Annotated in this window: 56 protein-coding genes; 30 read left to right on the top strand and 26 right to left on the bottom strand. The window is 67.9% G+C overall.

What is annotated here, in order from left to right:
• Together JZ791_RS20560 and JZ791_RS20565 are read left to right on the top strand one after the other, a co-directional pair.
• Window positions 1-308: hypothetical protein (locus tag JZ791_RS20560; protein ID WP_216896790.1), on the top strand; the 308-nt coding region annotated here is incomplete at its 5' end.
• Window positions 309-531: 223 nt separating this feature from the next.
• Window positions 532-1,116, top strand: a complete 585-nt coding sequence (locus tag JZ791_RS20565) for a 2OG-Fe(II) oxygenase (protein WP_216896791.1) — start codon at window positions 532-534, stop codon at window positions 1,114-1,116.
• A gap of 95 nt (window positions 1,117-1,211) precedes the next feature.
• Here JZ791_RS20565 and JZ791_RS20570 read toward each other — a convergent pair whose 3' ends face one another.
• The 5 genes from JZ791_RS20570 to JZ791_RS20590 form a co-directional block, all read right to left on the bottom strand.
• Entirely contained in the window at window positions 1,212-2,033 is an 822-nt protein-coding gene (locus JZ791_RS20570) for an alpha/beta fold hydrolase (protein ID WP_216896792.1), read from the bottom strand.
• Window positions 2,034-2,050: 17 nt separating this feature from the next.
• Window positions 2,051-2,677 carry a DUF1707 SHOCT-like domain-containing protein gene (locus JZ791_RS20575; RefSeq protein ID WP_216896836.1) on the bottom strand — a complete coding sequence of 209 codons (627 nt, stop codon included), beginning with the start codon at window positions 2,675-2,677 and terminating at the stop codon, window positions 2,051-2,053.
• 92 nt (window positions 2,678-2,769) lie between these two features.
• The gene (locus JZ791_RS20580; RefSeq protein WP_216896793.1) at window positions 2,770-3,438 is read right to left on the bottom strand and encodes a response regulator; all 669 of its coding nucleotides are present in this window, start codon (window positions 3,436-3,438) and stop codon (window positions 2,770-2,772) included.
• Window positions 3,428-4,684, bottom strand: a complete 1,257-nt coding sequence (gene macS / locus JZ791_RS20585; protein WP_254206024.1) for a MacS family sensor histidine kinase — start codon at window positions 4,682-4,684, stop codon at window positions 3,428-3,430. The genes JZ791_RS20580 and macS overlap by 11 nt, the downstream gene beginning before the upstream one ends.
• A 129-nt stretch (window positions 4,685-4,813) precedes the next feature.
• Window positions 4,814-6,097 (bottom strand): AI-2E family transporter, encoded by a 1,284-nt coding sequence (locus JZ791_RS20590; protein WP_216896838.1) that lies wholly within the window; start codon window positions 6,095-6,097, stop codon window positions 4,814-4,816.
• 175 nt (window positions 6,098-6,272) lie between these two features.
• Between JZ791_RS20590 and JZ791_RS20595 the strand changes: the two genes are divergently transcribed.
• From JZ791_RS20595 to JZ791_RS20605, 3 genes are read left to right on the top strand one after another with little or no spacing between them, the layout of a single operon-like run.
• Window positions 6,273-7,877 carry an adenylate/guanylate cyclase domain-containing protein gene (locus tag JZ791_RS20595; RefSeq protein WP_216896839.1) on the top strand — a complete coding sequence of 535 codons (1,605 nt, stop codon included), beginning with the start codon at window positions 6,273-6,275 and terminating at the stop codon, window positions 7,875-7,877.
• A 5-nt stretch (window positions 7,878-7,882) separates the two neighbouring features.
• Window positions 7,883-9,112: a lysylphosphatidylglycerol synthase transmembrane domain-containing protein gene (locus JZ791_RS20600; RefSeq protein WP_216896794.1), complete on the top strand. Its 1,230-nt coding sequence runs from the start codon at window positions 7,883-7,885 to the stop codon at window positions 9,110-9,112.
• A gap of 49 nt (window positions 9,113-9,161) precedes the next feature.
• Window positions 9,162-9,569, top strand: coding sequence for a DUF3054 domain-containing protein (locus JZ791_RS20605; protein WP_216896846.1), 408 nt, complete (start codon window positions 9,162-9,164; stop codon window positions 9,567-9,569).
• An 18-nt stretch (window positions 9,570-9,587) separates the two neighbouring features.
• On the opposite strand, the gene JZ791_RS20610 is transcribed toward JZ791_RS20605, so the two are convergent.
• Window positions 9,588-11,267, bottom strand: coding sequence for an NTF2-like N-terminal transpeptidase domain-containing protein (locus JZ791_RS20610; RefSeq protein WP_216896795.1), 1,680 nt, complete (start codon window positions 11,265-11,267; stop codon window positions 9,588-9,590).
• 280 nt (window positions 11,268-11,547) lie between these two features.
• Here JZ791_RS20610 and abmR point away from each other — a divergent pair, with 280 nt between their 5' ends.
• The 3 genes from abmR to JZ791_RS20625 all read left to right on the top strand — a co-directional run bounded on the left by abmR (window position 11,548) and on the right by JZ791_RS20625 (window position 13,723).
• Entirely contained in the window at window positions 11,548-12,150 is a 603-nt protein-coding gene (gene abmR / locus JZ791_RS20615; protein WP_216896796.1) for an ATP-binding transcription factor AbmR, read from the top strand.
• 28 nt (window positions 12,151-12,178) lie between these two features.
• Window positions 12,179-12,607, top strand: coding sequence for a type II 3-dehydroquinate dehydratase (gene aroQ / locus JZ791_RS20620; protein ID WP_216896797.1), 429 nt, complete (start codon window positions 12,179-12,181; stop codon window positions 12,605-12,607).
• A 117-nt stretch (window positions 12,608-12,724) separates the two neighbouring features.
• A complete protein-coding gene (locus JZ791_RS20625; RefSeq protein ID WP_254206025.1) occupies window positions 12,725-13,723 on the top strand; it encodes an alpha/beta hydrolase in 999 nt (332 codons plus the stop codon).
• Window position 13,724: 1 nt separating this feature from the next.
• Here JZ791_RS20625 and JZ791_RS20630 read toward each other — a convergent pair whose 3' ends face one another.
• Together JZ791_RS20630 and JZ791_RS20635 are read right to left on the bottom strand one after the other, a co-directional pair.
• Window positions 13,725-15,284 carry an alpha/beta fold hydrolase gene (locus JZ791_RS20630; RefSeq protein ID WP_216896798.1) on the bottom strand — a complete coding sequence of 520 codons (1,560 nt, stop codon included), beginning with the start codon at window positions 15,282-15,284 and terminating at the stop codon, window positions 13,725-13,727.
• Between the two features lie 81 nt (window positions 15,285-15,365).
• Window positions 15,366-16,127 carry a lysophospholipid acyltransferase family protein gene (locus tag JZ791_RS20635; RefSeq protein ID WP_216896799.1) on the bottom strand — a complete coding sequence of 254 codons (762 nt, stop codon included), beginning with the start codon at window positions 16,125-16,127 and terminating at the stop codon, window positions 15,366-15,368.
• A gap of 112 nt (window positions 16,128-16,239) precedes the next feature.
• Here JZ791_RS20635 and JZ791_RS20640 point away from each other — a divergent pair, with 112 nt between their 5' ends.
• From JZ791_RS20640 to JZ791_RS20650, 3 genes are all read left to right on the top strand, one after another.
• Window positions 16,240-16,854: a YqgE/AlgH family protein gene (locus JZ791_RS20640; RefSeq protein WP_216896800.1), complete on the top strand. Its 615-nt coding sequence runs from the start codon at window positions 16,240-16,242 to the stop codon at window positions 16,852-16,854.
• A 138-nt stretch (window positions 16,855-16,992) separates the two neighbouring features.
• The gene (locus tag JZ791_RS20645) at window positions 16,993-17,508 is read left to right on the top strand and encodes a sigma-70 family RNA polymerase sigma factor (RefSeq protein WP_216896841.1); all 516 of its coding nucleotides are present in this window, start codon (window positions 16,993-16,995) and stop codon (window positions 17,506-17,508) included.
• A complete protein-coding gene (locus tag JZ791_RS20650; RefSeq protein ID WP_308163008.1) occupies window positions 17,505-18,251 on the top strand; it encodes an anti-sigma factor family protein in 747 nt (248 codons plus the stop codon). The genes JZ791_RS20645 and JZ791_RS20650 overlap by 4 nt, the downstream gene beginning before the upstream one ends.
• A gap of 142 nt (window positions 18,252-18,393) precedes the next feature.
• On the opposite strand, the gene JZ791_RS20655 is transcribed toward JZ791_RS20650, so the two are convergent.
• Genes JZ791_RS20655 through JZ791_RS20670 form a run of 4 tightly spaced genes read right to left on the bottom strand, consistent with a single transcriptional unit; the run spans window position 18,394 to window position 22,891 of the window.
• On the bottom strand, window positions 18,394-19,533 hold the full coding sequence (locus JZ791_RS20655; RefSeq protein WP_216896801.1) for an aminotransferase class I/II-fold pyridoxal phosphate-dependent enzyme: 1,140 nt from the start codon (window positions 19,531-19,533) through the stop codon (window positions 18,394-18,396).
• Entirely contained in the window at window positions 19,530-20,576 is a 1,047-nt protein-coding gene (locus JZ791_RS20660; RefSeq protein WP_216896802.1) for a 3-oxoacyl-ACP synthase III family protein, read from the bottom strand. Before JZ791_RS20660 ends, JZ791_RS20655 begins: the two co-directional genes overlap by 4 nt.
• A gap of 11 nt (window positions 20,577-20,587) precedes the next feature.
• Window positions 20,588-21,247 (bottom strand): SRPBCC family protein, encoded by a 660-nt coding sequence (locus tag JZ791_RS20665; protein ID WP_216896803.1) that lies wholly within the window; start codon window positions 21,245-21,247, stop codon window positions 20,588-20,590.
• A 12-nt stretch (window positions 21,248-21,259) separates the two neighbouring features.
• Window positions 21,260-22,891 carry a thiamine pyrophosphate-binding protein gene (locus JZ791_RS20670; RefSeq protein WP_216896804.1) on the bottom strand — a complete coding sequence of 544 codons (1,632 nt, stop codon included), beginning with the start codon at window positions 22,889-22,891 and terminating at the stop codon, window positions 21,260-21,262.
• A gap of 149 nt (window positions 22,892-23,040) precedes the next feature.
• On the opposite strand from JZ791_RS20670, the gene JZ791_RS20675 reads away from it, so the two are divergent.
• The 3 genes from JZ791_RS20675 (at window position 23,041) to JZ791_RS20685 (ending at window position 25,463) form a co-directional block, all read left to right on the top strand.
• The gene (locus tag JZ791_RS20675) at window positions 23,041-23,556 is read left to right on the top strand and encodes an EXLDI protein (RefSeq protein WP_216896805.1); all 516 of its coding nucleotides are present in this window, start codon (window positions 23,041-23,043) and stop codon (window positions 23,554-23,556) included.
• 144 nt (window positions 23,557-23,700) lie between these two features.
• Window positions 23,701-24,654 (top strand): ATP-binding cassette domain-containing protein, encoded by a 954-nt coding sequence (locus JZ791_RS20680; RefSeq protein WP_216896806.1) that lies wholly within the window; start codon window positions 23,701-23,703, stop codon window positions 24,652-24,654.
• The gene (locus JZ791_RS20685) at window positions 24,654-25,463 is read left to right on the top strand and encodes an ABC transporter permease (protein ID WP_216896807.1); all 810 of its coding nucleotides are present in this window, start codon (window positions 24,654-24,656) and stop codon (window positions 25,461-25,463) included. Before JZ791_RS20680 ends, JZ791_RS20685 begins: the two co-directional genes overlap by 1 nt.
• Window positions 25,464-25,516: 53 nt before the next feature.
• On the opposite strand, the gene JZ791_RS20690 is transcribed toward JZ791_RS20685, so the two are convergent.
• Window positions 25,517-26,443: a LysR family transcriptional regulator gene (locus tag JZ791_RS20690; protein ID WP_216896808.1), complete on the bottom strand. Its 927-nt coding sequence runs from the start codon at window positions 26,441-26,443 to the stop codon at window positions 25,517-25,519.
• Between the two features lie 89 nt (window positions 26,444-26,532).
• On the opposite strand from JZ791_RS20690, the gene JZ791_RS20695 reads away from it, so the two are divergent.
• Window positions 26,533-27,618, top strand: a complete 1,086-nt coding sequence (locus tag JZ791_RS20695; protein WP_216896809.1) for a YeiH family protein — start codon at window positions 26,533-26,535, stop codon at window positions 27,616-27,618.
• 18 nt (window positions 27,619-27,636) lie between these two features.
• Here the strand turns inward: JZ791_RS20695 and JZ791_RS20700 are convergent, their stop codons facing one another.
• Together JZ791_RS20700 and JZ791_RS20705 are read right to left on the bottom strand one after the other, a co-directional pair.
• A complete protein-coding gene (locus JZ791_RS20700; protein ID WP_216896810.1) occupies window positions 27,637-28,281 on the bottom strand; it encodes an HAD family hydrolase in 645 nt (214 codons plus the stop codon).
• Between the two features lie 14 nt (window positions 28,282-28,295).
• Complete coding sequence (locus tag JZ791_RS20705; RefSeq protein WP_216896811.1) at window positions 28,296-28,703, bottom strand: SdpI family protein; 408 nt, start codon at window positions 28,701-28,703, stop codon at window positions 28,296-28,298.
• A 149-nt stretch (window positions 28,704-28,852) separates the two neighbouring features.
• Between JZ791_RS20705 and leuS the strand changes: the two genes are divergently transcribed.
• A complete protein-coding gene (gene leuS / locus JZ791_RS20710) occupies window positions 28,853-31,720 on the top strand; it encodes a leucine--tRNA ligase (protein WP_308163009.1) in 2,868 nt (955 codons plus the stop codon).
• A gap of 24 nt (window positions 31,721-31,744) precedes the next feature.
• Here leuS and JZ791_RS20715 read toward each other — a convergent pair whose 3' ends face one another.
• On the bottom strand, window positions 31,745-32,446 hold the full coding sequence (locus tag JZ791_RS20715) for an SDR family oxidoreductase (RefSeq protein WP_216896813.1): 702 nt from the start codon (window positions 32,444-32,446) through the stop codon (window positions 31,745-31,747).
• Between the two features lie 297 nt (window positions 32,447-32,743).
• Between JZ791_RS20715 and ggh the strand changes: the two genes are divergently transcribed.
• Together ggh and JZ791_RS20725 are read left to right on the top strand one after the other, a co-directional pair.
• Window positions 32,744-34,078 carry a glucosylglycerate hydrolase gene (gene ggh, locus JZ791_RS20720; RefSeq protein ID WP_216896843.1) on the top strand — a complete coding sequence of 445 codons (1,335 nt, stop codon included), beginning with the start codon at window positions 32,744-32,746 and terminating at the stop codon, window positions 34,076-34,078.
• 115 nt (window positions 34,079-34,193) lie between these two features.
• Complete coding sequence (locus tag JZ791_RS20725; protein WP_216896814.1) at window positions 34,194-34,925, top strand: glycoside hydrolase family 25 protein; 732 nt, start codon at window positions 34,194-34,196, stop codon at window positions 34,923-34,925.
• A gap of 6 nt (window positions 34,926-34,931) precedes the next feature.
• Here the strand turns inward: JZ791_RS20725 and JZ791_RS20730 are convergent, their stop codons facing one another.
• From JZ791_RS20730 to JZ791_RS20740, 3 genes are all read right to left on the bottom strand, one after another.
• Window positions 34,932-35,657, bottom strand: a complete 726-nt coding sequence (locus JZ791_RS20730) for an amino acid ABC transporter ATP-binding protein (protein ID WP_216896815.1) — start codon at window positions 35,655-35,657, stop codon at window positions 34,932-34,934.
• Window positions 35,654-37,447, bottom strand: a complete 1,794-nt coding sequence (locus JZ791_RS20735; RefSeq protein ID WP_438804546.1) for an ABC transporter substrate-binding protein/permease — start codon at window positions 37,445-37,447, stop codon at window positions 35,654-35,656. The genes JZ791_RS20730 and JZ791_RS20735 overlap by 4 nt, the downstream gene beginning before the upstream one ends.
• 278 nt (window positions 37,448-37,725) lie before the next feature.
• Window positions 37,726-38,520 carry an LLM class F420-dependent oxidoreductase gene (locus tag JZ791_RS20740; RefSeq protein ID WP_216896817.1) on the bottom strand — a complete coding sequence of 265 codons (795 nt, stop codon included), beginning with the start codon at window positions 38,518-38,520 and terminating at the stop codon, window positions 37,726-37,728.
• A 245-nt stretch (window positions 38,521-38,765) separates the two neighbouring features.
• Here JZ791_RS20740 and JZ791_RS20745 point away from each other — a divergent pair, with 245 nt between their 5' ends.
• A complete protein-coding gene (locus JZ791_RS20745; protein ID WP_216896818.1) occupies window positions 38,766-39,866 on the top strand; it encodes an ABC transporter ATP-binding protein in 1,101 nt (366 codons plus the stop codon).
• A gap of 186 nt (window positions 39,867-40,052) precedes the next feature.
• On the opposite strand, the gene JZ791_RS20750 is transcribed toward JZ791_RS20745, so the two are convergent.
• Window positions 40,053-40,541, bottom strand: a complete 489-nt coding sequence (locus JZ791_RS20750; protein WP_254206026.1) for a winged helix-turn-helix transcriptional regulator — start codon at window positions 40,539-40,541, stop codon at window positions 40,053-40,055.
• A gap of 137 nt (window positions 40,542-40,678) precedes the next feature.
• On the opposite strand from JZ791_RS20750, the gene JZ791_RS20755 reads away from it, so the two are divergent.
• Together JZ791_RS20755 and JZ791_RS20760 are read left to right on the top strand one after the other, a co-directional pair.
• Complete coding sequence (locus JZ791_RS20755) at window positions 40,679-41,848, top strand: thiolase family protein (protein WP_216896820.1); 1,170 nt, start codon at window positions 40,679-40,681, stop codon at window positions 41,846-41,848.
• A 105-nt stretch (window positions 41,849-41,953) separates the two neighbouring features.
• The gene (locus JZ791_RS20760; protein WP_216896821.1) at window positions 41,954-42,931 is read left to right on the top strand and encodes an o-succinylbenzoate synthase; all 978 of its coding nucleotides are present in this window, start codon (window positions 41,954-41,956) and stop codon (window positions 42,929-42,931) included.
• A 46-nt stretch (window positions 42,932-42,977) separates the two neighbouring features.
• Here JZ791_RS20760 and JZ791_RS20765 read toward each other — a convergent pair whose 3' ends face one another.
• Window positions 42,978-43,661: a DUF2848 domain-containing protein gene (locus JZ791_RS20765; protein WP_216896822.1), complete on the bottom strand. Its 684-nt coding sequence runs from the start codon at window positions 43,659-43,661 to the stop codon at window positions 42,978-42,980.
• A gap of 157 nt (window positions 43,662-43,818) precedes the next feature.
• Between JZ791_RS20765 and JZ791_RS20770 the strand changes: the two genes are divergently transcribed.
• Window positions 43,819-45,189, top strand: a complete 1,371-nt coding sequence (locus JZ791_RS20770) for an MFS transporter (RefSeq protein ID WP_216896823.1) — start codon at window positions 43,819-43,821, stop codon at window positions 45,187-45,189.
• On the opposite strand, the gene JZ791_RS20775 is transcribed toward JZ791_RS20770, so the two are convergent.
• Window positions 45,161-45,808, bottom strand: coding sequence for a GntR family transcriptional regulator (locus JZ791_RS20775; protein ID WP_216896824.1), 648 nt, complete (start codon window positions 45,806-45,808; stop codon window positions 45,161-45,163). The two genes, JZ791_RS20770 and JZ791_RS20775, sit on opposite strands and share 29 nt — an antisense overlap.
• Before the next feature lie 31 nt (window positions 45,809-45,839).
• On the opposite strand from JZ791_RS20775, the gene JZ791_RS20780 reads away from it, so the two are divergent.
• Complete coding sequence (locus JZ791_RS20780; protein WP_216896825.1) at window positions 45,840-46,628, top strand: carbon-nitrogen hydrolase family protein; 789 nt, start codon at window positions 45,840-45,842, stop codon at window positions 46,626-46,628.
• Between the two features lie 31 nt (window positions 46,629-46,659).
• Here the strand turns inward: JZ791_RS20780 and JZ791_RS20785 are convergent, their stop codons facing one another.
• Both JZ791_RS20785 and JZ791_RS20790 read right to left on the bottom strand, forming a co-directional pair.
• Entirely contained in the window at window positions 46,660-47,097 is a 438-nt protein-coding gene (locus JZ791_RS20785) for a hypothetical protein (protein WP_216896826.1), read from the bottom strand.
• 38 nt (window positions 47,098-47,135) lie between these two features.
• Window positions 47,136-47,933, bottom strand: coding sequence for a hypothetical protein (locus tag JZ791_RS20790; RefSeq protein ID WP_216896827.1), 798 nt, complete (start codon window positions 47,931-47,933; stop codon window positions 47,136-47,138).
• An 854-nt stretch (window positions 47,934-48,787) separates the two neighbouring features.
• Here JZ791_RS20790 and JZ791_RS20795 point away from each other — a divergent pair.
• Genes JZ791_RS20795 through JZ791_RS20810 form a run of 4 tightly spaced genes read left to right on the top strand, consistent with a single transcriptional unit; the run spans window position 48,788 to window position 50,812 of the window.
• Entirely contained in the window at window positions 48,788-49,099 is a 312-nt protein-coding gene (locus JZ791_RS20795; protein ID WP_308163010.1) for a hypothetical protein, read from the top strand.
• The gene (locus tag JZ791_RS20800; protein WP_216896829.1) at window positions 49,096-49,950 is read left to right on the top strand and encodes a DUF4388 domain-containing protein; all 855 of its coding nucleotides are present in this window, start codon (window positions 49,096-49,098) and stop codon (window positions 49,948-49,950) included. Before JZ791_RS20795 ends, JZ791_RS20800 begins: the two co-directional genes overlap by 4 nt.
• 44 nt (window positions 49,951-49,994) lie before the next feature.
• On the top strand, window positions 49,995-50,408 hold the full coding sequence (locus JZ791_RS20805) for a roadblock/LC7 domain-containing protein (protein ID WP_308163011.1): 414 nt from the start codon (window positions 49,995-49,997) through the stop codon (window positions 50,406-50,408).
• 32 nt (window positions 50,409-50,440) lie between these two features.
• Window positions 50,441-50,812 carry a hypothetical protein gene (locus tag JZ791_RS20810; RefSeq protein WP_216896830.1) on the top strand — a complete coding sequence of 124 codons (372 nt, stop codon included), beginning with the start codon at window positions 50,441-50,443 and terminating at the stop codon, window positions 50,810-50,812.
• A gap of 58 nt (window positions 50,813-50,870) precedes the next feature.
• On the opposite strand, the gene JZ791_RS20815 is transcribed toward JZ791_RS20810, so the two are convergent.
• Window positions 50,871-51,383, bottom strand: coding sequence for a TIGR04338 family metallohydrolase (locus tag JZ791_RS20815; RefSeq protein WP_216896831.1), 513 nt, complete (start codon window positions 51,381-51,383; stop codon window positions 50,871-50,873).
• A gap of 59 nt (window positions 51,384-51,442) precedes the next feature.
• A complete protein-coding gene (locus tag JZ791_RS20820; RefSeq protein ID WP_216896832.1) occupies window positions 51,443-52,285 on the bottom strand; it encodes a DUF2786 domain-containing protein in 843 nt (280 codons plus the stop codon).
• A gap of 159 nt (window positions 52,286-52,444) precedes the next feature.
• Between JZ791_RS20820 and JZ791_RS20825 the strand changes: the two genes are divergently transcribed.
• The 3 genes from JZ791_RS20825 to JZ791_RS20835 all read left to right on the top strand — a co-directional run bounded on the left by JZ791_RS20825 (window position 52,445) and on the right by JZ791_RS20835 (window position 55,742).
• Window positions 52,445-53,746, top strand: a complete 1,302-nt coding sequence (locus tag JZ791_RS20825) for an ABC transporter substrate-binding protein (RefSeq protein ID WP_216896833.1) — start codon at window positions 52,445-52,447, stop codon at window positions 53,744-53,746.
• 101 nt (window positions 53,747-53,847) lie between these two features.
• Window positions 53,848-54,861, top strand: a complete 1,014-nt coding sequence (locus JZ791_RS20830) for a carbohydrate ABC transporter permease (protein WP_216896834.1) — start codon at window positions 53,848-53,850, stop codon at window positions 54,859-54,861.
• Window positions 54,858-55,742, top strand: coding sequence for a carbohydrate ABC transporter permease (locus tag JZ791_RS20835; protein ID WP_216896835.1), 885 nt, complete (start codon window positions 54,858-54,860; stop codon window positions 55,740-55,742). Before JZ791_RS20830 ends, JZ791_RS20835 begins: the two co-directional genes overlap by 4 nt.
• Window positions 55,743-55,949 lie beyond the last annotated feature (207 nt).

A 55,949-nucleotide genomic window follows, 5' to 3' on the forward strand; every position in this document is an offset into this window, starting at 1 on the left:
AGCCCACACTCCCGATCGCGAGCCGCCCGGTGCAGAAGCGCACCACACAGCCGCCGACGCCGCCGGCCGAGGCGAACTCACCGGCCGTCCCGTCCGCCCCCGCCGAGCAGTCCGCACCCACTCCCGACGCGGCCCCGGGCGAACCGGTACAGGACGCGAACCGCAGCAGCATCGAGCAGTGGATGGCCGACCTGCGCTCCTCGCGCCGCCGCTCCCCCGGCGCCGACCCGGACGAGGGCAAGCATCACGACAGCGGCAACCGCACCGTCAGCGTGAACGAGTTGCTCCGCCGCCAGAACCGGGACTAGAGAACTCCGGCCAACGGCGCGAGATACACCCGATACGGCCGGACGTTCGATCTACCGGCATCGCATATTGAACAGGCGCGCAGGCGAAGGGCTCGGGTACTATCGCGACCGTGGTGGCGCATGGTGCGACCGTGCCGGGCCAGCATCGGTCCAGGTGTCCGGGAGGTTGTCGATCGTGAATGTCGTTCGCCCGACAGGTATTATCCGCGAACCTTTCAGGCACATGATCGTGGAACGCCTCTGGGATGACGCGGTCCTGCGCGGGGTGTTGTCGGAGTTCCCGGAGCCGGATGACGATCGCTGGTGGCGTTACAACGACAACCAGCGTGAGGTGAAGCTGGAAGGCGGCTCTGACCTCTGGGGTCAGCGAACGCAAGAGTTCGTCGAGTCGATTGTGGCGCGCGGTCCCGAGTTCGCGGCCGCCTTCGGTCTACCGGAACTACATCTGCGTACCGAAGGCGCCGGATATCACCAGATCGAACCCGGCGGAAAGCTTGCGGTGCATGCCGATTTCAATCGGAGTCGCGAGGGGCTGTATCGCAGGCTCAATGTGATCGTGTACCTCAACGAGGACTGGACCGACGCCGATGGCGGACATCTGCATCTGGTCGCCCCCGCCGGCCACATCACCAGGGTCCTGCCGCAGTTCAATCGGACGGTCATATTCGAGACCTCCAGCACGTCGTTCCACGGACATCCCGTGCCACTGCCGGGACCGCGCTCGCGCCGGAGTTTCGCGTCCTACTTCTTCACCGTCGAGAAGCCGGACAACTATGTGGAGGAGCACGGTACCCGCTGGCACGGATGAGCCCGGGAGCCGGCAGGTGCCGACCGGAAATCAGGGCCGCGCACAGCGTGTCGCCACAGATCCTCGACCGATCCGCCTGGGCGATACACCCGGGATCAGGGGGATGGTGTGCCGGTAAGGTCGGCGGCGCGGGCGATGCCGGCTCGGATCTGCGCGGCGACCAGCCCCGGGGCCTCGAGCATGGGGACGTGGCCGACATCGGGCAGGGTGCGGAATTCGATATCGGACACGCTCGCGACGCGGTCGGTCAGGCGCGGCGGCAGCACGCGATCGTGCTCGCAGAGCAGGACGGTGACCGGGACGTCGATCTCGGCCAGACGGGTGAATCCCTGTGCGAGAGCGGGATCCTCGGCCAGGTCGTCGACGATGTGGCAGTGTGCGGGCGCGGCGGCATTGGCGGTGGCCAGCCCGTGCGGCACCGCGGCGGGCCGGTGCGCCAGCAGCGGTATGACCAGGCTGCGCACCATCGCCGGAGCCGCGGACCCCGCGCCGATGCCGATCACCGGGCCGAAGGCGCGATACTTGCGCACCAGTTGCTGTGCGGCCTTGGCGTCGGATTCCCACAGGCCCCCGGGCGCGATCACGGTCACCGACCGGGCGCGACCGCGCGCCGCCAATTCCAGTGCCAGCCAGCCGCCGAGCGAATTGCCCACCAGATGTGCGGCGGACCAGCCGTTTTCGTCGAGGGTGGCGGCCGCGAAATCGGCCAGCGCGGCGAAGGTCGCGGGCCTGCTCACCCCGGGACCACCCCAGTGGCCCGGCAGGGTCGGCGCGAAAACCTCGTGATCACCGGATAATTCGTCGAGCACCGCACCCCAGGACTGCCAGGTGAGCAGCAATCCGTGCAGCAGCAGCACCGGTTCGCCCCGGCCGGAGCGGTAGTACGGTTCCGGCTCGACCGCCGTGCGCTGCACCATGGGGTGACCTTACCGGGTCAGAACCCGGCCATCAGGCGACGCCACTGCATGGCGAACGGCGCCTTGGCGGTGACCGATCCGAACCGCACCCGGCCGTGCACGACCAGATGCAGCGGTCCGATGGGCGGCCCGGTGCGCACCTTGTTGTTCGCGGTGGAGCCGATCAGCTCCAGACCGTTGAGATCGGCGGTCGCCGCCTGCGGCAGGATCAGGGTCAGGGAGGAGCAGACGTCGTTCATCCGCAGCTCCACGACCTGGGTGGACATCATGGCCTGGGTGAAGTCCAACGTCACGTTCGACATGTGGTTGTGCAGGTACAGCGACGGCGGAACCATCCAGGGGCCCCGGCGGGTGACCGAGGACATCCGGGAACGGATGGTGTTTCCTGGCTCGGCGGCGCCCCCGGGATGACGCGGCGGCTTCGGGTACGGCGGCGGCGCCGGATTCGGCTGGCCGACCAGCCGCATACCCGGCAGGTCGATGAGCACGGCGTTCAGTTCCCCCCGGGTCTTCGCCGCCAGCGCGGTATCCATCCGCTCGGTGAACTCGCCGAGCGACAGCATGCCCAAGCCCACCGCGCGCTGCAACAGCATCCCGACATGTTCGCGCTCGGCATCGGAGACCCGCAGATTCCGATCACCCACCACCCCCACGGGCGTTTCACCAGCCATGACATCGAGGCTACCGACGGGCCGCGCGCCGCACATCAGGGCAATCCCTGATCTCCCGCACCGGCTTACTCCAGCCCCTGTTCGATGGCGTAGCGAGTGAGCTCCACGCGGTTGACGAGCTGGAGTTTGCGCAGGGTGGCCTGAACGTGATTCTCCACCGTGCGGTGGCTCAGGGTCAGGCGGGTGGCGATCTGCTTGGCGGACAGGCCCTTGGCCACCAGGCGCAGCACCTCGGTCTCGCGATCGGTGAGCGCGGGGCGCTGCGGCGCGTCCCGGTCGACCGGCGCGTTGGCGATGCGGCGGTATTCGCCGAGCACCAGCCCCGCCAGGCCGGGGGTGAAGACGGTCTGACCGGCGGCGGTGGCCCGGACGGCGGCGATCAGCTCGGCCGCCGAGGCGCTCTTGACCAGATATCCGGTGGCCCCGGACTTGATCGCCTCCAGCACATCGGACCGCTCGGCCGAGGCCGACAACACCAGCACCCGGCTGCGCGGGGACACCCGCAGGATGTGGGCCGTCGCGCCGGCGCCACTGCCGTCGGGCAGCATCATGTCCATCAGCACCACATCCGGCCGCGCCGCCGCAGCGCGGCGGATGGCCGAGGCGACATCCTCCGCGGTCGCGATGACCTCGAACCCCGCCTCGGTCAGATCGCGCGACACACCCTCGCGCCACATCGGGTGGTCGTCCACCACCATCACCGAGATGCTCGCGGGTACAGCATCATCCGACATATCCCCACCTCCCGTCCGGGCCTCGGGGCACCCGGAATTCCCATTCGGTCCCATCGTCGGTGCGCAGCTCCGCGACGCCGCCCAGGGCGGCGATCCGCCCGACGATGGATCGCGACACGCCCATCCTGCCCTCGGCGGCGGCCTCGGCCAGCCGCCCGGCCGGAATGCCCGGGCCGTCGTCGCGCACGCTGACGATCAGTTCCTTGCCGATATCTTCCAGCAGCACATAGGTTTTCACCTCGGGGCCGCCGTGCAGCGCGGCGTTGGACAGTGCCGCGGCCGCCGCGGCGGCGAGTTCACGGCCCATCCGGCGCGAAACCGGCACCGGATGACCGGGCACCGACACCACGACCGACGGCGTGGCCTGCACGGTCAGCAGCGGACGCAGATCCTGCTGTGCCGCATCGGAACCCGGTTCGGCCAGCGGATCGAGGTCGCCCTGTTCGGTGAGCAGCACCCGCAGCGCGACCTCCTGTTCGCTGGCACGCTGCGCCAATTCGGTCGTCGCACCGCCGATCTCGGTGCCGCGCCGCTTGATGTAGCTGAGTACCTGAAGCACGCCGTCGTGCACCTCCCGCGACAGCCGCTCCCGTTCGCGGGTCGCGGCGGTCAGCTGCACCGCACGCTGCAACTGGTGCTGCGCGCCGCGGGCGGCATTGGCGGCCAGGCCGAGCGCCAGGCCGACCGACACCAGCATCGGCGCGGTGGCGTCGGTGTACAGACCCACATCCCACTGCGCGCGAACCGCGATGCTCACCAGTGCGATCCCGATACCCGACAGCACGCCGCCCACCGGACCGGTCAGCACCGCGGCGCCGATCACCACATTGGCCGCCCACATGGTCGTCGGGATGGTCTGGTGCTTGTGATACCAAGCGTGATCGGAGACCAGACGGGTCGAGGCCATCAATGCGATCACCATCAGGTGGTCGGCGATCACCACGACGGTGCGCAACCGCGTGATGTGCTCATATCGCCACTGCGACAGCAGAATCGCCGAGACCACCGACCAGAGGACCAGGACCGCGATCAGGATCCAGCTCAGGGGCCGATGGTGATAGTAGGGCGCCGAGGCGACCTGCTGCCCTACCGCGTACAACACGGTGACCACGCGAAACGCCTGGGCCGCCCGCCACAGCGGTGCGGTGGCGACGGCAGCGGGCGAGGGTTCGGCGAGCGCTTCATCGCCCGTGGGGATCCCGCCGCGCCACAACGCCGCGAGCATTCGCGGTGTCATGCGGCGCATCCGGCCCCACCGTCGCTTCCGAGATCCACGCCCTGCTGCCGTTTCCCTGCTGCCTCGCCCACTGCGGACATCCACCACGATGACAGGGGACCTCCCGCGGTGCACGGGATTTATCGCCGGAGGCTCAGCCTAACTCTGACCCGGATCGACCGGGCTGTCAGCGGAATCCTGTGCGGAATCGGCTGGACTCGCGCCGGATTCGCCCGTCGCGGCGGGCGGTTCGGGCATGTTGTAGCGGCTCGGGTCCGGCGAGTCTGGTTCGGCGTGATACATCGGCTGCCCCGATTCCCCGCTGTGCAGCTCCTGGTACACCTCCTGTGGATCACCGGCCAGCAGCGAGTGGATGGCGGTATTCATCACCGCGGCGAACGGAACCGCCAGCAGACCGCCGACCAGGCCGTACAGCACCACCCCCGTGGTGATCGAGAGCACCACCGCCAGCGGATGGATGCGCACCGCGCGCCCCAGCAGCAACGGTTGCAGCACATGACTTTCCAACTGCATCACCGCGATCGTGATGCCCAGCACGATCAGCGCGGTGACCAGCCCCTTGGTCATCAGCGCCAGGAATACCGCGATGGAACCGGCCAGCAGCGACCCGATAATCGGGATGAACGCGCCGATGAACACCAGCGTGCCTAGCGGAAGCGCCAGCGGCACCGACAGGATCGCCAGGCCCGTGCCTATGCCGATGGCGTCCACCGCGGCCACCACCACGGTCGCGCGGACGAATCCGATCAGCGTCCCGAAACCCAACCGCCCGGCGATGCGCACCCGATCGCGCTGCGGCGTCGGCACGATCCTGGTGACGAACTGCCAGATCTGATCGCCGCCGTACAGGAAGAAGATCAGGATGAACATGGTCAGGAACGCGCCGGTGAGGAATTCACCAACGGCGGCGGCGGTGGACAACGCCCCGGAGGTCAGCGCGGACTGGTTCTTCTCCAGCGTCTGGACGATCCTGTTGCCGTAATTCTGGATCTGGTCGTTGCTCAGGTGCAACGGGCCGTTGATCAGCCAGTTCTGCACGGTATGGATGCTGGTCTTGAATTCGTCGACAAGTTGCGGGACGCCGGTGATGAACTGCTCGATGACGAAGGTGAACACCCCGGCGATCACCCCGATGGAGCCGACCATGGCCACTAATACGCCCAGCGCCCGCGGCAGTCCCAGCCGTTGCAGCAGATCCACCAGCGGCGAGAGCAGCGCCGCGATCAGCAGCGCGATCGCGACCGGGATCACCACGGTCGCCAGGCGGCGCGACAGGTATCCGACGACCACCACCGTCAGCACGAGGATCAGCAGCCGCCAGCACCATTCGGCGCCGACCCGCACATACGGATGCACAGAGTCGGCCGCGGTCCGGCCCGCCTTCGCGCTACGGCGTGCCCGGGCGCTCGTCTCTCCGGGCATCCCCTGGCCTGAACCCACGTCGGTCACGCGGCGAGCCTAACCGGCCCAGCCGTCTCGGGCACGTGTCAGGCGTTGTGAGGTTGACAGCCACAGCCGGGAGCACAACCGTACAACCCACCGCGCGAACGATAGATTGGTCATCGTGTCAGCGCCTCTGGAAGCGGTCAAACAGACCATGCGAACGCGCTGGCCGCTGTACCTGGCATCGATGCTGGCGGCCAACGCCTTCGGCGCCATCCTGGTCTATGCCTTCATCCAGTACGGTCTGCCCGCACCCGAGGGCTCGCCCAACGGGGTGCGCCGCACCGGCCTGCTGATTCCGCTGCTGGTCTTCGTGATCGGCGGCGTGCTGAGCCTGGCCGCGTCGGCGCTGATGTTGCGCCCGGTGATGCGCTGGCAGGTGCGCGGTGGCCCGCCGAGCCGCCAGGAGCAGATGGCCGCACTGCACGCCCCGCTGCGCCAGGCCATCGTCCACCTGGCGTTATGGCTGGTCGGCGGCGCGGTGCTGGCCGCGTCGATCATCGTCGACACGCCGAGGCTGGCGGGCGCGGTGATCGTCACCGAATGTATGGCCGCCACCATCGTGTTCGGCTTCACCTACATGCTGGGCGAGCGGATCCTGCGCCCGGTCGCCGCGCACGCGCTGTCCACGGGCACCTTCGATCACACCCTCACCCCCGGAGTCGGCACCCGCATGGCGATGACCTGGGGCATGGGCACGTTCGCGCCGGTCATCGCCATCGTGCTGCTGTGTGTCACGCAGATCACCTCGCAGGTGCACTTCTCGGCGCGCTCGCTGGCGATATCCATCCTGCTGCTGTGCGGTGTGGTCATCATGCAGGCGCTGGCGCTGTCCATGCTGACCGCCACCAGCATCACCGATCCGGTGCGTCAGCTGTCCCGGGCCATCGACCGGGTGCAGGGCGGTGCGCACGATGTGCAGGTCGAGGTATTCGACGGTTCGGAGATCGGGCTGCTGCAGGTCGGTTTCAACCGGATGATGGAGGAGGCCGCCCAGCGCCGCGAACTGCAGGAGCTGTTCGGCCAGCATGTGGGCGAGGAGGTCGCCCGGCGCGCGCTGCAGTACGGCACCGAACTGGGCGGTGAGACCCGGTTCGTTGCGGTGTTGTTCGTGGATATGGTCGGTTCCACCGCGACGGCGGCCGAGCGCCCGCCGACCGAGGTGGTGAGCCTGCTCAACGAGTTCTTCCGGATCGTCGTCGATGTCATCGACCGGCACAACGGCCTGATCAACAAGTTCGTCGGCGACGCCGCGCTGGCCATCTTCGGCGCGCCGCTGGATCGTCCCGACGCGCCGACCGCGGCCCTGGCGGCCGCGCGCGACCTGCGCGAGGCGCTACGGCAGGTGCCCGGATTGGATATCGGCATCGGCGTGTCGGCCGGACTGGCCGTCGCCGGGAATATCGGTGCGGCGAATCGCTTCGAGTACACGGTGATCGGCGATCCGGTCAACGAGGCCTCGCGCCTGACCGAACTGGCCAAGGACCGCCCGGAGCGGGTGCTGACCTCGGGTAGCGCACTGTATTTCGCGGACCTCGGCGAACAGCGGCTCTGGGAAACCGGTAACGAGGTGCAGTTGCGGGGACGCCGGCGCAAGACGCGGCTGGCCTGGCCCAAGACCGGCAGCAGGGAGACCGGCGCCGCCGCGGGTCATGGCACAGCGCGACTGGCCAAGCCCGACGGACAGCAGGATACTGGTGAGGAAACCGCTACTGTCTCCGACGGCCCTTCTGCCGGCGATACCCACTCATTAGGCTGACCACTGTGACGGCCCATGGCGAACTAGCCGGTGATCCCGCACCGCCCTCGGCATCGGGTCGGCGCGGCCGGTTCTGGTGGCTGAAGTGGGTGGGCGGCATCGCGATATCCGCACTACTGATCGGCGAGGGCGCCTACCTCTGGCCGCATCTGCACGAGACCTGGCGCAGCCTGGCCCATATCCAGTGGGGCTGGGCCGTGGTGTGCGTCGTGATGGCGGCGGCCTCGATGAGCGGATTCGGCCGCATCCAGAAGCAGTTGATGCACGCCGGTGGGGTAACGGTCAGTCAGCGCCGCTCGGTGCTGGTCGTATACGGCGCGACCGCGATGTCGGTGACGCTGCCCGCCGGGCCGGTGTTCTCCACGGCGTTCACCTATCGCCAGACCCGGCGCTGGGGCGCGAGCCCGATCGTGGCCTCCTGGCAGCTGGTGATCTCGGGCGTGGTGGCGGCGGTCGGCATGGTGCTGCTCGGCCTCGGCGGGGCGGTGCTGATCGGCGACCGGGTCGGGCTGTGGAAGGTGGGCCTGTCACTCGGCGCGCTGGTGCTGCTGGTCGTGGCGGGGAATTACACCTCGGGCAATCCCGGCTCGCTGCGGGCGATCCTGCGCGGGGTCCTGCGCCTGGTCAACCGGATACGGCGGCACCCCGCCGACACCGGGATGGACCGGGTCGAGGAGATCCTGCACCAGCTGGAGGCGGTGGATCTGGGCCGTCGCGACGCCGGGCTGGTCGGGGTCTGGGCGCTGGTCCATCGTTTCGGCGATGTGGCGTGCCTGACGGCGGCCTGCTACGCGGTCGGCACGCATCCGCGATTCGCCGCGCTGATGGTCGTGTTCAGCGTCGGAAAGGCCGTGGGCACCATTCCGTTCGCACCCGGTGGAATCGTCTATGTCGACGCCACCCTGATCTACGCCCTGACCGCCGTGGCGGGCCTGCCCGCCGCGCAGGCGGTCGCCGTCGCCGGGCTGTACCGGCTGGTCAGCTTCGTACTGGTGGCGATCGTCGGATGGATCGTGTTCGCGTTCCTGTTCCGCGGCACGCAGGCCGGGGATGCGGAGCTGGAGCAGGAGTTCGAAGAACGCTCGGCGCTGCGCAGCGAGCAACGACCGCGCGGTGAGGTCCGGGCGCCGTCGGACGAATCGGAAGCTCCCGGCGCACCGGGCGCCGACCAGCCCGCCCGCGAGCACGACGAGTCCGATCCGGACCAGCAGCGACCCGAAACATCGGCCGGCTGACCGAGCGGCCGCACACCCGGCCGGACGCACTGCCACTACCCTTACCGGGGTGAAGAAACTGCTGCCGTTCGTGATCGACGCCCTGCTGGTGATCGTGTTCTGCCTGATCGGGCGCCGCAGCCATCACGAGGCGGTGATCACCGGATTGTTCCGCACGCTATGGCCGTTCGCCCTCGGGCTCATCCTGGGCTGGGCCGTGGCGGTGGCGGACTTCACTCGCCGCGACACCAACCGCACCGAGTCGGGCCGCCACCAATTCGGCCCCGTCCTGACCAATTTCGACGCGCGACCACTCTGGCCCGCCGGTGTGACGATCTGGCTGTGCACCGTGCTCGGCGGCATGGCGCTGCGGGTGATGGCCGGGCAGGGCATCGCATTCACCTTCGTGCTGGTCGCACTGGCGGTGCTGGCACTGTTTCTGCTCGGCTGGCGCGCGGCCTGGAAGGCGTTGAGCTGACTGGCCTCAGCCACCCCGTCAGCTGTCGGGGGTCGCGAACGACTGCAGCATGCGGGTGGCCATCCGCGCGGTCGCGTTGCCACTGTCGATGCCCTCGATGTGGATCGCGAACGCCAGATCGCCCATATTCCCGATCAGCCAGCCGTCGTTGCCGGCGGTCGCGGCGAACGCGTTGACCCCCGCGTAGTGGCGCAGGCTCGCCAGATCCGGGCCGTCGGCGGCCGAATCACGCAGCATGGCCTGCAATTTGTTCAGCACCGGCCCGGGCAGCGGGCTCAGCTGGGCCTCGGTGGTCGCGGGACGGCCGATCTCGATCATCGGCGGGGCCACCGAACCGCGCACGATGGTGGCCGCGGCGATGGCCATGCCGAACGGGCTGGCCAGGATCGGATCGCTGCCGCCCTGGTTGACCTGTTCGAAGCCGCGTCCGGCGATCGGCAGCTTGCCGGTGGTCTCGTCCAGCCCCGGGACCTTGAATCCGATCCCGACGCCGAGCTTGGCGGCCGCCTCGGCCGCGTCCTGGACGGAAACGTCCTGCGGCGCCTTGTTCTTCGTGATCGCCGCGGCGGCCTTGAACAGGTCCATATTCGAACCCGCCGGATACGCGGTGGTGAACGCGGGTGAGCCCTGCGTACTGGCCTGGTTGTTCTGCGCCGCGGCGACGACCGCGCCGGTGGACGGCTGAATCGCCACGATCGAGGCGGCGGTGCCGACGCTGACCACCGCGTCCTCGGCGGCGCGCTGCAGCTTCTGGTCCATGGTGGCGGCGATATCCGGGCCGGGCGGACCCTGCGTTCCCGCGAGCTGGCTGATCAACGCGCCGTCCGGGCCGAAAAGCTGCACACCCCAGCCGGAGTGCGCGTCGCGGTCGTCCTGCCAGACCTTCTGGTAGGCATCGGTCAGCGGCGACCAGACGCGGCGATCCGCCACGACCAGCTCCGGATGCTTCTCCATCACCACGCCCGGTACCGCCGCCAGCGCCGGCTGCAGGATCGCGAAATCGTCGTCCCGCAGGGAAACCGCGACGATCGGCTTGCCCTGTGCGGTCGACACTTGCTGCATCAGCGAGGGTCCGGTGATCAGCGGGGCCACCGGCGAGATGGCGGCGGCCAGGCCGTTGGCGGAGGCCACCAGGTTGGTGGTCTTGGACGGATCGAGCTTGATGACGTTGATCGTCTGTTCGGTCATCAGCGGCGCGCCGACGCTGTCATCGACCTTCGGGTCCGGGGTGGGGTAGGTGCGGACCAGTTTGACCGAGCGGGTGCTGTCCATCTGCGGCAGCACCAGGGTCGGATCCCAGGAGATGCGCCAGCCGATCGCCAGCTTGCGAATGCTGCCCTGAAGATCGAAGGACCAGTCCTTGCCCTTGCCGAAGTTCCAGTCCCCTTTCAGGTCGAACATGCCCGAAGTCGCGTCCAGGCCGATGTACTGGGCGACCTGGTAATCGGGTTTGCCAGGATTGAGCCCGTCGAACATCTGCTGCAGGGTGGCCTTGGCGCCGCTGGGATATGAGGTCAGATCCGCGGCATCGGTGGCATTCTTGTCGTCCAGCAGCTGGGTGAATCGATCGACGATGGACTGGGGGTCGGTCGGGGTGTTGTGCATCCCGCACGACCCGATCGTGATCGCCAGGACCGCAGCCCCGACTAGTGCCGCTGCGCTCTTGACGCGAAGGCGGCGGGGTCCCCACACATCCATATGGCCCACTCTTCACTCTTGTCACTCCAGCAACAAGACCAACCGTACCCGACAGAAACTTTCCGCGACGCCGTCCGGACGCCGCCCGCATTCTCCATGCTCAGCGACAACAATAGTGCCCGATTCATGACATCCGTAGCACCGCCCACTGAATCGTCGGCCGTGTTCATCGAATGCTCGGCCCAAGCTTGTTCTCCACCAGCGGAATTCACCGGACCATTTTCAGCGTAATCTTGTAATCAGTGTTACATCACATTCGATGCAAGTGAGGTATAAGCCCATGAGACATACACATGGAGGCCACGGGTTCGGGCGCCCGGGTGGCTGGCAACAGGCCGACCTACCCGACGCCGCCGACGCTCCCGACTGGTTCGCCGGAAGATTGCCGAATGACTGGTTCAGCGGTGCGCCGAGCATAGAGATCGACCGCGACGAGATCGTCGTGGTCGGCGCGCTGCCGACGTCGAGCGCTCCGGTCGACGCCGAGCAACCGGCCGACGCCGAGGCGCCCGCCACCGAAGTCCCGCGCGCCACACAGGAGGGTCTGGTCGCCCGCTTCCGCGAGACGACCCGCCCGGCCCGCATGCAGATAGCCCAGGAGGCACAGGCCCGCTTCGGCCGCACCGTCTCCTGGGGAGTGCAGGTCGGCGAGGAACGAATCCTGTTCACCCATCAGGCCGTTCCGGTGATGACCCGGCTACGCCAGCCCGAACGCAAGGTGCTCGACACCCTGGTCGACGCCGGCGTGGCCCGCTCCCGCTCGGACGCGCTGGCCTGGACGGTGAAGCTGGCCGGTAAGCACGCCGAGGAATGGTTGGCCGAGTTGCGCACTGCCATGACCAAGGTCGACGACCTGCGTGCCGAGGGGCCACGCGGGTTGTAGGTCATCGGCGCCCGATAGGGTGTCCGGCATGGCACCGATTCTCGTGCTCAACGGCCCGAATCTGAACATGCTGGGCACCCGCCAACCCGAGGTGTACGGCTCGGACACCCTGGACGACGTGGTTGCGCTGTGCCGCGAGACCGCGGGCCGTTTCGACCGCGAGATCGTTGCGTACCAGTCGAATTCCGAGGGCGCGATCATCGACCGGATCCATGCCGCCCGCGGCGCCGAATCGGCCATCGTCATCAATCCCGGCGGCCTGACCCACACCTCGGTCGCCCTGCGCGACGCCCTGGTCATCCCCGAGGTGCCGATCGTGGAGGTGCACATCTCGAATGTGCACGCCCGCGAGGAGTTCCGCCACCACTCGTACGTCTCCCCCATCGCCACCGCGGTCATCGCCGGTCTGGGCATCCAGGGCTACGCCGCGGCCGTCGAATTCCTCTGCGCCCGCTGAGTTTTCCGTACCTCCCGTCACGACTACTCCCGTTCCGCGGGAGATCTCCCGCAAATTCCGCTTTCCCCCATAGCAACTCGTGTTTCCCCGCGAGTTCTACGGGAATAGGTAGGAAATATGTTGGGTGTGGTGATGCGGTCCGGGGACCGGCTGGTCGCTCGCGAGTGGCTGTGGAAGACCGGAGCCGCCGTGGTGGCGGCCATGCTGGTGTCGTCGTTCGGCGAGGTGGCGGCCGAGGCCGCGCCCGTTCACCCGATGCGATCGCGTGCTCCGTCGGGACGCTTCCAGGAGTTGCTCGTCCCATCCAGCATGGGGCCGATCAAAGTTCAGGTGCAGTTCGCCGCGCACGGCGGGAGTTCGGCGCTGTACCTGCTCGACGGGCTGCGGGCGCCGGCCGACCACAGCGAGTGGGTGAGCGACACCGACGCGCTGCGCCAATTCGCGGGCGACAACGTCACAGTGGTGTTCCCGGTCGGCGGCCATTCCAGCTTCTACACCGACTGGTACCGGCCCAGCAGCACCAACCATCAGACGTTCACCTACAGGTGGGAAACCTTCCTGACCCGGGAGCTGCCCGCGTACCTCGCGAAATACGGCGTGTCCCGGACCGACGACGCCATCGTCGGGGCCTCGATGGGTGGAGACGCGGCCATGATCCTGGCCGCACACCACCGCAATCAGTTCAGGTTCGCCGGATCCTTCTCCGGATTCCTGAATCCCACGTATCCGCTCTGGAACGAGGGGATGCGCGCGGCCATGTGGGACGAGGGCGATTTCGACGTGGACGATATGTGGGGTCCGCCCGGGGATCCCGCGTGGAAACGCAACGACGCCGTGCTGCAGGCCGAACTGCTGCGTGGACTGCCGATGTACGTCTATTCGGGCAACGGCACACCCGGACCGCTCGACGCGCCGCACGCCGTCGGCGACACGGTGAATGCGATGGGGCTCGAGGCGATGGCGCAGACCGCGGCCGGGATCTTCCGTGACCGCCTGAAAGCCCTGAACATCCCCGCCCGGATCGACATCGAGAACGGAACCCACAGCTGGCCGTACTGGCAGCGGGCGCTCGCGACGGCGCGGCCGATGATCCTGAGCGCACTGGGCGTGCACTGAGTCAGTGCTCTCGAATCGGCGCCTGATCGGCATGGTCGATGGTGACCGCGCCGGTGCGCAGATAGGTGAGCACCGCCCGGTCGACGATCGCGTTGCCGCGGCCGAAGGTGCCGTGATCACCGCCCTCGACGGTGATCAGCGCGCCGCCCAGGTCCGCGCTCATCGCGGGCCCGCCCTCGTACGCGGTGATCGCGTCGCGGCGGCTCTGCAGCACCAGTGGCGAGGTGCGCAGGGCGGGGTGGATGATCGGCACCGGGGTGGCCACCGGATTCCAGTTGACGCAGGCCGCCCCGGAGCGGATCAGGTCGGCACGGGCGTCCAGGGCGTTGCCGCCCGAGGCGACGACGCCCGCCGCGGCGGCGAGCAGGGCCGGCCGCGCGGGCACGGCGTTCTCGTTACAGGTGATGGCGGCGAAGACATCCAGCCCGGTGACGTCGGGCGTCGCCAGATCTCGCAGTGCGCCCAGGCCCCGCGTATCGGCGGGGTCGGCGGCGGCATCGGCCATGGCGCGACCGAATTTCGGCCAGACCCTGCGGGTATAGGTCGCGACCGTGGTGGCGGCCAGCATGGGCACCTGCGCCGCCGTCCCGGCCGTGGCCAGGGTGCGGACCATATTCTGGAGCCTGCCGATCTGCTCGCGGCTGCCGTTGTATCCCGCGCGGATCGCATCGACCAGTGGCCGCGGCAGATTCCCGGGCACGTCGGCCGCGGTGGCCGGGGGTGGGGTGAGATTGGCGTACCAACCGCCGCCCTGCGCGACCACCAGCCGGACCCAGCTGCGGTACACCGCCAGCGGCGTCGCGCCGAGGTGGTACTCCCCGTCGTGGACGGCGATCCAGTCGAAAAGGTCGTTCAGGCGCTGCTTTCCGGCCAGTTGCTGCTGGGCGAACTGCTCGGTCCACACCCACGCGGGATTCACCACCGAATCCAGCACCAGCCGATCCACGCGCCGCGGGAACAGCGCGGCATACACCGCGCCCAGGTAGCTGCCGTAGGAGATACCGAGGAAGTCGATGCGGTCCAGGCCCAGCGCGTCCCGCGCGAGATCCATATCGCGCGCGGTATCGGCGGTGGTGATGGTCTGCACATATCCGGGTTGCGCCGCCTCACAGGCGGTCCGGACGGCGCCGCGATCGCTGCGCGGTCCGGTGCCGCAATCCAGCGGGGTGGACCAGCGTAATCCGCGCGGCTGCACGGCGATCCGATCGTAATGTTGGCGCAATTCCGCGAGCGTGCCCGGACCGGGCCCCGCCCAATATCCCAGGCTGTCGGCGCCGGGGCCGCCCGGATTCGCGAATATGGCGCCCAGGCGCGTACCGGTCGCACTAATACGACTGAGCATCAGATGGATGCGCGGGCCATCGGGCGAGGAATAGTCTCTCGGAACGGATATGACCGCGCACTGCGCGCCGCTGCCGGGTGCCACGGCGCCGGCCGGGCAGGCGCCGAAAACCGGCGCGGCCTCGGCGCTCGCGACACCGCCGGGTAGTCGAGCAATCAGGCACGCCGCGGTGACGAATACCGCGGTGGTCAGGTTAACGGCCGGGGCCCACCGATTCATGCGCGTCATTGTCTCTGGTCACAGACCTTTTTCCGGATCTTCAACCATCGTGACGGCGAGTTCGCCCGTCGCGCCCGGCGCTCAATAGGCCGCGACGGCGCCGTCCAGGGCGTGCTGAAGTTCGTCGCGAACCAGCCGCGCGACCTCGGCCGGACGGGCGGGCAATTCCGGCACCGGAACGCCGAAATGGAAACTGGCCGATACCGCGTCGGATTTGGTCGGTTCCACCGCCGGGTCCGCGCGCGGCCCATAACTGAGCCCGAGGGGGACCAGCACGGGGTCGGCGCCGAGTTTCATCGCCCGGAACGCGATATGCCCGACACCGCTGCCGACCGCCTGCACCCGCGCCGGATCGACGTCGTTGCACGTGCCCTCCGGAAAGATCGCGATGCCGTCCCCGCGCGCCATTCGCTCGGCGCAGATGTCGATCATTCGCTGACCGGCGGCATTCACCGCGCGCAACCCGTAGTCCTTACCGCGGAATACCGGAATTCCACCCATCATATCGATTCGGCGCCGCAGATCCGGCTCGGCGAACAACTCGTCCTTCGCCAGCACCCGGGTACGCCCGATCACCGGCCGCAGCGCGCTGCGCCATGCCGCCGCCGCGACGGTATAGGGATCCTGCTGGGACAGATGGTTGATCACGATCAGCAGCGGCCGTCGCCCGGATATCACCCTGCGTAGGCTCTCCCGCGCACCCGGCGCGTATCCGATACGGGGCCGGTATCGGCGCGCGAGAATCGCGTAGGCGCCCCATGCCTGCAACCGATGCTGGCGGTGCTCGGTGTAGAACTCGTAGACGGCGTCACTGTTTTCCAGCACAACCTCGGGCCGATCCATGCAGTCACCCTAGAACCCGCGCCGCCACCGGGCCATTCGATCACCAAGGGTAAAAGTTTCATCCGTGAGAATTAACGCAGCGGTTGGGGTTATGTAGTGCGATGATTGCGGGGTGGCACGCGCAGAGGAACACGGCGACCGCTCCAGACGCGAATTCCGGCACGAGGATCAGGTGGTGCGGCCCGGCTCTCTGCTGGTCTCGGCGACCGACCTGGTCGAGCCCTCGTTCCGCCGCACCGTGGTGTACATAGTGGAGCACAACGACGCCGGATCTCTCGGCGTCGTGCTGAACCGCCCCAGCGATACCGCCGTGCAGGATGTCCTGCCGCGCTGGTCCGAACTGGCCGCCTCGCCCCGCGCGCTCTATGTCGGTGGTCCGGTGAAACGCGACGCCGCGCTGTGCCTGACCACCGTCAAGGTGGGCACGGCCATCAACCGGATCTCGGGCCTGCGCCGGGTGGACGGCCGGGTGGCGCTGCTGGACCTGGACTCGGATCCGGACATGATCGCCCCGCTGGTGGAGGGCATCCGCATCTTCGCCGGATACGCCGGATGGACCTTCGGCCAGCTCGAGGGTGAACTCGATCGCGGCGACTGGATCGTGACCTCGGCGCTGCCCTCGGATCCCATCGCCCGGCGGGTGGATCTGTGGGCGCAGGTGCTGCGCCGCCAACCGCTGCCGCTGTCGTTGCTCGCCACACATCCGATCGAACTGGAACGCAACTAACCACGTATTTACCTAGTGTGGCGACTGCATCAACCAGGGCATCCGCGACCCGCCGCCTGATACGGTGAGCGCGTGGCGAGCTCACCGCGCACGTCGAGCGACGGCGCCGACACCCGCCCCAACCGGGGTGCTCCCCGAATACCGGACGGTGCGTCGCACGATCAGGCCGAGTTGCTGCGGGCCCTGTACGACCAGCATTCGACGGCCCTGTGGCGGTACACCTACAGCCTGGTCGGTGATGCCGGCCGGGCCGAGGACATTGTCCAGGAGACCCTGCTGCGGGCCTGGCAGCGGCCGAACGTGCTGGAGTCCACCGCCTCGGCGCGGGCCTGGCTGTTCACCGTCGCCCGCAACATGGCGTTCGACGAGCATCGCAGCGCCCGCCACCGGCGCGAGTTCCGTACCGACAATCCGCCTGAGCAGGCCAGCCCCGATCAGGCGGATCGGGCCCTGGACAGCTGGTTGATCGCGGACGCGTTGGCCCGGTTGAGCACGGACCACCGCGAGGTGATCGTGCGCGCGTACTACCGCGGTCTGTCGACCCAGCAGATCGCGACCGAGCTGGCCATCCCCGAGGGCACCGTCAAGTCCCGTATGCATTACGGGATGCGCGCGCTGCGCTCGGCATTACAGGAGATGGGGGTGACGAAGTGACGGAGGCGGTGGTCCCCGAGACGGGCGACGCCTACGAGATGTGGGATGCGCCGTACGTCCTCGGCGCCCTGAGCCGCGCCGAACGGCTGGAATACGAGGCGCACCTGGCGCAGTGCGCCGACTGTCAGGCGGCGGTGGCCGATCTGGCCGGACTGCCCCCACTGCTCGGCCGGGTCGACCCGGCGGTCGCGCTGGCGCTGGTGGATTCGCCCGTCGAACCGCCCGCGGAACCGCGGACCGCCGAGGCCGCCGAGCCGCCGACCGAGTTGCTGCCGCGACTGGCATCGCGTACCCGCCGGCAGCGGCGTCGCGGAGGCTGGCTCGCGTTGGGCGGTGCGGTGGCCGCGGCCGCCGCGGCGGTGGCGATCGCCGTTCCGGTGACCAACTCCCTGGGTAAGCAGCACACCGCCCCGCCGGCCGCGGAACACGTGGTGGTCGAGCGGCAGATGGATCAGGTGACCGCCTCGCCCATCACCGCGAGCGTCAAGCTGGTCGCGGTGCCCGAGGGCACCCGGGTGGAGATGTCGTGCACCTACGCGCCGTCGGTGACCGATTACACCTGGCGCGGCGCGCTGTGGGTGGTCCATACCGACGGCACGGAGGCGATGGTGGCGCAGTGGACCGCCCGCCCGGGCCAGACGCTGACCCCGGACGGCACCACCTCGGTGCCGCCGAATCAGATTCGGTCGGTCGAGATCCGGGCGGCGACGACGAATCAGCTGATGCTCAGCAGCACGTTCTGAACCGCCGCACCGGCCGTTCACGTCATTCCCGGGTGCTCGAGGGGGAATTCATCTGCCGCACCCGGGTTTGCGGTGGATCCCGGCCGCAAGCATGCCGGGAATCGGATCCGCAGGACAGTATTCGGTTGCCGGGAGGGGGCGGTCAGTTCATCGGCGTATCGGGCACTGACCGAACTGTTCGCGACCATATGCCGGTGTCCTCCAGCCGGACCGAACGGGCGAGCCGGTTCGGCGACGGTGCACTGAGCGCCCGCCGCACGGCCAGGGCGGCGGCCGGATCGCCGACGGCGATGCGGGCGCTGCCGTCGGGGTACGCCTTGGCCGCGATTCCCGCACGAGCCAGTGTCCGCGCCGTATCGGCGCCGGGCAGGTACAGGAAGTTCGCGTGACTCCTCGGAACGCGAATCCCGCTGCGGCGCAGTTCCGTTCGCAGACTCTCTCGTTCGGTGGTGATCCGCAGGATGCGTTCGCTCAGCTCGGCGCCCGCGGCATAGGACGCCGCGACGGCGGTGCTCGCGGTCTCGGGCGTGCCGAACGGCAGCTGCAACCGGCGCACCCGGCCGATCAGATCCCGGGCACCGAACGCATAGCCGATGCGCAGCCCGGCCAGCCCGTATGCCTTCGAGAAGGTGCGCAGCACAAGCAGATTCGGATATCGAGCAATCAGCTCCCGCGGATCCAGCGCGTCGCCGGCGCTCAGGAATTCCGCATACGCCTCGTCCAGGATCACCGGAATGTGCCGCGGCACGCCGAACAGGAACGCCTTGAGCTCACTGGCCCGCACCACCGTACCGGTCGGATTGTGCGGACGGCAGATCGCGACGAGCGCGGTCTGCTCCCCGATCGACCGGGCCATACCCCACAGATCCTGGCGTCCGGACGAATCCAGCGGCACCTGAACGGCTTCCAGGCCGGCCATCGCCGCCATGATCGGATAGCCGTCGAACGTGGGCGCGGCGAACACCATCTCGCGCCCCGCCCCGGACAGCGTCTGCATGATCTGCAGGATCACCCCGGTCGCCCCGGCGCCGACCACCACCCGGTCCGCGTCGACGCCGAGGTGCTCGCCGATCAGCCGGGGCAGGCGCTGCGGCAGGAATTCCGGATACCGATTCGCCTGCGTCAGCGTGTGATTCAGCGCATCCACAACCGAAGGCAGTGGCGGAAAGGGATTCTCGCTCAGGGCCAGATCGAAGCGGACCGATTCCGGCGCATGCGCGAAGACCGCATCCCGTCGGGCCGATCGCTCGCCGCGCCGCGCCGAGACCGACCCGGCGTTCATTGTGCCGCGCCCCAGCGCACCGCCGCGGCGCCGGCGAAATCACCGGCGTGCGCGAACGCCGCCAGCATGACGACCGACCCGTTGCGCAGCCGCCCTGCCCGATTCTCGATATCGAGCGTGACGGGAATGCCCGCGGCGAAGAGGTTTCCGCACCGGTCGAAGGTGTCGGGATGACGTTCGGCGGGCAGTTCCAGCGCATCGTGCCAGTTGCGCAGGAACAGCCTGTTGGGCTGATTGGTGACGAAGGTGTCGATGTCACGACCCTTCACCCCGATCCGGTCGCACACCTCCAGTGCCACCTCGGGCACCAGCCGGTTGCCGCGCGCGAACACCTTGGTGATCTTGGATTCGGTGAAGCCGACGCAGGGCTGGCCCTCGCCGGGCTCCCACCACTTGCGCTCGGAACCGGTGTTGAAGTCCATATCCCCGCCGAACTCCGGGTAGGTACGGCACTCCACGTCCAGGATCGGGGCCTGGTCGCTCTTCACCAGAAGCCCGACACCGCAACCGTCTCCGGGCACGGGCGCCTGGGCGAGCTTGCGGATGTCCGGCGTGGTGAACACCGTGCCCGCGGAGTTCTGGATCGTGACGATCAGCGCGGACCGGGCGTCGGTCGTCTGCAGGATCATGCGCGCCAGGCTCATCATGTACACGAAGGCCGCGCATCCGCTGTTCTGGATGTCCAGCACCCAGCCCGGGCGCATATCCATGTGCCGGGCCACCTCCGAACCGACGCCGACGATCGGGTTGTGCGGCAGCTGGGTGTGCGTGATCAGCACGTCGACATCGGTGATCGCGTCCATCCCGTGCCGTTCCACGAGGGGTTCGACGGCCTTGGCGACCATGTCCATGGGCGTCTCGTCGCGGCCGACATGGTGACGCGCCTTGGGCGAGCGGAACATCACGTTCTTGGCCATGCGGTCCGAGCGCATATAGGGGGTGAAGTACTCCGTGCCGACCGGATCGCCGGGCAGATAGGAGGCGACGTCGATCAGGCTGACCGGCGGAAGTGACTGCGTTGGAGTGATGCCAGTGGTGCTCATGGGCCTGCCGCTCATTTCATCCAGTCGGGTGTGATCGGCAGGCCGTGCGCGGCACGGTACTCGCAGATCGCCTTGAGGTTGTCCATCTCGAGTTGATGTCCGGCGGAGAACATGTCCCAGAAATCACCGACCCACACCGGTCGTTTCGGCGGGGCCGCCTCGGGGAACGGATTCTCGTCGTAGAACGGATGATGGCAATTCACCCACAGCACAACCGAACCCGGCTTGTCGAACACCGCCTGCGCGTCCACCACCCGCATCAGATAGATCATCCACAGGTGCTTGCCCTGGTCCCACGCGCAGTGATAGTCGACGGTCATCGCGTCGGCGTGCGCGACGGTGCGGGTGTAGATCTTCGTCTCCGGGCCCAGCCGGTCGTAGGCCAGCCACAGTCCGGGCTCGTCGGTCTCGACGAAACCGCGCAGGCTGTAGGTCCATTCCTCCAGGCATCGGGTATCGGAGAGGTATTCGAACACCTCGCGCGGCGGCGCGTCGATATATGCCTGCACCGGGCAGAACTGGCCGAATACCTGATCGTGCGGATAGACCGACCGGAGCATGTCCATGATGATCGGCGTGGTGGCCTCACGGTCGGAATTCTCGATGCGCAATATCGCCGGGATTTCCTCGGGTGGGATATCGCTGAGTGCGGGCAAGGCGCTGGTTGTCACGGGTGCCTCCTCTTATGCGGACAGGAACGGGCTGAACGGCGGTATCTCGTCGGGGTCGCATTCGACCGAAATGAATGACGGCCCGGGTGTTTTCATGCAGAACCGCAGAGCGGTGGCCAACTCGTCGATGCTCTCCGGTGAATAGGCGGGCAGCTCCGGAAACATCCCGGCCACTCCGGCGCCGATGCGCGCCGGTTGAAACCTGTTGAAACTGTATCGATCTCCGTAATACACATGCTCACGGGTGACACACATGCCGTGCGCGTTGTTGTTGAATATCACGAACGTCACCGGCAATCGATGCTCGATGGCGGTATGCACCTCCATGCCGTGCATGAAGAAGGCGCCGTCCCCGGCGACGACGAAGGTACGGCGGTCGCGGGCGAAGGCCGAGCCGATGCCCGCGCCGAACGCGTACCCCATCCCGCCCATCCCGAGCGCGACGACGAACCGGCTCTCGCGCGGCAGTCGCAAGTGGTGCACCACCGCCGCCCCGGTATTGCCCGCGTCGGCGAAGACGTCGGCGCCGGGCTCTATAGCGATGTTGAGGGTTTCGACGATATCCCGGTAGCGCAGGCCGGGACCGTCGGATTTCGGGACCGGCAGCGGCGTCAACTCCGCACGCCGGGACGAGGCCGGGGCCGACGGGACGACATCCCCCGCCAATTCCGCGAGATCCGTTGCGAGATAGGAACTGTCGGCATGAATCGTCTTCGGATACGGAGCCTGCGCCCCGATGCTGACCACCGTCGTCTGCGCGAGCGCCTGGTCCAGCCCGGCGCGGGCCGTCACCGGCAGACGCGTCCCGACCAGCAGGCACAGCGCACTGCGCCGGACCGCGTCGACGAGTTCGGGGTGGCCCATACTTCCGGCCACCCCGCAGTATCCCGGCTCGTCGCGGGGAAAGACGTCCACGGCGTCGGGAGCCACACCCACCGCGGCGTCCAGGGCCGCGGCCAGCCGCAGCAATTCGGGGCGGGCGTCGTCGCGGGCCACCTGATCGCCGGCGATGACGGTGATCTTGCCGGTGGCACGCGCGGTCTTCAGCGCCGCGGCGACGCGTTCCATCCCGGCCTCGTCACGGACCTGCCCGGTCAACGGCGGTTCGAATGCCGCCTGCCCGAGCGAGGCCTGCTGAATATCCTTGGGCAGCAACAGCACCGCCGGTCCACCCTGCCGCGCGGCGGCGATCGCCCGGGTCAGCTGCCAGGGCACCTCGTCGGCCGCGGTCACCCGCCCGCAGTAATGCGAGATCTGTCCGAAAAGCTTTGCGGCATCGAATGTTCCGGCTAATCCGCTGGTATCCTGAAATGCCCCCGCGCCCTGCTGCGCGGTCGGCGGCTGCCCGACGAGCGCCAGCACGGGCACCCGCGAGGCGAACGATTCCGCCAGTCCGGCAACGAGATTCATCGCACCGCCGCCGGATGTGGCCATCACGACCCCCAGCCCGCCGGTGACCCGGGCGTAGCCGTCGGCCATGGTGGCGGCGGAGAATTCATGTTTGGCCACCACCCCGGTGAGCTGGGGAAACTCGGCGATCGCGTCGTAGAGATCCTCGATATTGGCCCCGTCGACCCCGAAGACGTGGTGCACACCGAGGGTTTCGATGGCCCGCACCAGGTAGTCCACCACTCTCGCGGACATCGGCGCTCCTTCCTGCGAGGACATCGGCGCGGCGACAACCGCACCTGATCCGAAATACGAGGAACTCGTTCCGAAGGTTCAGTTGTTTCCTGATGGAAGGTTCCGCGAGAGCCCTTGTGTGTATGTATACGTCTACGTATAGTTGTGACATGCCCAACAAGACCGTGTACGTCTCCGATGACGACCTTCCCCTGTTCCAGCGCGCTCAGGAGCTGGTCGGCGGCAACCTGTCGGGCGCGATCGTGACGGCCCTGCGTCGGTTCATCGAGCTCGAGGAGGGCCGCCAGGCGGGTTTCGACGAGATCGTGCTGGCCGTCGGCCACAACGGCGCCCGGCAGGTCCGCTTCTCCGGCACGCTGCTGACCGACTGGCACGACACCGGCGACAAGGCATTTCGGCGGGTCCGCGTCTACCGCAGCCGCAAGGACAAGTACGTCGTGCACTCCCAGCGCTCGAAGTGGTCCGAGTATCCGACCGAGACCAACTGGATCAAGGATTTCGGCAACTGGCGTCGCATGCTCGGGGTCACCGAGCCGGACTGGGGCGATTTCACCATGGATATCTACGACTCGATCAGTGATCTGAAAGGCAAGGTTCCCGACCACATCTATGAGCGGGTCGCCGGCATCGCCGACCGACCGCACATCGAGGATCTCGACATCTGACGCGCGGCGGGTCCGGCCTGGACCGCCATGCCGGACCCGCGCAACCGACTACACAGGCCGACCGATCACCTTGACCGCATTCCACAGCGGTCACGGATCGGTCGAATCATGCATTCATCCCTATTTATTGATTAGAGGATCACCATGACCGACGACCCCGGCACACCGGCCATCCAGGCCCGCGGCCTGCGCAAATCCTATGGCGAGCAGGTCGTGCTCGACGGGATAGACATCACCGTGCCGCAGGGCACGATCTTCTCCCTGCTCGGCCCGAACGGCGCGGGCAAGACCACCACCGTGCAGATCCTGACCACGCTGCTGCGCGCCGACGACGGCGACATCCGGGTGGGCGGCCACGACGTGGTCGCCGACGCCGACGCGGTACGCCGGGAGATCGGCGTCACCGGGCAGTTCTCCGCGGTGGACGAGCTGATGACCGGCCGGGAGAACCTGCTGCTCATGGGAGATCTGCACCATCTGCCGCGCGGGGAGAGCCGCCGCATCGCCGAGGAGTTGCTGACCAGGTTCGATCTGCTCGACTCGGCCGACAAGGCCGCGAAGGCCTACTCGGGCGGCATGAGCCGCAGGCTCGATCTGGCCATGACCCTGGTCGGCGCGCCCCGCATCATTTTCCTGGACGAGCCGACCACCGGCCTGGATCCGCGCAGCCGCCGCACCATGTGGGGCATCATCCGCGAGCTGGTCGCGGGCGGCGTGACGGTCCTGCTCACCACCCAGTACCTGGAGGAGGCCGATGAACTCGCCGACCGGATCGCGGTACTGGACCACGGCCGCATCGTCGCCCAAGGCACCCCGGAAGAGCTCAAACGCCTGGTACCCGGCGGACATATCCGGCTGACCTTCGCCGACCACACCGCCCTCGACGCCGCCGCGCTGGCGGTCGGCGGGGCGGCGAACGCCGAGGATCTGACCCTCGCGGTGCCCAGCGACGGCGGCGTGCGCTCGCTGCGCAGCGTCCTGGACCGACTCGACACCGCCGGCATCGAACCGGAGGGCCTGGCGGTGCACACCCCCGACCTCGACGACGTCTTCCTCACCCTCACCGGAGCACCGACCACCGAAAAGGAAAACGTGTAATGAGCACCGCCACTGTGTTCACCCACCCCGCCGGCTCACCCTCCCCCTTTCACGCTCTGGCCGACACGGCCACCATGTTTCGCCGGAATATGGTGCACGCCAGGCGATATCCCGGCCTGTCCGCGATGTTGATCATCATGCCGGTCACGCTGCTGCTGATGTTCGACTTCTTCTTCGGTGGTGCGTTCGGCAAGGCCCTGGGCGGGGAGAAGTACATCAATTACGTTGCGCCAGGCATGATTCTGATGGTTCCGGCACTGCTGGTGACCTCGGTGTCGATGATGGTGGCCACGGATATGACCAAGGGCATCATCAACCGCTTCCGCACCATGTCGTTCTCGCATTCGGCGATCCTCACCGGCGAGGTGCTCGGCACCATGCTCCAGGGCCTGCTCGGGGTCGCGCTCATGGTCGCGGTCTCGCTGGCGCTGGGCTTCCGGCCGCACGCGAACGCGCTGGAATGGCTGGCCGCCATCGGACTGATCGCGCTGGCGATCTTCGCACTGAACTGGCTCGGCGCGGGCTTCGGCATGGCGGCCTCCAGCCCGGAGAACGCCAGCAACACCCCCATGCCCGTGATGTACCTGCCGATGCTGGGCAGCGGCCTCATCCCGACCAGCACCATGCCGGTGGGCGTGCGGCAGTTCGCCGAATATCAGCCCTTCACCCCGCTCACCGAGACCGTGCGCGGCCTGCTGATGGGTACGCCGATCGGCGACAACGGGATCCTCGCGATCGGCTGGTGCGTGGTGATCGGACTGATCGGCTACGTGTGGGCCAAGGTTCAGTTCCGCCGCAAGGCCGGCTGAGCCTTCGCCTCTCCCCCGGCCGCCGCGCCGGGGGTTTCGGCGTGCGCGGACACTCACGGGGACGCGGCTGCCTGAACACGCGATTTGTTCGCCACCAACGTCAGGAAATCACCCGTCGCACCGCGCCACCGGGTACCCCGCCGCCACACCGCGCGCAGTGTGCGCGTCATATCCACGTCGACCAGCGGCACCTCGACGAGCCTGCCGTCGTGCAGTTCCTGATTCACCACCAGTTCCGGCAGCGCCGCGGCGAACTCCCCCGCGGCGACGGCCACCTTGACCGCCGAATTCGTCATCAGCTCCATGGCCGGTTCGGCCATCGGTTCGCCGAGCGCGCGTTCCAGGGTTTCCCGTGCGCCCGAACCACTTTCCCGGGTGACCAGCCGCATCCGCGCCAGTTCGCGGCCGGTGAGCGGGCGGCGGCGCCGGGCCAGCGGATGTTCCGGCGCGACCACCAGGACCAGCCGGTCCCGGCCGATCCTGCGGCTGTGCAGATCGGTGGGGACCTCGGGGGATTCCACGAAGCCCAGATCGATTTCGCGGGCCCGCAGGGCGGCGACGACCTCGTGGGAGTTGGCCACACGCAACTGGACGTGCGGATGCTCGCCACGCAGCCGGAATTCCGCGATCCACCGGGGCATCAGGTACTCGCCCACGGTGAAGCTGGCGCCTACCCGGACCGTGGCCTGGGCCTGCGAGGTCAGCGCCAGCGCCCCGGTGACCAGCGCGTCGGCGGCGTCGAGGACCGAGCGGCACCATTCGACGATCATCCGGCCGTGGTCGGTCAGTTCCGCGCCCCGGCTGCGCCGGTCCAGCAGTTCCAGGCGCAGGCGCGCCTCCAGCGTCTTGATCCGCTTACTGGCCGCGGGCTGGCTGATCCGCTGAGCGCGGGCCGCCGCCGAAATACTGCCCAGATCAGCGACATCCACCAGCAGACGCAGGGCGTCCAGATCCAGATCCAGGCGGTGCGTCTCAGCCACAACCAAACCAACTGCCCATAACCAAACATTATAGATACCCTCGACAATGGTGCCTACCAGCCGCATTGCCCTGAGCGCAGGGTGGTCTCATGCAGCGCGACACCCTGTCACCGCCCGAGACGGCCGCCGGCTCGCCGACCCGTTCGACGAGCCTTTCGCGGCTGAGCACGGCTCTCGGGACGATTCCCGGCCTGGGGCTCGCGCTGGCCATCGCGGCGGCCGCGACGGCTCTGGGGCGGCTGCTGCCGATCGTCGGCGGACCGGTCATCGGCATCGTGATCGGCGTGGTCCTGGCCGTGGTGATCCGCCCGGGCACACGCCTGAAGCCCGGCATCGGCACCGCGAGCAAGACGGTGCTGCAACTGTCCGTGGTGATTCTGGGCTCGCAACTGTCGCTGACCGAGGTGGTGCGGGTCGGGGTGAGTTCGCTGCCGGTGATGGCGGGCACGCTCGCGATATGCCTGGTCGCGGCCTATTTCATCGGGCGCTGGATGGGGATCGTCGGCGATCTGCGCACGCTGATCGGCGTCGGCACCGGCATCTGCGGCGCCTCGGCCATCGCGGCGGTGACCCCCGTCATCGGCGCCGTCGGGGTCGACGTCGCGTACGCGGTCTCCACGATCTTCCTGTTCAATATCGCCGCGGTCCTCACCTTTCCCCTGCTCGGGCACCTGCTGGGATTGAGCCAGCACAGTTTCGGACTGTTCGCCGGCACGGCGGTGAACGACATGTCCTCGGTGGTGGCGGCCTCGACGACCTACGGTGCGGCGGCGGCCAACTACGCGGTCGTCGTCAAGCTCACCCGCACCCTGTGGATCATTCCGGTCTGCCTGGGCCTGGCCGCGGTGGCCGGGCGCGGATCGCGACCGGAGCCCGGTGCGCGGCCGACGGCGCCCCGACTGCGGTTACGTCGCCTCGTGCCCTGGTTCCTGGTCGGGTTCCTGCTGGTCGCGGCCGCCAACTCGGCCGGGCTGATTCCGGCGCACAGCCATCACGCACTGAGCCTGGTTTCGACATTTCTGATCACCACCGCGCTGTCGGCCATCGGACTGTCGACCGACCTGTCGAGTCTGCGCGCGGCGGGACCACGTCCGGTACTGCTCGGTGGAATTCTGTGGATCGTCGTGACGGCCGCGAGCCTCGGGCTGCAATTCGCCACCGGTGGACTTCGGTGACCCCGGCCGTCAGGCGGATCAGTGTGCGCGGTGGGCGGCGAGCCAACCGGGAAATGCGGTGAGGTCCGGGAGCACCACGTCCGCGCCCGCCGCCTGTAACTCCTCGACCGAACAGGGGCCGGTGGCCACCGCGACGGAATAGGCGTTCGCGGTGCGCGCGCCCCGGACGTCACCGACGTGATCGCCGACGTAGACAGCGGCGCCGTGTGCGCGCAGCGCCTGCGCCTTACCCTCGGCCCACAGATCCCCGACGACCGCATCGGCCGCGATGTCCAGGTGAGTCAGGTGCAACTTGGCGTTCGGTTCGAACTTGGCGGTGACCACGACCGCGCGGCCGCCGGTGGCCTGGACCGCCGCCACCGCCTCGCGCGCGCCGGGCATCGCCCGGGTCCCGGTGATGGCGAAGGAGGGGTACAGCTGCCGGTACAGCGCGAGCATCTCCGGGACGGCCTCGGCCGGGAACCAGTTCGCGAGTTCGTCCTCGAGCGGCGGGCCGAGCCGGGTGACCACCAGATCGCAGTCGATATCGACGCCGGTGCGCTCGGCCAGGGCCAGATAGCAGGCACGGATGCCGGGGCGGGAGTCGATCAGCGTCATATCCAGGTCGAAGCCGACCGTCACCGCGGCGCGAGCGTCGGTACCGCCGGTAGAGACAGCGCCCATCGATCCGGGCCGGCTCAGTTGGCCGGCTGGCAGGCGTCGCGCAGCGCGCAGGCGCCACAGGCGTGGCCGCAGTCGCCGATCTCGGGTGCGGGGGCCGAGCCCGCGACGGACTGTCCGGCGGCGTTCGCGCCCGCACCCAGGGCGAACAGCGCGATCACGGCGGTGAGCACCGCGGCCACGATCCCGACCACGACCGGGGCCGCCAGCGCACCGACCGCGCCCGCGGCCAGCAGCACACCCGCGCCGACCGAGGTGGGCGCGGCGACCCGGTTGGCGACGCGGAAGGCCTCCGGCGTGCGCAATGCCTCTTCGGTGTGCACACCGAAGAAACGGTTGCGGGGCAGGGCGCCGATCAGCCCGAGTACCCCGGTGACGACGGCGACGGCCGCCAGCACGAACAGGATCAACGCCACTACGAACACGTCGATCACGCTACTCGGCAGGCGAATCCGGACCCCTGCGGGTCGGGCCCAGTGTGACCCGTGCCCCTTTTTGGGCCTTGACATGCACACGCTCTACCCTGATGAGCAACGCCATCCGGGGAGATACAGGACTAGCAGAAGGCAGAAACGTGCAGGACACTCGTGCAACAGAAACACCCGGCGCCGCCGCCGGTACCAGCGACGTGCCCGCACACCGCTACAGTGCCGAGCTGGCCGGAGTCGTCGAACGCAAGTGGCAGCGCGCCTGGGAGGAGCGCGGCACCTTCCACGCGCCCAATCCGGTCGGCCCGCTGAGCGGCCCCACCCCGGTCGACAAGCTGTTCATCCAGGACATGTTCCCGTATCCGTCGGGCGCGGGCCTGCACGTCGGACATCCGCTGGGCTATATCGCGACCGATGTCTTCGCCCGCTATCACCGCATGACCGGCCGCAACGTGCTGCACGCCCTGGGCTACGACGCCTTCGGCCTGCCCGCCGAGCAGTACGCGGTGGAGCACGGCACCCACCCGAGGGTGACCACCGAGTCGAATATCGCCACCATGCAGCGCCAGCTGGACAGGCTGGGCCTGGGGCACGACCAGCGGCGCTCGTTCGCCACCACCGACCCCGAGTTCTACAAGTGGACGCAGTGGATCTTCCTGCAGATCTACAACTCCTGGTACGACGAGACCAAGAACACAGCGCGACCGATAACCGAGCTGACCGCCGAATTCGACAGCGGCGCACGCACACCCGCCGAGGGCCCGGCCTGGGCGCAGCGCGATCCGGCCGAGCGCGCCGCTCTGATCGACTCGTATCGCCTGGTCTACCAGACCGAATCGGTCGTCAACTGGTGCCCGGGCCTGGGCACCGTACTGGCCAACGAGGAGGTCACCGCCGACGGCCGCTCCGATCGCGGCAACTTCCCGGTGTTCCGTAAGCGGTTGCGGCAGTGGATGATGCGCATCACCGCGTACTCCGACCGCCTGATCGACGATCTGGACGAGCTGGACTGGCCGGACAACGTGAAGGCCATGCAGCGCAACTGGATCGGCCGCTCGCGCGGGGCGCAGGTGACGTTCGCCGCCGGCGACGAGGTCATCGAGGTCTTCACCACCCGGCCCGACACCCTGTTCGGCGCGACGTATGTGGTACTGGCCCCCGAGCACGAACTGGTCGACACGCTGACCGCGGGCGCCTGGCCCGCCGACACCGACGCGCGCTGGACGTTCGAATCCGCCACCCCCGCCGAAGCCGTTGCGGCGTACCGCAAGTCGATCACGGCCAAATCGGATCTGGAGCGCCAGGAGAACAAGGACAAGACCGGCGTCTTCCTGGGCGCCTACGCCACCAATCCGGTGAACGGCGCGCAGGTGCCGATCTTCATCGCCGACTACGTGCTGAGCGGGTACGGCACCGGCGCGATCATGGCCGTACCGGGCCACGACGCGCGCGACTGGGACTTCGCCACCACCTTCGGTCTGCCTATCCTGGAAGTCGTCGCGGGCGGCGATGTTTCGCAGGCGGTGTATTCGGGCGAGGGCACGCTGGTGAACTCCGGCTACCTGGACGGGCTGGATATCGAATCCGCCAAGGCCAAGGTGATCGCGCAGCTGGAGGCCGACGGCCACGGCCGCGGCACCATCCAGTACAAGCTGCGCGACTGGCTCTTCGCCCGCCAGCGCTACTGGGGCGAGCCGTTCCCGATCGTGTACGACGAAACAGGCCAGGCCCATCCGCTGCCGGAATCCATGTTGCCGGTGCAGCTGCCGGAGGTGAAGGACTTCGCGCCGGTCACCTTCGATCCGGAGGACGCCGACTCCGAGCCGTCGCCGCCGCTGGCCAAGGCCACCGAATGGGTGAACGTCGAACTGGATCTGGGCGACGGGCCCCGGACCTACCGCCGCGACACCAATGTCATGCCGCAGTGGGCGGGTTCCTCCTGGTATCAGCTGCGCTACGCGGATCCGACGAATACCGAGGTGTTCTGCGCGCCGGAGAACGAGCGGTACTGGCTGGGCCCGCGTCCGGCCGAACACGGTGCGAAGGACCCGGGCGGCGTGGATCTGTACGTCGGCGGCGTGGAGCACGCGGTGCTGCACCTGCTGTACTCGCGCTTCTGGCAGAAGGTGCTGTTCGACCTGGGCCACGTGTCCGGCCCGGAGCCGTATCGCCGCCTGTTCAACCAGGGCTACATCCAGGCCTTCGCCTACCGGGATTCGCGCGGGACGCCCGTGCCGGCCGCCGAGGTCGTCGAGCGGGACCGGAAGTTCTTCTGGACCAACACTTCCGGTGTCGAGGAGGAGGTCGTCCAGGAGTACGGCAAGATCGGCAAGTCGCTGAAGAACGCCATCTCCCCCGACGAGATCTGCGATCTGTACGGCGCGGACACCTTCCGTTTCTACGAGATGTCGATGGGTCCGCTGGACACCTCGCGTCCGTGGGCGACCAAGGACGTAGTCGGCGCGCACCGCTTCCTGCAGCGGGTATGGCGGCTGGTGGTGGACGAGGAGTCCGGCGCGGTGCGGGTCACCGACGCCGAGCCGACCGCCGAGGCGCTGCGCCTGCTGCACCGCACGATCGCCGGTGTCGGCGACGACTACGCCCATCTGCGCGACAACACCGCGGGCGCGAAGCTGATCGAGCTGACCAACTTCCTGACCAAGAACTACCCCGACGGCGCCCCGCGTGCGCTGGTGGAACCGCTGGTGCTGATGCTGGCGCCGACGGCCCCGCACATCACCGAGGAGCTGTGGGAGCGCCTGGGCCACACCGCCGCCCTGGCGCACGGTCCGTTCCCCGTCGCGGATCCCGCACTGCTGGTCGAGGATTCGGTGGAGTATCCGATCCAGGTGAACGGCAAGGTCCGCAGCCGGGTCAGCGTCCCCGCCGCGGCCGACGCCGCGACGATCGAGGCCGCCGCCCTGGCGGACGAGAAGCTGCTGGAGTTCCTGAACGGCAAGCCCGCTCGCAAAGTCATCGTCGTCCCGGGGCGCCTGGTCAACGTCGTCGCCTGATCGTCACGGGGGCGCCGGGATCGTTCAGCGCGCGATAGGCCGCAGGACGATCTCGGTGGGGTGGGCGTCGTGCGGCGTCTCCACGGCCGTGCGCACCGCCCGCGCGACGGTCTCGGGGGTCAGGAAGTCCTCCGGCCGATACTCTCGCCCCTCCCCCGCGACGATGGCGCGCTGCATATCGGTGTCGATGCGGCCGGGATGCAGGGAGGTCACCCGCAGGTCCGGTTCCTCGAGCCGCAGCGCGTCACCGAAGGCTCGCATACCGAACTTGCTGGCGGCATAGACTCCCCACCCCGGGTTCACCCGCAGTCCCGCGCCCGAATTGATCAGCACCACATGGCCTTCGGCCACCCGCAGCGCGGGCAGCAGCAGTCTGGTCAACTCGGCGACGGCGATCAGGTTCGCCTCCAAGGTATTTCGCCACTGCTTCACCGAAGAGTCCGCGATGGAACCCAATTCGGCCACACCGGCGTTGTGTACCAGCACATCGAGACGCTCGATCGACGCGGTGGCCGCCGCGAGCGCGTCGTAATCGGTCAGCTCCACCGGCCAGCCGGTCGCGCCGGGCAGCTCGGCCAGGATCGGAGCGAGCGATTCGGCGGTGCGCGCGCCGAGCAGCAGCCGGTGCGTGGGCGCCAACTCCCTGGCGATCGCCGCACCCAGCCCTCGGCTCGCCCCCGTGATCAGCGCGATCGGCTGGCTGGATGTGACACCGGAAGCAGTCATGGACCTCACCCTAACCAGCCGCGAACATGCCGCCGCCTGCGCGTGCTCCACCGGCGCACTATCCTCCCGAGCGGCGTGGATATCCATATTGGTGGCGGTTATCGCACAACTGGGTGTATCAATCTCGGGTCAGCTCCACAGTCACATGGCCGTGATTCATGAACCGTGCAATTCACGAAACCGAGGCACCAGGTGAGAACTGCCGCAGGCGGGCCGATCGCCGATCTGTCCCAGGCCGCCGAGCCCCAGGAGGGTGCGCAGCGCGCGTACCTGAAGGTGTCGTCGCAGAATAAAGGGATGAACGGGCCCGGCTTCACACCAACTCAACTCGCGGCCCGGGCCGCCTACCTGCTGCGCGGCAACGATCTGGGCACGATGACCAGCGCCGCTCCCAAGCTGTACCCGCACATGTGGAGCTGGGACGCCGCCTTCGTCGCGGTGGGCCTGGCCCCGCTGAGCGTCGAGCGCGCCGTGGTCGAGCTGGACACCCTGCTGTCTGCGCAGTGGAAGAACGGGATGATCCCGCACATCGTGTTCGCCAACGGCGTGGACGGCTACTTCCCCGGACCGGCGCGCTGGGAGTGCCGCCGCCTGGCCGCCAACGCGCCCGACGGCCCGGACACCTCCGGCATCACCCAGCCGCCCGTGCACGCGATCGCCGTGCAGCGGATCCTGGATCATTCGCGCCGCCACGGGCGCAGCACCCGCGCGGTGGCCGAGGAGTTCCTGGATCGGCGCTGGACGGATCTGATGCGCTGGCATCGCTGGCTCGCCAATGCCCGGGACGTGAAACAGAACGGCCGCATCACGATCTACCACGGCTGGGAGTCGGGCATGGACAACTCCCCGCGCTGGGACCGCGCCTACGCCAACGTGGTCCCGGGCGATGTGCCGCCCTACGAGCGCGAGGACCTCGTGCTGGTGGATCCCGCCCAGCGCCCGACCGACCGCGAGTACGACCGCTACCTGTGGCTGGTCGAGCAGATGCGCCGCGGCGGATACGACGATTACGAACTTGCCTCGACGATGAGCTTCGCGGTGGAGGACGTCTTCGTCACCGCCATCTTCGCGCTGGCCTGTGAGGTCCTGGCCGGCATCGGCGAGGACTACCGGCTGCCCCGCGCCGACGTGCGCGAGCTGTACGAATGGGCCGACTATTTCCGCGCGGGCGTGGTGGATACCGCCGACCCGCGCTCGGGCGCCGCACGCGATTTCGACCTGCGCCTGGGCCAGTGGATCGACACGGAGACCCTGGCGATCTTCGCGCCGCTGCTGAGCGGCGGCCTGCCACGTGATGCCGAACGCAGCCTGCTGCGGATCTTCGAGGGGCCGCGGTTCTGCGGTCATCCGGATCTGCGGTACGCGCTGCCGCCGTCCACCTCGCCGGTCTCCCGGGACTTCCGCCGCGCCGAATACTGGCGCGGTCCGGTATGGCCGGTGATGAGCTGGCTGTTCTCCTGGGTGTTCGCCCGCCGCGGCTGGGCCGAGCGATCGTTCATGCTGCGCGCGGAGGGGCTGCGACAGGCCAGCGACGGGAGCTTCGCCGAGTACTACGATCCGTTCAGCGGTGCGCCGCTGGGCAGTATGCAGCAGTCGTGGACGGCGGCCTCGGTACTGGACTGGCTCGGCTGAACGCACACCGCAGGCGCCTGCGTTTCGGGACTTTTGTACAAATCAGCACATCTGTCGCTAATATGCGTCACCGATCACTGCGGTCATGATCGCCACAGGCATTACCCTCGAAGCCATGTATCGACGCACGAAGGCTCGTCCGAGTGTCCGTCGCACACTCGGCTCGTTATTTGCCCTGACGACCGTTGGCATACTCTCCGCAACCGGAGTGTCCGCCGCGGACTCGACGGGGCCGGACGTCTCATCCTGGCAGCATGTGGACGGCAGGTTCATCAACTGGTTCGCCGTGCGCGCCGCGGGCCACAACTTCGCCATGCTCAAGGCCACCGAGGGCCTGAGCTACGTGAACCCCTACTTCGTCCCCGACAGCCTGCTGATGCGCGCGGCCGGAGTGGCCCGCGGCACCTACCACTTCGCCCGGCCGAATTTGCCGCCCGAACCGCAGGCAACCCTCTACGCCACCGTGGCGCTCGGCCAGAACGGGCCGCTGGATCTGCCGCCGGTCCTGGACCTGGAGACCTCCGGCGGACTACCGCCCGCGGCGCTCATCGACTGGACGCACCGCTACCTGAACACGGTGCAGTCGCTCACCGGCCGGGTGCCGATCATCTACACCTATCCGCGGTTCTGGCGCACCGCCATGGCGGATACTAACCAGTTCACCCAGTATCCGCTGTGGATCGCCGACTACAGCGGTAAGCCCGCGCCCGACGTCCCCGGCGGCTGGCCGACCTGGACCTTCTGGCAGAAGACCGATTCGGGCATCGTGCCCGGCATAGCGGGCAACACCGATATCAACGTCTACAGCGGCGCACAGGGCGACTTCGGGCGATACGCGCAGATGTGAGAGTCGTCACAGCACCTGCGACAGGAATTGGCGCAGGCGCGGGGTGTGCGCGTCGTCGAAAAGCCGGTCCGGCGAGCCGGATTCGACGACCAAGCCCTGATCCATGAACACCACGCTGTCGGAAACCGAACGGGCGAAACCCATTTCGTGAGTCACCACGATCATGGTCATACCGCCCGAGGCCAGGTCCGCCATCAGTGCCAGCACACCCTTGACCAGCTCCGGATCCAGTGCGGAGGTGGCCTCGTCGAACAGCATCAGCTCCGGCTTCATCGCCAGCGCACGGGCGATGGCCACCCGCTGCTGCTGTCCGCCGGACAGATTGGCCGGGCGGGTGTCCGCGCGCGCGGCCAGGCCGACGATCTCGAGCTGTTCCAGCGCCACGGCCCGGGCCGCGTCCCTGGACAGCCCGCGCAGCTTGCGCGGGCCCAGGGCGACGTTGTCCAGCACGCTCCGGTGCGGGAACAGGTTGAACTGCTGGAACACCATGCCGATGCGCTGGCGCAGCCGGTCGGGATTCTCTGTGAGCACCGAGGTCCCATCGATCAGCACGTCGCCGGAGTCCGGCTCGTAGAGCCGGTTGAGCACGCGCAGCAGGGTCGACTTACCGGAACCGGACGGGCCGATGACGGTGGTGGTCTGCCCGGCGTCCACGTGGATGTCGACGCCACGCAGCACATGATTGCGGCCGAGGGTGAGATTCAGGCCGACGCCGGCCAGGGAGGAACTCATGCTCCACGTCCTTCCGTGACGGTGGCCTGTTCGATCGGTTCCGCCGCGGACTCGGTGCGCCCGGTGCGCAGTCGCCGGTCGATGTAGTTCACCAGATGGGTCAGCGGGACGGTCAGCAGCAGATACACCAGGCCCGCGGCGACCAGCGGGGACAGGTTGCCGCTCTGGGCGTTGAGGTCGCGGCCGACGGCGAACAACTCCCGCTGCGTGGACAGCAGGCCGAGGAAGTAGATCAGCGAGGAATCCTTGATCAGCGAGATGAACTGATTCATCAACGCGGGCAACACCCTTCGCACACCTTGCGGGATCACCACCAGACTCATCGACTGCCGGTAGCCGAACCCGATGGCCCGCGCGGCCTCGAGCTGTCCGGCGTCCACCGACTGGATGCCGGAGCGGAAGATCTCACCGATGTAGGCGGCCGCGAGCAGCGCCAAAGCCACCGCACCCAGCCAGTAGGGATTGTTGCCGGTGAGGCTCTTCACCACAGGACCGATGCCGAGCCCGATCAGCAGGATGATCACGACCGCGGGCAGACCACGGAAGATATCGGTGTAAACCCTTGCGGGCCAGCGCAGCCAGCGGGTGCGTGAAATGCCCGCGACCGCGAGCAGCATGCCGAGAATCGTGCCGATCACGCCCGAGACGAGGGCCAGGATCAGGGTATTCGGCAGACCGGTCTCGAACAGGTCGGGAAATGCCTTGCGGTACAACGACCAATCGAAGAAGGTGGCGCGCAGCTGCGCCAGCGTCGATTTCGGGGCGACCTGAGCGGTGGTGGCACCGCTCTTGTGCTGTGCGGCGATGGCGGCGAAATCGGGCAGCTGCGGCGCCGGCGCGGCCTTGGACCCCGGCTTCCAGCCCGGCGGCAGCACCCGCGGCTCCCAGTTGGAGTAGAGCTTGGCGTAGGTGCCGTCGGCGATGATCGCGTCCAGACCGGCGTTGAGCGCGTCGATCAGCGGCTGATTGTCCTTGCGCACCGCCCACGCGGTGAAGTTGTTCGGGCTGTAGGTGTTCTGCACGATCGAGGTTCCGTCACCGGGTTTGACCGTGCCGGTGGCCTGCGCCGAGGGCGCCACCCAGGCGTCGATCTGCCCGGACTTCAGGCTCGCGTAGGTGGTGTCGTAGTCCGGGAACTTCACCGGATCCATGTGCAGCGTGCTCGTCACGTACTCGTCCTGCACCGAGCCCTGCACGACGCCGATGCGCGCGCCGGGCTTCAGATCCGAGAAACCGTGCACCGCACTGCCGTTCGGCACCACCAGGGAGTAGTAACCGAAGTCGTACCCGTTGGTGAAGCCGACCAGCCGCCGCCGTACATCGGTGGTATCGATGCTCGACGAGCCGACATCGAAGCGCCCGGTGGCCACCGCCGCCAGCAGACCCGAGAACTCGGTGCCCGAGAACTGCACCCGCAGACGGAGTTTCGCGCCGATCGCCTTCAGCAGCTCGTTGTCGAATCCGGTGAACGTGCCCTTCGAATTCACACAGATGCTCGGCGGCGCATCGCTGAGCGTGCCCACGCTCAGCACGCCCGGCGTCAACAGTCCCAGCTTGGTGACGTCGATCTGGTCCAGCGGCTCGGTCGTCGCGGTGGTGTAGTGATCCGCACCCGCATCCGCGCCGGACGCCAGGTTGGTGGGTGCGGCCGAGGCCGAGGCAAGACCAGGCGGCGAGCAGAGGTCATGGCTTGCCGACGAATTGCCGCCGCCGGAGCCGCAGGCGGCCACCAGCAGCACGGGCGCCATCGCCAGCATCGCGACCAGCACACGGGTTCGTGAATGGGACATACGGACCATAGCCGAAAACATTAGCGGGACGTCCCGCACGGCTCGGTGACGCGGTCGGGGATCGTCCAGCACGGCAGCCATGATCCGGTCGATGAGCTCTACACGGAACCGATCTGATCACCCTGATTCGATCGACCCGGTCCTCCCGGCGTACTCGTGGCAGGGACCATGCAACCGGCCGGAATCCGAAATCCGGGACTCCAGCCGGCGGCATGCCAAGGCGGCAACCCGCTCGAGCAACTCGGGATGCCAACGCTCGGGCGTCGAAAAGACAGCCGCTACGCGATCCCGGTGACGGACTCCGGGTTGAACTCGTTGCGCCAGCGGATCGCCTCTTCGAGCTGGGTCAGGTCGTAGTCGGGACCACCCGCGCTCACGGTGAACAGCGTCGCACCCGCCGCCACCAGCGCCGGGGCGGCCTCCACGCCCGGAAAGCTCACCGACCGCTCGATCCCGGCCGGATCGGTGCCGACCTGCGCGCAGTGGTCGGCCAGGATCTTCGACTTGCGTTCCAGGTCGTCCAGATTCGCGAAGGAGTGCCAGATGTCGGCGTACTGGGCCACCAGCCGCAGCGTCTTGCGCTCCCCGCCACCGCCGATCAGGATCGGGATATCGCGCAGCGGCTGCGGGTTCAGCTTGCCCAGGCGGGCGACCAGACGCTCCATGTACTCCTTCAGCAGCGCCAGACGGGTTCCTGCCGTGCCGAATTCGTAGCCGTACTGGTCGTAGTCCTTCTCGAACCAGCCCGCGCCCAGGCCCAGGACCAGACGCCCGCCGGAGATGTGGTCGACGGTGCGGGCCATATCGGCGAGCAGGTCCGGATTGCGGTATCCGGCGCCGGTGACCAGCGCGCCCAGCTGTACGCGCTCGGTCTGCTCGGCGATCGCGCCCAGCATGGTCCAGCATTCGAAGTGGGCGCCGTCCGGATCGCCGTACAGCGGATAGAAGTGGTCCCAGTTGAACACGATGTCCACGCCGAGGTCCTCGGCGCGGCGCACGGCATCGCGAATGAGGTTGTACTCGGGGGCATGCTGCGGTTGCAACTGGACTCCGATGCGAACCGGTCGGGTCATGAGACGCCTTCCTTGAATGTGAACAATCCATGTTCACAGGTGTGTGTTATGCACAATGACCGTCACCGAGGCTACCGCCGCGGGTGCGAGTTCACCGGCCCACTATCCCTGGAAGGTCGACCCGAACAGTCGATCCGACCCGTACTCACCGTCCGACCAGTAGGATTCGAATCCGCGGCACCGCCGCGACCACCCTCTACTCGGATCGTCCGGCACGTTCCTGCCGGTGAAGGGATTGATTCATCATGGCCACGGTCACCTTCGACCATGCCACCCGGCTGTATCCGGGCACCACCAAACCCGCCGTCGACTCCCTGGAGTTGGAGATCCAAGACGGAGAATTCCTGGTTCTCGTCGGTCCCTCGGGATGCGGCAAATCCACCTCGCTGCGCATGCTCGCGGGACTCGAGGACGTCGATGCCGGTCGCATCCTGATCGGCGCCAACGACGTCACCAACGCCGAGCCCAAGCAGCGCGATATCGCGATGGTCTTCCAGAACTACGCGCTCTATCCGCATATGACCGTCGCGGAGAATATGGGCTTCGCGCTCAAGATGGCCAAGGTCGCCAAGGCCGAGAAGGAGCAGCGGGTGCTCGAGGCCGCCAAGCTCCTGGACCTCGAGCAGTACCTGGACCGCAAGCCCAAGGCGCTGTCCGGCGGCCAGCGCCAGCGCGTGGCGATGGGCCGGGCGATCGTGCGCCAGCCGCAGGTGTTCCTGATGGACGAGCCGCTGTCCAACCTCGACGCCAAGCTGCGCGTGCAGACTCGCACGCAGATCGCGCAGCTGCAACGCCGCCTGGGCACCACCACGGTCTACGTCACGCACGACCAGGTCGAGGCCATGACCATGGGCGATCGGGTCGCGGTGCTCAAGGACGGCCTGCTGCAGCAGTGCGCCTCGCCGCGCGAGCTGTACCGGGATCCGGCGAATCTGTTCGTCGCCGGATTCATGGGCTCACCGGCGATGAACCTGTTCACGCTGCCGCTGACCGACGGTGCGGTGCACCTGGGCGGCCATGCGCTGCCGGTACCGCGCAGCGTCACCGACGCCAACGCCCTGACCGGCACGGACGGCAACGTGGTTGTCGGCATCCGGCCCGAACACTTCGAGTTCGGCGACAACGGTTCGGGCATCGGCATGGAGGTGGACGTGGTCGAGGAACTCGGCTCCGACGCCTACGTCTACGGCCGGGCCGTCGCCGAGAACAGTTCGGGCACAGGCGATGCCATCGTCGCCCGCGCCGACTGGCGCAATCCCCCGGCCAAGGGCCAGAAGCTCTCGCTCACGGCCGACCCGGAGAACATCTACTTCTTCGAGCCAGGAGACGGCAAGCGCCTCAACTGAGCCGCCTCCCCACGCCTCGGGCCACTCGTGTGCCGCACCAGTCGCGTCGGCAGTTGACGGTCGGGCGGGGACGAGTTGGCCCGGGTCCGGCGAGTTACCCGAATCTCACGAGATCAGTTGTCACGTTGGCACAACCGGGCCACACGGTCTCGATCAAGGGTCGATAAGCCGGCGCTGAGTTCGAACTCAGTGTCGGCGGCGCCATGCTTTGTTGACCCGGACGCGCAGATTGTCAACGGGGACTTCGTTACCCGCCTCACTGCGGATCTCCAGCCGGACGGGTGCGCCCGTATCGTTCTCCACCCGCTCCAGCGGTGGCACATTCCCCTGGAGATACCGATCCCCCCACTGCCACAGGGCCAGCACCACCGGCAGGGCGTCGGTGCCCATCTGCGTGAGCACGTACTCGTTGCGGGTGCGCTTGCCCTCCTCCCGGTAGGGCCGCTTGCTCAGCAGGCCCGCCTCGGTGAGTTTGCGCAGCGCCGCGGCCGCCGCGGCATCGGTGATGCCGATCCGCTCGGCGAAGCCGTCGAAGCGGGTGGTGCCGTACATCGCCTCACGCAGGATCAGAACCGCCGACCGCGTGCCCACGATGTCCAGCGCCTTGACGATCGAACAGTCGTCCGGCTTCCACGAACGCAGATCGCGCAACGGTCCTTCCAACACCACGGGCATGACATGGATCATACAACTCTGACTTCCCATCAGTATCGTCAGCGTCCTAAACTGGCTATAGGCAGATCAAGTTAGATCGCCCGTCGCGGCACCCCGCCGCGACAGCCGCAACGATGCGGCAGCCGAAAGGACATGCGATGAGAGACGCAGTGATCGTCGAGGCCGTGCGCACACCCATCGGCAAGGGCAAGGCGAACGGCGCCCTGCACCCGGTGCATCCGGTGGATCTGCTGGCGCACAGCCTGCGCGAGGTGGTACAGCGCAGTGGCATCGACCCGGCGCTGATCGACGACGTGATCGGCGGTGTGGTCACCCAGGTCGGGGAGCAGGCCGCTAACATCACCCGCCGGGCCGCATTGGCCGCCGGCTATCCCGAATCGGTGCCCGCCACCACGGTCGACCGGCAGTGCGGCAGCAGCCAGCAGGCCATCCACTTCGCCGCGCAGGGCGTGATCGCCGGGGCATACGACATCGTGGTGGCGGCCGGGCTCGAGTCGATGAGCCGAATTCCGATGGGCTCCAGCGTGGCCGGCGCCACCGACCTCGACGGTGTGGCGTTCGCCGAGCGCTATCCGGACGGCCTTGTGCCGCAAGGGATCAGTGCCGAACTGATCTCCGCCCGCTGGAACCTGTCTCGTCCGGCGATGGACGAGTTCGCCCTGGCCAGTCACGAAAAGGCCGCCGCGGCAACGAAGAACGGCGGCTTCGAGGCCGAACTCGCGCCGTTGTCCGGCCTGACGGCGGACGAGGGAATTCGGGTCGGCAGCACCCTGGACACGCTGGCCGGACTGCGCCCGGCGTATTACAACCCCGAGTACGCCGCCCGATTCCCCGAGATCGGCTGGAATATCACCGCCGCCAACGCGAGTCAGATCAACGACGGCAGCGCCGCGGTCCTGATCATGACCAGCGAGCGCGCCGCCCAGCTGGGCCTGCGCCCCCTGGCCCGGCTGCACGGATTCGCCGTCGCCGGTGACGATCCGTTGCTGATGCTGACCGCCGTGATCCCGGCGACTCGAAAGGTTCTGCAGCGCAGCGGCCTGCGCCTGGAGGACATCGATCTGTTCGAAGTCAACGAGGCATTCGCCGCGGTGGTCCTGGCCTGGGCCCACGACACCGGCGCCGACCTGGACCGGGTCAACGTCAACGGCGGAGCGATCGCCCTCGGCCACCCGCTGGGCGCCTCGGGCGCCCGCCTCACCACCACCCTCGTGCACGCCATGCGCGAGCGCGGCGCCCGCTACGGCCTGCAAACCATGTGCGAGGCAGGCGGCCTGTCCAACGCGATGATCCTGGAACGCCTCTGAGCAACGCGCCGAGTCCCGGCCGACACCACCGAACAGCGATGGTCGGCCGGGCTAGGCTGGCGCGATGACCACGATGAGATCGAGCGTCGACGGGGAGGCTCGAGCGTGAGCGCGGAGCTGGATCCGGAGGCCGCCGTCGTGTACGCGATCCCGATGCGCACCAGGTTTCGCGGCATCACCGTGCGCGAGGGTGTGCTGATCCCCGGGCCGCTCGGGTGGGGGGAATTCTGCCCCTTCGCCGAGTACGACGATCGCGAGGCCGCGAACTGGCTGGCCACCGCGGTCGAGCAGCTCACAGAGGGCTGGCCGGAGCCGGTCCGCGACCGGATTCCGGTCAACTGCACGGTGCCCGCGGTCGATGCCGGACGCGCGCATGCGATCGTCGCCGGATCGGGCTGCCATACGGCGAAGGTCAAGGTCGCCGATCATCCGGAGTCGCTGTCGCAGGATCTGGCCCGGGTCGAGGCGGTGCGCGCGGCGCTCGGTCCCGGCGGCGCGGTGCGGATCGATGCCAACGCCCTCTGGGACGTCGACACCGCCGTCACGCACATCAAACAGATCGACCGTGCCGCAGGGGGTTTGGAATACGTCGAACAGCCGTGCCGCACCATCGAGGAACTCGCGGCCGTGCGCCGCCGGGTGAACGTGCGCATCGCCGCCGACGAATCCATCCGCCGCGCCGAGGACCCGCTGCGCGTGGCCGTCGCCGGGGCCGCCGATATCGCGGTGCTGAAATGCACACCGCTCGGCGGGGTGCGCCGGGCACTGCGGGTAGCCCAGGCCGCTGGTCTGCCCTGCGTGGTCTCCTCGGCCCTGGAGACGAGCGTCGGCCTGTCGGCCCAGCTCGCCCTCGCCGGCGCCCTGCCCGAACTCGACTTCGCCTGCGGGCTGGGCACGCTGAGCCTGTTCGAGGGTGACGTGGTGTCCGATTCGCTGCGCCCGGTCGACGGATTCCTCCCCGTCCCGCGCACGCCGCCCGCCCCGGATCCCGAACTCCTGCACCGTTTCCGGCACACCGATCCGCATCGAACGCGGTGGTGGCTGGACCGCCTCGACCGCGTACGGCAGCTGCTGCCCCACTGACCCACGGTCCGCGATTTCGGCTCGCGACAACGGCATTCGACCAATATCAGCCGATCGGCTCGGCCATCGGCACGACGCGATAGCCGCACTCCAGTGACTCCCCGGTCACCGGATCGGCCATCTCGACCCGCCACGAATCACCGAACTGGTCGACGCCGGGCAGCATGGAGATCGTGCCCGAGATCAGCACGGTCCCGGGCTTGTCCGCGCCGCGCTGGGCCAGTACTCCCAGCCAATACTCGGGCGCGAGCAGATCACCGAGTGTGCCCTGCTGGACCATCCGCGCCGAATCACCCTGTCCTACCCAGGCTTTCAGGGTGATCGCATCCAGGTGATCCGCGACCTGCGACAGCCGCCACGCACGGGCGCCGAGCACGTCGGGGGCCGCGTTCTTGCTCCAGGCCACGCCGTGCGTCTCCAGCGCCCGGTCGGTGTGATCGCAGGCCACGGTCAGCAGCACGTCGTGCGCGGTGATGACCAACGCCCACTCCGCCTCCCCCGAGGTCCGGGCGTGCTGTACGAAGACCTCGTCGGCCTGCTGCGCCAGGTAGGGCGCGATGGGGTACAGCGTCGGCGTGGTCTGCGGCGCGGGCACACCCAGTTCGGCCAGTTCCGCGATATGCGCGGCGACCTCGTCCTGTTGCCGTCCGGCGTAGCCGGCGTTGTAGAGCGCCGTGACATCGACCTGCTCCACGACGCCATCGGGCAGGGTGAAGGTGAGCTGCGGCATCCGGCGATCCTCCTGTTGTTCCGGTCCGGTGTCGGCGGTAATCAACCGTTTACACCGAAAGACTTGCGCATTCGTCTTGTATACAGCAAGTATGTAACCTGTACAACAGCCGGGCCGGGGATAGAGTCGCCCTCGGCTCGCAAAGGACAGGAGCGTCATGTCGGCCGATCACCCGGCACATACCGGTTCACCCGCCGCGGTGGCACAACAACGCGGCGCGCTGATCCGAGCCTTCGCCGCCAGCCTGACCGGCACTTCCCTGGAGTGGTACGACTTCGCGGTCTACTCCTCCGCCTCCGCGCTGGTGTTCCCGCAGGTCTTCTTCCCGAGCGAGGATCCGCTCACCGGAACGCTGCTCGCCTTCTCCACCTATGCCGTCGGCTATCTAGCGCGACCGATCGGCGGATTCGTCTTCGGCCGGCTCGGGGACACCCTGGGCCGCAAACAGCTACTGGTGATCACGCTGCTGCTGATCGGCGTGACCACCGCCGCGATCGGCGTGATCCCCGGCCACTCCGCGATCGGCATCGCGGCCCCGATCATCCTGGTCGCGCTGCGGTTCGCGCAGGGCGTCGCGATCGGCGGCGAATGGGGCGGTGCGGTCCTGCTGTCGAGCGAATACGGCGATCCGCGACGGCGTGGCTTCTGGGCCTCGGCCGCCCAGGTCGGCCCGCCGGCGGGCAATCTGCTCGCCAACGGCGTTCTCGCGCTGCTCACCTGGGCGCTCAGCAAATCCCAATTCGAGAGCTGGGGGTGGCGGGTGGCGTTCCTGGCCTCGGCGCTGCTGGTGGCCTTCGGCCTGTGGATCCGGCTGCGGCTGGAGGACACACCGATCTTCCGGGCCATGCAGGAATCCGGGGAGCGCGCCCAGGCGCCGATTCAGGACGTGCTGCACACCCAGCCCCGCGGCCTGATCGCGGCGGTCCTGTCACGGCTGGCCCCGGATATCGTCTACTCGCTGTTCACCGTGTTCACGATCACCTACTGCACCCATCACCTGCATTTCGCTCGCGGCACGGTCCTGATCGCCGTCCTGATCGGCTCGGGCTTCCAGCTCGTCACGATCCCGTTCGCGGGCGCGGTCTCGGACCGCGTCAACCGGCGGCTGCTCTACGCCGTCGCGACGATCGGGGCACTGGTGTGGACGGTCGTTTTCTTCCCGCTGATCGGCGGCGGCTCATCCCTGGCGCTGATCGTCGGCATCACGATCGGATTGGGGTTCCACTCGTTCATGTACGGACCACAGGCGGCGTTCGTCACCGAGCAGTTCACCATTCACCTGCGCTCGACCGGCGGCGCACTGGCCTACACGATCGGCGGCGTCTTCGGCGGCGCGCTGGCGCCGCTGATCTTCACCACACTGCTGAGCCGCTTCGACAGCTGGATCCCGCTGGCCTGCTACATCCTGGTCGCCGCCGCGCTGACCGTGATCGGGATCGCGTTGGGCCGCGACCCGGACAACAGCGCGGACGAGCGCTACAGCGAACTTGCCGAAAGCATCACGCCCGCAACAGAATTTGTAAAGTGATCTCGAGATGATCGTCGATCTTCGCATGGGCGAGCGGTGCGTCACCGGCCTCGAGCGCGTCGATGATGGCCTGATGCTCACCGCAGACGTGGCGCTGCCGGTCGGCGGTGGCGAACAGCGCGGCCAGGCCCACCCGCAGCTGGCGCGCGCGCAGTCCGGCATAGGTGCTCGACAGCAGATCGCTGCCAGCTGCATCGATGAGGATCTGATGAAATCGGCTGTCCCAGTCGATGAATGCCCGCGCCTGTTCGGCGGCGGCCGAATCCGCGAGTTCCTCCTGCCGTGCCAGCACCTCGCGCATCGCGGCCACCGGCGGCGCACCGGCCGCCAACGTCTTACTGGCCGCGTGCCTTTCGAGCACCCCGCGCAGATCCATGAGCTCGGCCATCTGACGACCACTCATCGCCGGAACGTGCGCACCCCGTTTCGGCACCATCTCCACCAGGCCCTCGGCCTGCAACATCAGCAGCGCCTCGCGGACCGGGGTACGCGAGACGCCGATCCGGTCGGCGAGTTCCTGCTCGTTCAGGAAGACGCCGGTCGCGGGCAGCGACGTCAACACCTGGTCCTTGACGTAGTTGTAGGCCCGCTCCCGCCCCGATAATGCCGCATTATGCATACAATATGTATACACCAGGAAGGTAAGCCGCATGCTCAGCCGAATCGCCCTCGCCCAGGTAACCAGCACCGCGGATCCCGCACGCAATCTCGCCCTCATCGATGCCCATGCGACCCGGGCCGCGGCGGCCGGGGCCCGGCTGCTCGTATTTCCCGAGGCCATGATGCGATGCTTCGGCGCCCCGCTGGAACCGGTCGCGGAACCTCTCGACGGGCCGTGGGCGAATGCGGTCCGCGCCATCGCCGAACGTGACGGACTGACGATCGTCGCCGGGATGTTCACCCCCGCGGATTCGGGCCGGGTGCACAACACCCTGCTGATCACCGGTGGCGGCGCCGAGGCGCACTACGACAAGATCCACCTCTACGACGCCTTCGGCTATGCCGAATCCGACACCGTCGCCCCCGGCGACAAACCGCTGCTGCTCGAGATCGACGGCACCGCGGTGGGCGTCGCGACGTGCTACGACCTCCGCTTCCCCGGGCTGTTCCAGACCCTGGCCGCCGAGGGCGCGAGCCTGATCGTCGTTCCCGCGTCCTGGGGCGACGGCCCGGGCAAGGCCGAGCAGTGGCGGCTGCTCACCCGCGCCCGGGCCCTGGACTCCACCTCCTACATCGCCGCCTGCGATCAGGCCCTTCCGGCCACCGCGGCGGAAACGACCGCGCCGCTCGGTGTCGGCCACAGCCGCGTCGTCGGTCCGGATGGTCAGGTCCTCGCCGCGTTGGACACCGATGCGGACCTGCTGATCACCGATATCGACCCCGACCGGATCACGCAGGTGCGGCGGGTGCTGCCGGTGCTGGCGAACCGGAGGTACTGACGTCGGCCACCGGGAAACTTGCCGCGGCAGCTCACAGTCGTCCGGACTCCCGCACGATCCGCCTGGCCTGAGCCATCAGCATGCCCACGTTGGCCGACTTGCGGCATACGACGGCCACTACCATGTCGTCGCTACTGTCCGCGCGCAGGAACAGATGCGCCAGGTTCTCGCTGTTCACCAGGATCTCCTGGAAGTAGTGCACGTCGCTGTGCACGCCCCTGCGCTCCTTCCAGATGTCCTCGATCATCACGACATTGCGGCCCTGGAACAGCTCCAACGTCGCGGCAGCCAGCAGATCCAGCACCTCGGCGGGATGGTTGTCGACGGTCTGCACCGCCAGCAGCATTCCGGTGGACATATCGATGACCCCGGCGGCCACACAGTCCGGCACATCGGACCGTAGCCGCTTGACCATCAGTCCGACCCGATCGGTCAGGTTGCCGGGACTCGTATTGATAGGCGTGTTCATCGCATCCTTTCTGCTGTCCGCCTCGTGCGGCGGCGTGATTAGGGGGAGGTGTCGTCCGGAAGTTCTTGTGCGCGCGGCGGATACAGCTGGTTGATCCCGCTGGCGCCGCGGCACCGGCGCGGTAGCCGCGACACCTCCGGATCGGGCAGGGCAGTGCGGCCGTCCGAGCCGGCAGGCACGACCAACGCATGCTCGGCCAGCAACCGGGAGACCTCGACGGTCACCGGATACAGGCCGCGGCCCAGCGCGAACGCGATGTCTCGACACCGGTGCTGCCCATTCACACGAAGCAGGATTTCCCGCCGCTGCCCGGGTGGACAGCCACGCAGCAGGGATTCACCCTGCTCGGTGCGCGCCAAGCGATTTCGGTGCGGCGACACCCGCCTGTTGGCCAACGCGCGCAGCCTGCGTTCGGTCTCCTCGGTGAGCCGGTCCGCCTCGATGCCCGTGAAGTAACGCTCCAACACCCTGCCGCCGGGACCCACCGGATCCATATCGATGTCGGTGGTCCAGAAGCTGCCGTCGATCCACCCCGCGGCGATCGCGAACGCGGCGTCGAGCGTCGCTATCTGCTCCAGTGCCCGGCGCTCGGCATCTCCGGACACCGTCCGTCCGGGGCGGGCCAGCAGCTCACGGACGCCAGGAGCCCCCGCGGTGCTGACCATCAGCACCCGCCCCCGCACGACCCGTATTCGTCCGCCCGGATCGCCGGAGATGTGCAGATCGCCCGTTCGCATCACCGTGGATGCCGTCGTCAACTGCCGGGCCACCTCCTGGGCAGCTCGTCGGCCGAACGCCGGCAACCGCGTCGATCCAGCGAAAGCGCCGGTTGTCATGGTTCGAACTCCGCGGATGGAGAAATTGACGGAACACCCGATATTCGGCCGTCGTGCGGGTACGGAATCCCCCCGCACGACGACGATCGAATCGAATCGAAACCCGGGCCGGCGCGTTCTAGCCGCGCCCGGTCACGATAATAGGTTTTCCTGACTGGAAATTTGCCGGATGAACTCTGGCCGCTGACCTATAACCATAAGTACACATATGACTTTGACAAGTTTATCCCTTTGATAGTAGATAGGGCTGTCGCATCGCCCGGGCCACGACAACCATCGAACTCGGTGTCGCGTAGGCCATTCTGTCAGGGGGCAACGTTTAGAGCAACCTTATCCGCCAAATTGCCGCAACAGTCGGGCGAGCTGGCCGACACGATCCACCTCACCCCTGATAGCAGGCCGTTTTACCGCCGAATTACCACGTCACAAGCCAGTAAAGCCCGGTTGATAGCAACTGGAACCAAAACCGCTCGGTCGCTTCATTTCGAGCGATACCGATGCAGCCATCGCCGAGCACAGCACCTCAGCCCTGCCCGCAATCGTCCGATTACCCGAAGGAAACCGACCGAAAGGAATTTATTATCAAGTGCCGAAGAGGCCGGGAATCGCTGCGGGAACCACCATGCCAAGGGTGTGTCTGATTTATCCGGATACCAGTAAGTATCAGATTGCCAGAAGTTATCTGTCATTTTTCTGTACAACCGGCATCGACGGTTGTAGCGTCTGAATTCGAGCTTCTGAATATGACATGACTTCTCTATTTGACATGCGGTGGCACGGTGATCGGAATTGACAGCTGTCTGGAGCAGATTATTGATATTCCGGGCGCGCGAGGCGTAACACTGGTCGATTGTGTGAGCGGCTTGGCCATCGCCGCGGCCGGGCGACACGAACTGCTGGACGAGCATGAGAACGCCGCGGCCACCACGGACGTGGTCCGGGCGGTACTCGGCTGCCCGGCATTGTCGATCGGCGGCGCCAACGACGACATCACCGAGATCCTCGTCTGCGGTCCCGGTGGATATCACCTGCTGAACCTGGTCGACGGAGATTTCGAGGGACGCCTGTTCGTCCATGTGCTCTTCGACGACGACACCGGGAATCTGGCCATGGCGCGATTTCGGCTACGGGCGATCCTGTCCGGGCTCATGGAAAACCGGCCATGAGTGTCGAGCCCGCGATCGTGCTGCGACAGCTGGAGCGAGAACGACGTACCGGCGTGCTGCGCCTGGACGACGGGGCGTTCCATCTGGTCGGCGGCGCCGTCACGGCCGCCGCCTGTCGTCGTGCGACCGGACTGGACCGGCTCGTGGTGGAAACGGGCGTGGCGACGGCCGAGGATTGGTACAGAGCCGAGACCGGTCAGCCGGCGACACTGCTGGAATCCCCGCGGCTGGCCATCCTGGCCCTGCTCTCGGTATTCGACGCCGCGTATTTCCTCTTACCATCGGCCTCCGGTGCGAAATTCCGCCCTACCCAACCCCATTGGCTCGCGCCGATCTGCCGGATCACGCCGGGCACGCTCGTCCACGAGATCCAACGGCGCATCGACACGCCAACACAGACGTGGCCGGCCGAATGGGTCGAGCGTCACCCCGTCGTACCGGTCCGCCGCGTCCGCCGCCGCCGGGTGGCCCTCACCGCCGGCCAGGCCGAGGTGCTCGGCGCCGCGGACGCCCGGCGAAGCGTCGCCGCGATCGCTCACGATCTGGGCCGAACCACGTATACCTGCCTGTCGGCGGTGCGCGATCTGACGGCCGCCGGACTGATCGAAGCGCCGGTGCAGGACATCCCGGCGGCGGAAACCGAACAGACCACACCGACGGACTTCGAGCTCGCCGGGCCCGCATCCGTGCCGGATTCCAGTCCCCCGCTGGATTTCAGACCCGCCCAGCCCGCACCCACGCTCCGACGCCGGACCCCCTCGATGACGACGATCCCCGACGGGGACCGCTGGGAGCCCGTCGACCGGAACCTGCTCATCCGGCTCCGGGCCGCGCTGGACGAACTCGCCTGACCGCGGGCGGACCGCCCGGCAATTCGATGAAAGGTTGACCAACGGTGGAAACGATCACCCCGACGATGGCCGCGGCGAACGACGCGGTACAGACCGAACTGCGAAGGCTGTGCGCGGGCATCCCGCACGTGACCGGCGCGCTCGTGGCATCCGGTGACGGGCTGCTCATCACCCATGTTTTGCCCCCGAGTATCGAGCCCACCGGGATGGCCGCACTGGCGGCTTCGCAACTGGCGCTGTCGTTCCGGATCGTCACCACGGCGTACGGGGGCGGGTTCCACGAGGTCGTGGTGCACGGAAGCGGTGGGTACGTGGCGATCTACGCGGCGGACGGGACCGCGCTGACGGTCCTGACCGCCGCCGGGGTGAACGTCGGCCGGCTCCATCTGGAGGCACGACCGGCCGCACGTGCGATCGCCGACCTCCTGGCGGCGGCGACGAAAAGTCCTCGGGCATAACGAGGGCATCGAATACATCGAAAGGAACAGACATGTCCAATATGGATCTCGCACTCAAGGACATGATGGGGATCGACGGCGCGATCGGCGCCGCCATCGTCGACTACAACAGCGGTATGGCGCTGGGCATGCTCGGCAGTTCCAAGGCCCTGGACCTGCAGATCGCGGCCGCCGGCAACACCGAGGTGGTGCGTGCCAAACTGCGCACCATCGAACAGCTGGAACTCAACGAGGAGATCGAGGACATCCTCATCTCGCTGTACAGCCAATACCACATCATCCGACCCGTCACCGGCCGTAAATCCAAGGGGCTGTTCCTCTACATGGCCCTGGACCGGGGCCGGGCCAATCTGGCGATGGCCCGCCACCGGCTCAAGAACATCGAGGAGACCCTGGAGGTCTGATCGTCCGGCGCGTGATCGTCCGGCCCCATGATCCTCGGAGCCGGACACCCGGCCGGGCTCACCCGAGTCGCGCGCCACACCCGAGCAGTGCGGTGCGCAGGACCAACGCCGCCTCCGGACCGATGACGCCGTCGACCAGTTCCAGGTATCGCGAACAGAATTCCGGTCCGTGCGGCGCGCGGCGCGCGTCACCGGATCCGAGGTGATGAGCCAGCTCGTGCAGAATCACCAATTCCCTTAAGGCCCAGGCAGTTCCACCTGTGTGCAGGGGTACGGCGAGCACCGCCCGCTCGGTCTCGTAGTGGGCGGCGTTCACTCCCGCCCGGGCGCGCACCGTGACCGAATCCGACGCGCGCGTCCACCGCTGCCGGACCCAGTTCAGCGCCAGCACCCGGTCCGCGTAGCTCTGCACCGACTCCACCGAGGCGAACCGGCGCTCGATCGGCAACGTGATGTGCGAGCCGTACAGCTCGACCGTCCGCACCCCCGACTCGTCGGCCCGATCGAACATCCCCCGGACCAGCCCCTCGGCGTCGTACACCCGGGCACGCTGCCCGTCCCGCTCACCCACGACCGAACCTCGCCGCGCTCGGCGCCGTCGTCGTACGCGGGGCGCGCTGCGTCAGCGGCTCACTCACGGTCGCCCGGATCGAGTTGCCCACGGGCCGCACCGAGTTCGGGGGAGGCGCCCAGCCTCGCGGCCCGGCCCGCCCGATCTCCGGCGCGCCGGGCGCCGGGGGAGTATCCGGCCGACGCCTGCGGCCCGCGCCAGACCCCGCGCGCCTCGGAGGTGCTGTCGTAGAAGCCGGACAGCTCGAGTTCCTTGTCGCGCAGGGCCACGGCCGTCCCGGGCGCGGCGGTGGGCTCGGCGCGCACCTGGGCCTCCACGTCCGCCTTCACCTCGGCCAGGCGACGGCCCACGCGCGCGGCGAAGGCCATCTGGAAGTTCAGCCGCGCGGTCACCGCCGCCACCGGCGCCTGCACCCGCCGCCGCACCGAGCGCCCGAGACGCCGCTCGACGACCACCTTCTCGACCGTCGCGGACCGATACCCACCCGATTTGATGTACAGATCGGCCGCGCGCACCATCTGCACCAGCAGGCTCGTGTACAGCGCCTCGCAGGTATCGATATCGGTGTCGAATCCGTAGGCGTAGACCTGCGTCGAGGTGCGCGCCACATCGCAGCGCACATCGTTGGCCGCGGCGATCGCCACGAACAGCTGCACGTAGGTGCGCAGCCCGCGTTTACCGGGCTCGCCGATCGCGATGATTCGCTGTACCGGCACGGCACGGCGCTCACGGCCGGTGATGTGGGCGCGCGCCACGGCCAGGTCGATCGACGAACGGGTCGCGAGACGTTGCGCCGCCGCGAGAAACGCCTCGGCCTCGTGTTCGTTGTCGGTCGACTCCGCCTGACGCAGCAGACCGCCGATCCGCGTGAGCAACTTGTCCTGGGTTTGCTGGGTCGACATCGCGGCCAACAATACGAGATCCGACCGACACAACCGGTACGCGACAATGTATCTTCCCTTGTGCAACAGGCCGAGTGTGCCAGCTCACGGTTCACCCCCGGCCGGATTGTCCCCGTGCGCGCCAACGGAGGCTGTGCTCGTAACGACCATGGAGTATCGATGGCTTTGAACAAGGTGACGTCACGACGCTCGTCCTTGGCGCTGCGCGCAGCGCTGGTAACCGCGTCGGCGGCGCTGCTCACGGCGACCTTCACCAGCGCCTGTTCGAGTAGCAGCACGAGTAGTCCGACCAGTCAGGACCTGACCGGCCGCGGACCCATCACCTACGTCGAGGGCCAGGACACCTCCGAGACAGGCGCGGTCAAACAGCTGATCGACCGGTGGAATTCGGTGCATCCGGATCAGAAGGTCACCTTCAAGGAACAGTCCAACGACGCCAGCCAGCAGCACGACGACATGGCCCAGCACCTGCAGGCCAAGCAGTCCGACTACGACGTGATGGCGCTGGATGTCACCTGGACCGCGGAATTCGCGGCCAAGGGCTGGATCCAGCCGCTGAAGGACTCCTTCTCCATCGACACCTCCACGCTGCTCTCGCCGACCGTGGCCAGCGCCACGTACAAGGGCACCCTGTACGCCGCGCCGCTGAACACCAACGGCGGATTGCTGTACTACCGCAAGGATCTGGTGCCCAACGCACCCAAGACCTGGACCGAGATGCTGGGCGACTGCGGTATCGCCAAGTCGCACGCCCTGGGCTGCTATGCCGGGCAGTTCGCGCCCTACGAGGGCCTGACGGTGAACACCGCCGAGGTGATCAACGCCTTCGGCGGCACCTTCGTCGGCCCGGACGGCAAGACCCCGACCATCGACAGCCCGCAGGCCCGCGCCGGATTGCAGACGCTCGTGGGCGCCTACAAGAACGGCGACATCCCCAAGGAGGCCATCTCCTTCGAGGAGCCGGAGAGCCAGAACGCCTTCGCCCAGGGCAAGCTGCTGTTCCTGCGCACCTGGCCCAACTTCTACGGTGTGGCACAGGCCGATTCATCGCAGGTGAAGGGCGATGTCGGCGTCGCCCCGCTGCCCGGTAAGGACGGCATCGGCGCCTCGACCCTGGGTGGATACAATGCCGCCATCAGCGCCTACTCCAAGCACAAGGCCACCGCCCTGGACTTCCTGCGGTTCCTGACCAGCGAGGACGCCCAGCACATCGTCGCCGAGGGCGCGTACCCACCGGTGCTCTCCTCGCTCTACGACGATCCGGCGCTGATCGCCAAGTTCCCCTACCTGCCGACGCTGCGTGACTCGATCGCCAGCGCCGTGCCGCGCCCGGTCACCCCGTTCTATCCGGCGGTGTCCAAGGCGATCCAGGACAACGCCTACGCGGCGCTGAACGGATCCAAGTCGGTCGACGACGCGATCACCGGTATGCAGAAGGGCATCGAGGCCGCCGGTTCGTAGCGGCCGCGCCGAGATCCCTGTCGAGCCGGCGACCGACGCGCCGATCCGGCGCGGTATCCCACCGCCAACGCTCGGCGTCGAGCCCGTGAGAGAGAAGAACGGTGTCAGATCCTTCGGGAGCAGTGCAGGCCACCGAGACGCGGACCGATCAGCGACCACGGCGGCGAGTGGGTCTGCTGCAGGGGCCTGCCCGCGCCTGGCTGTTCGTGGCGCCGGTGCTGGTGGCCCTGGCGGTGGTGATCGGCTATCCGGTCGTGCGGGCGGTGTGGATGTCCTTCCAGAAGGACTCCGGCCTCGACCCGGTGACCGGCATGTTCGTCAACGGCGGCAGCGCCGGGTTCAGCAACTACACGCATTGGCTGATGCAGCAGTGCCAAATGCCCTCCGGCGGTACCGAATCCTGCCCGACCGGCAATCTGGGCTCGCAGTTCTGGGTCGCGATCATCGTGACGGTGCTGTTCACGGTGATCACCGTGGCGCTGGAGACGACGATCGGCCTGGGCATGGCCACGGTGATGGGCAAGACGTTCCGGGGCCGGGCGCTGCTGCGCGCGGCGGTGCTGGTCCCGTGGGCCATCCCGACCGCGGTCACCGCGCGGCTGTGGGAGTTCATGTTCCAGTACGACGGCGTGGTGAATCGCGTGCTCGGCACGCATATCCTGTGGCAGACCGATCCGTGGTGGTCCCGCTTCGCGGTCATCATCGCCGACGTGTGGAAGACGACGCCGTTCATGGCGCTGCTGATCCTGGCCGGACTGCAGGTGATCCCGGCCGACGTGTACGAGGCCGCGCGGGTGGACGGCGCCTCGACCTGGCAGCGGTTCACCCAGATCACGCTGCCGCTGCTCAAACCCGCACTGCTGGTGGCGATCCTGTTCCGGACCATGGACGCGCTGCGGCTCTACGACCTGCCCGCCATCATGACGCGCGGTAATCCGAACACACGCACCCTGTCGATCCTCGTCGTCGATCAGGTCCGCCAGGGGGCCAACAGCGCCTCGGCGCTGTCCGTGCTCACCTTCCTGCTGATCTTCGCGGTCGCGTTCGTGCTGGTGAAGGTGTTGGGCGCGAATGCGGTCGCGACACAGGAGGAACAGCGGAAGGCTGGACGATGACTGCGGTATCCACGACATCCACGCCGGTGATCGCCGCGAAGGTCCCCCTGCGCCGCCGCCTGAGTTCCGCGAGTACCTACGTCGGCGCGCTGATCGTGCTGGTGTGGGGGCTCGGACCGTTCTACTGGATGGCCGTCACCGCGTTCCGCGACCCGAACTACACGTTCGACAACACCCCGTGGCCGACGCATCTGACGACCGAGAATTTCACCAACGCCTTCGATACCAGCCGCGGCAACAACTTCGGCCGCGCACTCACCAACAGCGTCGTGATCGGCGCGGCCACTACCGCGATCGCGCTGCTGATCGGCAGCATGGCCGCATACGCCCTGGCGCGCATCACCTTTCGCGGCAAGACCCTGGTCTCGGGGCTGGTGCTGAGCGCATCGATGTTCCCGGTGGTCGTGCTGGTGACCCCGCTGTTCCAGCTGTTCACCAACATCGGCTGGCTCGGGCACTACCAGGCGATGATCATCCCGAACATCTCGTTCGTGCTGCCGATGACCGTCTACATCCTGGCCTCGTTCTTCGCCGAACTGCCCTGGGAACTCGAGGAGGCCGCGCGGATCGACGGCGCGTCGCGCCTGCAGGCATTCCGGCTGGTGATGCTGCCGCTGGCCGCGCCCGCGGTGTTCACCACGGCGATCCTGGCCTTCATCGCCGCGGTCAACGAATATCTGCTCTCCAGCCTGCTGTCCTCCGACGCGACCGAACCGGTGACCGTCGCGATAGCCCGCTTCACCGGCAACGACCCGCTGGTGCAGCCGTACGCCGCGATCATGGCCGCGGGCGTCATCGTCACCGTGCCGCTGGTGGTCATGGTGCTGGCGTTCCAGCGGCGCATCATCTCCGGCCTGACCGCGGGCGGCGTCAAGAGTTGAGCTGTCCCGCCTCTCCGCGCTAATCCGCCTCCCCGCGCCTCAGGCCAGGCTCACGTGCGACACCAGTGGCGTTGGCGACCGGCGGTTGAGAGAGTGAGGAGTTAGCCCGTACCCGGTGAGTTACCCGGATCTGACGAGATCAGTTGTCACGGTGGCATCGCGCCGGGTGGGTGCCGGGAGATTTGCTTTGGCGACCGGCGGTTGACG

Origin of the sequence: Nocardia alni (genome assembly GCF_019038435.1) — a bacterium.
GTDB classification, from domain to species: domain Bacteria; phylum Actinomycetota; class Actinomycetes; order Mycobacteriales; family Mycobacteriaceae; genus Nocardia; species Nocardia alni.

What these genes read in the sequence shown, in the direction of transcription:
- JZ791_RS20680 (WP_216896806.1), top strand. Translation starts at nt 23,701, where the DNA reads ATGACCGACGACCCCGGCACACCGGCCATCCAGGCCCGCGGCCTGCGC.
- JZ791_RS20785 (WP_216896826.1), bottom strand. Translation starts at nt 47,097, where the DNA reads ATGAACACGCCTATCAATACGAGTCCCGGCAACCTGACCGATCGGGTC.
- JZ791_RS20790 (WP_216896827.1), bottom strand. Translation starts at nt 47,933, where the DNA reads ATGACAACCGGCGCTTTCGCTGGATCGACGCGGTTGCCGGCGTTCGGC.
- JZ791_RS20740 (WP_216896817.1), bottom strand. Translation starts at nt 38,520, where the DNA reads ATGACCCGACCGGTTCGCATCGGAGTCCAGTTGCAACCGCAGCATGCC.
- JZ791_RS20820 (WP_216896832.1), bottom strand. Translation starts at nt 52,285, where the DNA reads ATGTCGACCCAGCAAACCCAGGACAAGTTGCTCACGCGGATCGGCGGT.
- JZ791_RS20750 (WP_254206026.1), bottom strand. Translation starts at nt 40,541, where the DNA reads ATGCCCGTGGTGTTGGAAGGACCGTTGCGCGATCTGCGTTCGTGGAAG.
- JZ791_RS20835 (WP_216896835.1), top strand. Translation starts at nt 54,858, where the DNA reads ATGACTGCGGTATCCACGACATCCACGCCGGTGATCGCCGCGAAGGTC.
- JZ791_RS20610 (WP_216896795.1), bottom strand. Translation starts at nt 11,267, where the DNA reads ATGGATGTGTGGGGACCCCGCCGCCTTCGCGTCAAGAGCGCAGCGGCA.
- JZ791_RS20775 (WP_216896824.1), bottom strand. Translation starts at nt 45,808, where the DNA reads ATGCATAATGCGGCATTATCGGGGCGGGAGCGGGCCTACAACTACGTC.
- ggh (WP_216896843.1), top strand. Translation starts at nt 32,744, where the DNA reads ATGAACGGGCCCGGCTTCACACCAACTCAACTCGCGGCCCGGGCCGCC.
- JZ791_RS20735 (WP_438804546.1), bottom strand. Translation starts at nt 37,447, where the DNA reads ATGTCCCATTCACGAACCCGTGTGCTGGTCGCGATGCTGGCGATGGCG.
- JZ791_RS20590 (WP_216896838.1), bottom strand. Translation starts at nt 6,097, where the DNA reads ATGCCCGGAGAGACGAGCGCCCGGGCACGCCGTAGCGCGAAGGCGGGC.
- JZ791_RS20625 (WP_254206025.1), top strand. Translation starts at nt 12,725, where the DNA reads ATGTTGGGTGTGGTGATGCGGTCCGGGGACCGGCTGGTCGCTCGCGAG.
- JZ791_RS20755 (WP_216896820.1), top strand. Translation starts at nt 40,679, where the DNA reads ATGAGAGACGCAGTGATCGTCGAGGCCGTGCGCACACCCATCGGCAAG.
- JZ791_RS20670 (WP_216896804.1), bottom strand. Translation starts at nt 22,891, where the DNA reads ATGTCCGCGAGAGTGGTGGACTACCTGGTGCGGGCCATCGAAACCCTC.
- JZ791_RS20780 (WP_216896825.1), top strand. Translation starts at nt 45,840, where the DNA reads ATGCTCAGCCGAATCGCCCTCGCCCAGGTAACCAGCACCGCGGATCCC.
- JZ791_RS20745 (WP_216896818.1), top strand. Translation starts at nt 38,766, where the DNA reads ATGGCCACGGTCACCTTCGACCATGCCACCCGGCTGTATCCGGGCACC.
- JZ791_RS20800 (WP_216896829.1), top strand. Translation starts at nt 49,096, where the DNA reads ATGAGTGTCGAGCCCGCGATCGTGCTGCGACAGCTGGAGCGAGAACGA.
- JZ791_RS20565 (WP_216896791.1), top strand. Translation starts at nt 532, where the DNA reads ATGATCGTGGAACGCCTCTGGGATGACGCGGTCCTGCGCGGGGTGTTG.
- JZ791_RS20635 (WP_216896799.1), bottom strand. Translation starts at nt 16,127, where the DNA reads ATGGATCGGCCCGAGGTTGTGCTGGAAAACAGTGACGCCGTCTACGAG.
- JZ791_RS20595 (WP_216896839.1), top strand. Translation starts at nt 6,273, where the DNA reads ATGCGAACGCGCTGGCCGCTGTACCTGGCATCGATGCTGGCGGCCAAC.
- JZ791_RS20570 (WP_216896792.1), bottom strand. Translation starts at nt 2,033, where the DNA reads ATGGTGCAGCGCACGGCGGTCGAGCCGGAACCGTACTACCGCTCCGGC.
- JZ791_RS20675 (WP_216896805.1), top strand. Translation starts at nt 23,041, where the DNA reads ATGCCCAACAAGACCGTGTACGTCTCCGATGACGACCTTCCCCTGTTC.
- aroQ (WP_216896797.1), top strand. Translation starts at nt 12,179, where the DNA reads ATGGCACCGATTCTCGTGCTCAACGGCCCGAATCTGAACATGCTGGGC.
- JZ791_RS20660 (WP_216896802.1), bottom strand. Translation starts at nt 20,576, where the DNA reads ATGAGCACCACTGGCATCACTCCAACGCAGTCACTTCCGCCGGTCAGC.
- macS (WP_254206024.1), bottom strand. Translation starts at nt 4,684, where the DNA reads ATGCGCCGCATGACACCGCGAATGCTCGCGGCGTTGTGGCGCGGCGGG.
- JZ791_RS20725 (WP_216896814.1), top strand. Translation starts at nt 34,194, where the DNA reads ATGTATCGACGCACGAAGGCTCGTCCGAGTGTCCGTCGCACACTCGGC.
- JZ791_RS20655 (WP_216896801.1), bottom strand. Translation starts at nt 19,533, where the DNA reads ATGAACGCCGGGTCGGTCTCGGCGCGGCGCGGCGAGCGATCGGCCCGA.
- JZ791_RS20810 (WP_216896830.1), top strand. Translation starts at nt 50,441, where the DNA reads ATGTCCAATATGGATCTCGCACTCAAGGACATGATGGGGATCGACGGC.
- JZ791_RS20715 (WP_216896813.1), bottom strand. Translation starts at nt 32,446, where the DNA reads ATGACTGCTTCCGGTGTCACATCCAGCCAGCCGATCGCGCTGATCACG.
- JZ791_RS20730 (WP_216896815.1), bottom strand. Translation starts at nt 35,657, where the DNA reads ATGAGTTCCTCCCTGGCCGGCGTCGGCCTGAATCTCACCCTCGGCCGC.
- JZ791_RS20770 (WP_216896823.1), top strand. Translation starts at nt 43,819, where the DNA reads ATGTCGGCCGATCACCCGGCACATACCGGTTCACCCGCCGCGGTGGCA.
- JZ791_RS20765 (WP_216896822.1), bottom strand. Translation starts at nt 43,661, where the DNA reads ATGCCGCAGCTCACCTTCACCCTGCCCGATGGCGTCGTGGAGCAGGTC.
- JZ791_RS20685 (WP_216896807.1), top strand. Translation starts at nt 24,654, where the DNA reads ATGAGCACCGCCACTGTGTTCACCCACCCCGCCGGCTCACCCTCCCCC.
- JZ791_RS20700 (WP_216896810.1), bottom strand. Translation starts at nt 28,281, where the DNA reads ATGGGCGCTGTCTCTACCGGCGGTACCGACGCTCGCGCCGCGGTGACG.
- JZ791_RS20695 (WP_216896809.1), top strand. Translation starts at nt 26,533, where the DNA reads ATGCAGCGCGACACCCTGTCACCGCCCGAGACGGCCGCCGGCTCGCCG.
- JZ791_RS20825 (WP_216896833.1), top strand. Translation starts at nt 52,445, where the DNA reads ATGGCTTTGAACAAGGTGACGTCACGACGCTCGTCCTTGGCGCTGCGC.
- JZ791_RS20580 (WP_216896793.1), bottom strand. Translation starts at nt 3,438, where the DNA reads ATGTCGGATGATGCTGTACCCGCGAGCATCTCGGTGATGGTGGTGGAC.
- JZ791_RS20630 (WP_216896798.1), bottom strand. Translation starts at nt 15,284, where the DNA reads ATGAATCGGTGGGCCCCGGCCGTTAACCTGACCACCGCGGTATTCGTC.
- abmR (WP_216896796.1), top strand. Translation starts at nt 11,548, where the DNA reads ATGAGACATACACATGGAGGCCACGGGTTCGGGCGCCCGGGTGGCTGG.